The 57,671-nt window shown below is 68.2% G+C and carries 11 protein-coding genes and 1 pseudogene (2 of these 12 cut by a window edge); 3 read left to right on the plus strand and 9 right to left on the minus strand.

Annotated features, from left to right (window positions below):
• A protein-coding gene (locus QH290_RS25545) for an MFS transporter (protein WP_280385647.1) crosses the window boundary here: on the plus strand, positions 1 to 41,524 show its 3' portion. Its footprint begins 9,755 nt before the window's first position; the window shows 41,524 of its 51,279 coding nt (coding positions 9,756-51,279); its start codon lies beyond the left edge, outside the window; its stop codon occupies positions 41,522 to 41,524.
• Positions 41,525 to 41,550: 26 nt separating this feature from the next.
• Here the strand turns inward: QH290_RS25545 and QH290_RS25550 are convergent, their stop codons facing one another.
• Together QH290_RS25550 and QH290_RS25555 are read right to left on the minus strand one after the other, a co-directional pair.
• Positions 41,551 to 43,428: a WXG100-like domain-containing protein gene (locus tag QH290_RS25550; protein WP_280385649.1), complete on the minus strand. Its 1,878-nt coding sequence runs from the start codon at positions 43,426 to 43,428 to the stop codon at positions 41,551 to 41,553.
• A gap of 137 nt (positions 43,429 to 43,565) precedes the next feature.
• Complete coding sequence (locus QH290_RS25555) at positions 43,566 to 45,887, minus strand: hypothetical protein (RefSeq protein ID WP_280385651.1); 2,322 nt, start codon at positions 45,885 to 45,887, stop codon at positions 43,566 to 43,568.
• A 209-nt stretch (positions 45,888 to 46,096) separates the two neighbouring features.
• On the opposite strand from QH290_RS25555, the gene QH290_RS25560 reads away from it, so the two are divergent.
• Positions 46,097 to 46,795, plus strand: coding sequence for a hypothetical protein (locus tag QH290_RS25560; RefSeq protein WP_280268408.1), 699 nt, complete (start codon positions 46,097 to 46,099; stop codon positions 46,793 to 46,795).
• A 192-nt stretch (positions 46,796 to 46,987) separates the two neighbouring features.
• Here QH290_RS25560 and QH290_RS25565 read toward each other — a convergent pair.
• The 6 genes and pseudogenes from QH290_RS25565 to QH290_RS25590 form a co-directional block, all read right to left on the minus strand.
• Positions 46,988 to 47,263, minus strand: a pseudogene (locus tag QH290_RS25565) (WhiB family transcriptional regulator); the annotation flags it as partial.
• Positions 47,264 to 47,539: 276 nt separating this feature from the next.
• A complete protein-coding gene (locus QH290_RS25570) occupies positions 47,540 to 50,059 on the minus strand; it encodes an ATP-binding protein (RefSeq protein ID WP_280385654.1) in 2,520 nt (839 codons plus the stop codon).
• A gap of 6 nt (positions 50,060 to 50,065) precedes the next feature.
• Entirely contained in the window at positions 50,066 to 52,513 is a 2,448-nt protein-coding gene (locus tag QH290_RS25575) for an ATP-binding protein (protein ID WP_280385656.1), read from the minus strand.
• A gap of 202 nt (positions 52,514 to 52,715) precedes the next feature.
• Positions 52,716 to 53,282 carry a dihydrofolate reductase family protein gene (locus QH290_RS25580; RefSeq protein WP_280268412.1) on the minus strand — a complete coding sequence of 189 codons (567 nt, stop codon included), beginning with the start codon at positions 53,280 to 53,282 and terminating at the stop codon, positions 52,716 to 52,718.
• A gap of 142 nt (positions 53,283 to 53,424) precedes the next feature.
• Positions 53,425 to 53,964 (minus strand): hypothetical protein, encoded by a 540-nt coding sequence (locus QH290_RS25585; protein ID WP_280268413.1) that lies wholly within the window; start codon positions 53,962 to 53,964, stop codon positions 53,425 to 53,427.
• A gap of 139 nt (positions 53,965 to 54,103) precedes the next feature.
• Positions 54,104 to 54,835: a MerR family transcriptional regulator gene (locus tag QH290_RS25590; protein ID WP_280268414.1), complete on the minus strand. Its 732-nt coding sequence runs from the start codon at positions 54,833 to 54,835 to the stop codon at positions 54,104 to 54,106.
• Between the two features lie 131 nt (positions 54,836 to 54,966).
• Between QH290_RS25590 and QH290_RS25595 the strand changes: the two genes are divergently transcribed.
• On the plus strand, positions 54,967 to 55,323 hold the full coding sequence (locus tag QH290_RS25595) for a DUF1707 SHOCT-like domain-containing protein (RefSeq protein WP_280268415.1): 357 nt from the start codon (positions 54,967 to 54,969) through the stop codon (positions 55,321 to 55,323).
• Here the strand turns inward: QH290_RS25595 and QH290_RS25600 are convergent, their stop codons facing one another.
• On the minus strand, positions 55,324 to 57,671 hold the 3' portion of the coding sequence (locus QH290_RS25600) for a serine/threonine-protein kinase (protein WP_280385658.1). It continues 163 nt past the right edge of the window; 2,348 of the gene's 2,511 nt are visible here — the last part of the coding sequence; its start codon lies beyond the right edge, outside the window; the stop codon is at positions 55,324 to 55,326.

A 57,671-nucleotide genomic window follows, 5' to 3' on the forward strand; every position in this document is an offset into this window, starting at 1 on the left:
AATCAAGATCGCGATATTGAATTTCGCCCCCCTCGGTGACTTTTCCGACCTGGCCTGGTCGACGGCCCGCTATTCGTGCCTCGACGACTATTTCGCGCGCCGATTCCCGGACCTGGATGAGAACACCCGGAAACTGGCCGTGAGAGTCGAAACCTATATCCGGCGCAACGGCGAGCCGGACAGTATCTCGGATCTGGAGATCGCCCAGGCAGTCGACCTCGATCTCGCGCAAGTCGCTCGGGCGCGCGCGATTATCGAACAACGCTGGGCTGCAGGCCAACCGCTGTCGAAGAAGTATTCGGCCATCCTTCGGAAGGCATTGTCGGACAATCCGGACTCCGAACTCGCAGTACAGGTCGTGCTGCTGCACTTCCTCGAAGAACTCCCCATGACGCGTGTTGCACGACGCCTGGGCGTCTCGCCGGAGACAGCTCAACGCATCGCCGACGAGGCCCTCCCACTCGTTCGCGCCGCCTTCCAACAGGCGTCGCTCACGCAGCAGACCGCATCCGGCGACGATCCGGGCCCCGACCCCGTCGCTATCGACCTCCACGACTCCGATGAATCCGACACATCGGATCATGGCACCCGTGGTTCGCCGCAGCTTCGCCGCGCCGGCATCACCGCGGGTGACAGCGCAATGGCCGATCAGGTCGCACAACAACTCGGCACCCTGCTGAGCGGCTGGTCGACCGCCGACTACATCCGTGACATCGCCGACGCGGTCGCCGCCTCCATCCGGTGGGGAGTCGGCACCATCTCCCTCACCGCCGAACTCGACGGCGACGAACTGCACATCCGGCTCGTCGACATCATCACCGACCACAGCTACGTCGATGTCAATTGGTATCTCGGCCCGACACCGGCGCCGGTGGAACGCGCCGCCCGAGAGCCCGAAACCCAGTCTGCCAAGCAGCATGCCGATGCCCGCTGGCAGGAGACGTACGGGGTCTCCGCTCAGCCGTCGGAACCCGAGACCGCGGTGGACGTCGATGACCTGATGTCATCGTTCCCCGACTCGGACGAGGAGGCTCCGCCGCCACCACGTCCCCGATATCTGCCTGAGGTCAGGGCCACACGGCACGCCGCCACAGCACGACTCGAGCCCTATCGATCGTTGTTCGGCGACCACATCGACAGCGCGATAACCGCCGTCAGCGAACTGATCACCAACTCCAAAAAGCATCTGTTCAGCAACGCCGAAGACCACGGGCTGCTGCCGGAGGAGATTCTCGATGTGGCCGTCACGGGAGACGGTGACGAACACAAACTACATGTCGTCGTCACGAACGACCTTGCTCCCGGCACCGCCGCAAAATTGCCGAAATGGACTGCCGACGAACGAGAATGGGTTCTCGAAGGTGGCCGGGGAACTCCCATCGTCATCCAGGAGAGCACAGTCGCCGTCCGGCGCCTGACCTTCGCCAATGGCAAGGTCACCGCCGAGCACGCCGTCGAGTACTGGCAAACATCCCCCGCGGGCGGAACCGCCACGGCCCACAGCGAATTCGGCCCGAGAAAGCCCGCCACCAGCCGCCACATCACCACCGGCCGGTTCAGCCGCGACGGCTCCGACGAGCACCCGAACGCCGACACGATCCCGGGGCGTGTCTACAAATGCCTCTTCCAAACAATCAGCGCCGCATGGGCCGACGGGCTCGACGACGCGCATATACCTCATAAAGACGCCGAAACCTGGAGCGAACTCACCGCCGGTCTGCGGACCCACATCAGGGAAATCGACGTACCCGAAACCGCCGACAACCCGAACAACGATCCGCTGGCTCCCCACATCGACACCCTCCTCGACAACGAGCAGATCCACAGCGCCGTGTTCGTCGTCGAAGATGCGGAGGGGAACGCACACGCCTACTACGTCACCAAGTCCATCGGAATCGACGGCACACCGCAGGCAGTCATCTTCGACACCGGTATCCCCGAGCAGACCAACCCGCTCGACAACAAACCTGTCGCCCGCGTTCGCACCCGAGACCGGTGGACACAGCCCTACCCCACCGTCGACAAGGCATACCTCGCCTACTTCACCATCAAGCACGACGAGGACACCCCAGCCGGGGAACGAGGCGCCCTCCAACCGATACCCCACCCCACCGACGCCAACCTCCGAGGCACGGACAGCCCCATCCGAGGCAAGCCCGATCCGATGGGGACCCAAGACCTGCGAAACCGGTTCGAGGATCGGGTGTTTCGCCGTGCGAGGAGCGAGGTCGAGCGGTCCGTCGAGCGCGGCGACGTCGATCTCGATACGGCGCAGCGCGAACGACTCGCGCGTGAGATCACCGACGATGTGTTCGCCGCGACGGCAGCGCTGATCGGCTCGCCCACGGCCGATATCGGGCGAGCACTGGCCACCGCGACCGGTGATCTCATCCGTGATCATCTCGGCTCCGCGCGACTGCGGGAACTGCTGCTGCGGGCCCTCCCCGAACAGTTTCGCGACGGGGAACACGGTCGGCACCTTGCCCAGTTGTCCCATCGAGAACTCCGGGAACGCTTCAACGCTCTGGAGCAGAAGAACTCCACCCGACATCGATATCTCCTGCTCCGGCACCGGCAAGGAATGTCGACCGCGGATGCCGCCGCGGCCATGGGGTTCGGGGCGCTGGTCGGACAATCGCTCGAGTATTACGCGGCGCACGAGATGGCCGGGGTTCCCGCTTCGGAGGTCGTGGACTTCGAAGAGACCCTCGAGAGTACGCCGGAGCAGCGTATCCCCGACTCCGCGGATCTGCGGACCGTCAAGGCGGCCGTCGAACTGGCCCTCACGGCCGCAGCCGAGGGCGACGATACGGCCCTCGCCAAGCTGCGGGCGGCCATCGGGCGCCTCGGCAATCCGCGGTGGGAACAATACCTCGAACTGCGCTTCCTGCAGGGACTCCCGACCGCCGAGGCCGCTGCCGCGATGGATGGCGACCGCACGCTACGCGCGGCCAGGAAGTTGCAGCGGCGGGCAGTACGTGCGCTTGCCGACGACCTGCCCGACCCGCAGTCGTTACAGTACGACCCCTCGTCGCCAGAGGGACTACTCGCGCTACTCGACGCCGATACCCGACAGCCACCGCTGACGGAGCTGGCTGTGCGGATCGGGTGGTCCAAGGCGCTGCTGTTCAAGTTCCACAGTGCGATCGTCGCGAATCGGCTGGCCGTGGATGAATCGGCGTGCCACGCGGACGAACTCGCCGACTACCTGGGAACGGTGTCCAAACGGATCGTGATGGACACATATCGTCAGCTCGCCCGGGATGGCTACCTTCGCACCAAGGCCCGGTCCGGGCCCGTCGTTACGGATAAGAAAAGCTGGCCGACGGTACCACCGCCCTATTCCGTGGTGCCGCTTACCGCGGCAGAACTGCACGCCACGCTTTTCGGGGCAACGACTCGAACAGACCTGGCGGCCAGGGCTTCCCGCGAAAGCTGGCAGGTCGTGCTCGGCTCCGAACTGCGGCGCGCGATCACCGACGGACGACTGGCGCAGGGCCGACGGCTGCCGTCCGCGGAGGAGCTGGCCGAACATCTCCAGCACGTATCGCCGGCAACCGTACGCCTGGCCTTCGCCGAGGTGGCCGCCGAAGGCTACCTGAAGACCAGTGTGACCGGGACCGTGGTGCTGCCCAGGGAGCAATGGCCGAACACGGCACCGGTGGCCATCGAAACATCGCTCACCCCCGAGGACCTACTCGCCGCGCTCGCGGCGGAAGGACCGCGAAATCAGTTGGCGTCCAGGGCCACTCGAAGCAGCATCGCACTCGCCTCCGAACTGCGGCGCGCGATCACCGACGGACGACTGGCGCAGGGCCGACGGCTCCCCACCGCCGAGGACCTGGCCGAACAGTTCGAAGATGTTCCGCCGCAGACCGTGCGCCGGGCATTCAAGTGCCTGGCCGACGAAGGATACCTGCGGCCCGAGCACACATCCGGCCCCGTGGTCTCGCCGCGAGACCGGTGGGCGGCGGTAAAGCCGGGTACCGACACCAAAATACCGCTCACGCCCGAAGAACTCCTCGCCGCGTTCACCGGTGATCCACCGCAGCGGAACCTGGCGAAACAGGCCGCCCGCGGCGGTAGCTGGCACACCGCGCTCGCGTCCGAATTGCGCCTGGCCATCACGGACGGACGGCTGACCGAAGGCCAGTTGCTGCCCACCAACGAAGCACTCGCCGAGTATCTGTCGCTGACAGTGGATGTCGTGCGACTCGCCTACCAGCAGCTCGCCACGGAGGGATACGCGGTCGCCCGCCGCTCGATCGGTACGCGAGTCACGAACGAACGGCAGTGGCCGAATGCCCCTGCCGCACACGGCGCGATGCCGCTTACCGCCGAAGAAATGCTGGCCGCGCTGACCGCCCGGTCTTCACAGGCCCAACTTGCGAGCAGCGCGGACCGCGAAGGCTGGCGGGCCACACTGATTTCCGCGCTCCGCGCGGCGATAGTCGACGGCCGCCTCCCCGAGGGCAGGCGGCTGCCGACGGCCGAGACCGTCGCCGAGACGCTCGGGGTTTCGACGACCACTGTCAAGAACGTATATCGACATCTGGCACAGGCCGGGTATCTACTGACCAGGCGTTCCATCGGTACCGAAGTGGCGAGCGAATGGCGCCTGGCATCCGATCGGCCGACCGACGGAACAGAACCGGCATCGGGGCCCTACCGATCCGACAACGCCGACCCCGTTGCCATCGACCTCGATTCCGACGGCCCCGAGCCGTCGAATTCCGAACGCGGCGCCGGGGACCCGTACGACGCCTACCCCTCTGCGGGCGGGCCGCGCGGCAGGTTCGAGAACCTCGATGTCGAACAGCTGCGACGGGCGCTCGGGCCGCTCGCCGAGCGGCTGAGGATCACGGACAGCCGCATCGAGTACACCGTCGATTTCGTCGTCGACGGCCACCTGTGGCGGGAGATCGACTGGTACCGAGAGCGATTGGCGGCGCTGCGGCCCACACTCGAGGGAACCGGTTGGGAGTTGTGGCTGGATCACACGCTGTCCGCGCTCGACGACGCAGCCCGGTGGGCGCCGGTGGACCCGGCCGAGACAGCGAGCGACACCCTGCGGTGGTCGGATTCGGGCTGGCGAGTAGTCCGCGAGGCGGCGCGGCCGGTCACGGTCGCGACGGAACGTGATGCGGGCCGGGAACTTCGAGCCCTGGAACGAGAGCGCGACGAGCTGACCGACCGGCTCGGTCTGCGGTCGCGTCCGGGCACCGATCCACCCATGGTCCCGATCGGCGAGGCCATCGCGACTCTGACAGCGCGGTCGGCGGCGCGGCGAGCAACGATCGCCGCACGGCTCGGCGTCGACCCGGCACAGCTGGAGCGGGTGCTCCTGCCGGGCACGACGTGGTCGATGAAGCTGGCCACGGACGCCGTCCACGGATTGCTCCGCACCGAGGCATGGCTCGCGCGGCTGTCCGCCGTGCTCGAACGTCATCGGACGCTGACGGGATCGACTCGAGACGGCGAGGCGGAGACCCTCGTTCCGGCGCCCTATGCTCCCGCCGAGCGCGACGAGGCAATCCTCGATTTCGAAGCCGCCGGTTGCCGGACGGACGGCTTGGAGCGCGAACGCGCCGACCTGGCCACGCGTTTGGAGATCGACAACCCGCGCGAACTGACCCCTCGGGCACCGGTTCTCGCCGCGAGACACGAGGCGACCGAGCGCGAATGGATCGCACTGGCCGCGGACCTGCGAGTCGATCCCGCGGTGCTGGCCGATCTCCCGCTGGACATCTTCGGCGATCCCGCGAGCCTGCCGCCCGACGACCCGCTCCGCCCACTGGCCGAACGCTTCCGCAAGGCCTCCGAGCACCGTGCGCAGATCATGCAGCGCGCCACCGACATTCACCGGCTGCGCCAGGTGGTCGATGAGCATCACGAGGCCGCCCGGGTGCTCGACGACGAGGTGTCCAGACGCTCTCACCACATGTTCCCGGCTCTGTCGGGTGAGTGGGTCACCGATCACGTCAAGTACGAGCCGGGGACCGAAGACCGGCCCGGCACCCTGCATGTCGTCGCCATGGGAGGCATGCACCGGCGTGCACTGGCCCACCTGGTCGCCACGAAGACGGCCGAATATCCAGAACTCGCACGGGTATTGGAGCCGACGGCGCCGTTCAAGATCTTTCATGTCACGGTCGCTCCGTCCACGGACGGTAAGACCTCGTACCACGCGCACACCACACGGGTCGAGCCGGAGCGAGAACCCACGCCGACCGAGATCGGCACGATGCTCCTGCACGCGTATCTGACCTATCGACTACAAGAATTACTGCCCGAGGCAACGGGTTTCGGGCAGTGGCTCGCGCCGATCGGTCCGATCAACTCGGAAACCACCCTTGCCGATCTCGCAGCACGGCTGAACGCTCAGGGGAAGCGATCGACACGCGGTCCGGCCGAGGACGTCGTGCGCGAGGTCAGCCGCGACATCGCCACCGTGGCCGCCGAGCCGTTCAGCGCTCGCGAGGTTGCGCGGCGACTGGTCGACCGTCAGTTCACCTTCAACAGTTTCTGGCATCAGCCCCTGCGGGACCGGCCGCGCGCAGAATCCAGGCGGTCGATCGAAATCGGTGGCATCACCATCGATATCTGGATGGCGCCGAACGGCCACGGTGGGTTCGAGATCGCTCAACCGCTGTACCCGAGCGAACAACCCGGCGTGGTCGTGTCACGAGTCTTCGACGGCTGGTCCGCGGGGAGCGAACGAGAGCTGGCGAACACGGTCGCCGCGGCACTGAAGCGCGGCACCCGGAGTCTCACACCGGACACTCGGGCGGCTGCCGAATCGGATTCCACCGAAACCTTCGAGGAATGGCAACAGCGCTTCACCCGGGAACTCGAGCGCGCGGCGGCCTGGGTTCCCCCGGAGACCCCGCGATCACAAATCACCGCACTCCGGCGGCGGGTCGAGGGCATGGCCCCCGAATTCCGGCGACTCGGCCACGGAGATTGGTGCACGACGATCACGACGCACCTGGCCCAGCTCGAACAGGACTCCGACTCCCCCGGCGGTCCCGATACCGTCGCCATCGACCTCGATTCCGACCGAGACGGCACGGGATCCCTTGGCTCCGAGGACCTGCGGGTGCTGCGGGATGCGGTTGCCGCGAGACTGGCTGCCGCTGGGGCGGTTTCGGATTTTCAAGCCCTAAGGCACGCACCAGCTCTGATCGATGAGCTGAAAGCCGCCCGCCACCAGGCGGATACGCGGATCTCCGCGGACCGGCTACGGTTGCTGGAGCAGTTCGCGCACACGGTTTCGGCGTGGCTGGCCTGGGCGGACGAAGTCGCGGAGGCGACCACCGCGCACGAGCAGGGGCGCAGCGAAGGGACGGCGGATGCCCTGCGGGCTCGGCAGGGATCCGCGGAGATTCGCCTGGGGGTGGCCCTCGCCGCGGTCGCGGACGTTGCGGAGCGGCCCGTACCTGCGCGCCCGGATACACCCGGCCGGATGTGGCCCGCGGACCATCTTCGTCCCGGGGAAACGGAACGACTGCGCAGCGTGGCCGAGGCGGTCTTCGCGGAGATGGCGACCGCGAGCGAAGCGGCCGATCCGGAAAGTACGAACGATCGGCAACTGTTCACCGCGGCCACGCGCCGCTATGACGCGCTACGGGACAGGTCGGACCGGCTGGAGGAACTGCTGGCCTTCGCGGAGCAACCGGATGCCGTCCCGATGGGCCCGGAACGTCTCGCATTTCTGATCGATCACTTCCGCGCGGTCTCAGAGCTGTTGACCGCCACCGAGTCTCGCGACCTGGCCGCCGCGGCCCGCGCGGCCGCGGCCGAGCGAGAGCGCCGGGCGGCGCAAGCCACCGAGAGCTACGCCATGGCCGATCGCGCGGTGCGCGAGATCGCATCGATGCTGGGCGAACCTCGAAGCCCGGCGGCACCCCCTTCCGGGGCCGCGCAGACCGATCGGGGTCCCGACACCGTCGCGATCGACCTCGACGATTCCGACGGCGCCGACCCGCCGCTGCCCTCCAGAACGCAGGCGCAGCAGGCCGCCGCGCGCTTCCGCGTTGCGGACCAGCGCATTCGGTACCTCCACGCTCAACCGACCGCGGGAGATACGGCCGTCGCGGCGACTGCCGACGACTGGAATCTACTGCGCCAGATCGACCGGGACGCGGTACAGCGTATGCGAGCGGCCGTACTGGCCGAATACACTGCGGCACAGGTTGATCCGCGATCTGTCGCGGTGGAGGCCGCCGACCGGCAACGTCTCCGGAAGCGCCGCCGGATGCTCGCCCTGGTCGATGATCTGCTGCAGCTGATGACCCAGCCGACTACCTCGGTCACACAGCAGCGACTCCGAAACCTGGTGCAGCACTACAACGCCCTTCGGGAATGGCTACCGGCGCTGACGGAAGCCCGCAACGCCATCCCGGCCCTGCTCGACACGATCGACCACAGCGACCTGATCGAACTGGTCCACCCGGCCGACCGCGAGCCCGAACCGAGCGAAACCGACTCTGCCACTTGGCGTCACCATCACCCCGTCGAGCGGGACGGCGCCGCGGGCATCACCGATATCGGCGGACAGCCCGGTCAACGGCACAAGGTCAATGAGGACTTCCTGGCGATCGAGACCGCGCAGGTCGACGGCGAACAGTGGACCCTGGCGGCGGTGGCCGACGGGGTTTCCAGCCAGGACCACAGCGACGAGGCCTCCGAGGTAGCCGTCACGGCGGCGTGCGCCGTCCTGGCCCAGGAGGCGGCCCGGGTGAACCGGGGAGGTCGGCCGGACCCGGAGGATACGGTCCGACGCGCCGTCCGCGCCGCCTATCAGGCAGTCCTGGCATTGGTCGCGGAGAAGTACGCCGACGCCCAATATCCCCCCGAGTGCACGATCGTGCTCGCGCTGGTGACCCCGAGCAAGGTGGTCAGCGCGTCGATCGGCGACTCCGAGGCGCATCTGGTTCATCTCGACAGCGATTACTCCGAACGCCTGTACGAGGAGGAGCCCGCCGTCAGAGAAATGCTGAGGAAGTACCCGGATATCACTCCGGGCGAGCTGAAGGCATTGCGGAAGCAGGCAGGTCCCGTGCGCGCCCTCGGTCGGGCCCTCGAATGGCGCGAGCCGGAACTCATCGTCCGTGAAAACCTCGGCGGCACTTGGATTGTGGCGATGGGCTCCGACGGTGCCTTCAACGTCCACGACGGCCCCGGCGCGTTCGCCGCCTGCCTCCGGCAGCAATTGGCACAGTCCGAGGGCGACCTGCTGCGAGCCTCGAACGGAATCATCCAGTACGCCAAGGACCATCGGGAAACCGACAACATCACCGCCGCCTTGATTCGTCCCGTCAGGACCTCACCCGACACCGAAAACCGCAGCATCACAACGTCTCCCGACAGCAATCCGAGCATCCCCGACCCGCGGCGCACCGCAATGTCCGGCGCCACCCCGTGGGATCGCCCCGTGCGAGCCGCGCCGTCGAGCGGCACGGCGGAGTCCCCGAACCCCGTACCGAGCGCTCCGACACCCTGGAGGAACATCGGGTCGGCGCCCGAAACATCCGGCACCACAACTGGTTCCACATCCGACCCCGTCGCCATCGACCTCGGCCCTGAGGAGACCGGGCCCACCGGCGACTCGAGCGAGCACAACCCGGGCTCAGGTGTCACCCCGTGGAGTGCGGGCCGGACGACGACGCCCAGCGCCCGGCCGACCCCTGACAAGCAGGCGTTGCCGGAGGTCGAGGCGCGAGGGCGGCGGTTCGGGCAGCGAACCATTGCTCACGACGACGCCGACGCACCGACCGAGACGGGCGTGCGCATCCTCCGTCGCCTGCTGCCCGCCGAGGTGCAGATCGCCGAAACCACCGGCAGCGCGGTACTGGACCTGTGGCGTTGTACCGAGAAGGCACTGCAGGGGCTGGGCATGGCGGATGGGTCGATCCCGATCGGAGCCGACGGCCGACCTCAGCTCACTACGGCGACCGTCATCGCATCGGCGCAGGTGGGCGACTACACCGGCGTCGCCGTCGCCGAGGCGGGTACCTTCCGGGCGATCGTCCTCGATGCCAAGGAACATGTGGCGGTCCGACTGGACCTGATGCGCAATATGACGCAGCCGGAGGAACGCTTCCGGCTCCGCAACCTCGGGTTCGACAACGCCACCGTGCACTGGGATCAAGTACTCGTCTCGGCCAAAGACACCGTGCTGGCCCTGCATTCGGAGCTGACGGGACACCTGCTCCGGCACAACCGCATCGAGATCATCCTTCATCCCGAGACCGATGTCGTGAGCGGCTCGTTCGAGGCGCGACTGCCGGTCGGGGATCGGGCCGTGCCCGAATCCGCCTCGACGACGTTCGAAGGCAGTTACCTGGTGGACGGCGGGATCGTGGTCACCGCGATCGTGCTCCGGCACGGGGACGGCGCAGCCGAGGACAGCCGGGATCCGGAGCGTACGAACCGGGTACCGGAGCCTCGCGTCGCGCCGTCGACGACCGCCGAATCGCGCGCGCAGTCCGGTAATTCGGTTCCGGAGCAGCGTTCCGGGGACCGCATGGCCGCGGTCGATGCTCGAGACAACGAACTTCTCGAAGCGATGCGTGCCGGCGATATGACGGCGTTCGGAACGCTGTACGAACACTACGTCGACCGAGCCCGCAACGTCGCCTATCGGATCCTCCGGTCGCGGGACGAGGTGGACGATGTTGTGGCCGAAGCGTTTACGAGGACGGCGGCCGCCATCGCGAACGGCGAGGGGCCACGCGAATCGTTCCGGAACTACATCCACGTCGCCGTCCACCGGGCTGCCCAGCACGCAGCCGCACACCGCAGACGACTGGAACTGGTGGACGACTGGACCGGGTACGACCAGGGCGAGCCGTTCATCGATATTCCCGAGCAGGCGTTGGAAGCCGACATGGCGGCACAGGCTTTCGAGCGCTTGACCGACAACATGCGTGATGCGTTGCGCCACCGCACCCTTCGCGATCCGGATGCGCCACCACCGCAGACGAATGCGAACGCGATCGGCGCCTCCGCATTCCGGGCCCGCGAGAAGCTTCGCCAGGAATACCTGCAGCTGCACCTGAAGGAGGCGACCGATCCCGCCTGCAGGCACACGGTGGACAACCTCGGTGCCTGGGCACGCCGCGGCCTCCGCCCACGCGCCGAGAAGAAGGTCGCCACACATCTGGGAACCTGCGACAGCTGCCGGGAACTGGCGGCCTACGTGGCGGAGGTGAACAACAGCCTCGGCGGGGAGCAGCGTCCGGTCGACCCCGTTGCCATCGACCTCGATTCGGAAGAGCCCGGTCCGGCCGATTCGCTCCGTTTGCAGCCCGCACGACGCAACGCGCTCCTGTACCGCGTCCAGGAGTCCGAGCTGGCCCGGTATCTCTACGACAAGCCGGAGGTCAAGGCCACCGCGGTGGCGATGCTGGACCGGCTGGAGAAGGTGATCAGGGGCCTGTGCCCGGAGGCGACCGACGACCAGATCCGTGCGGCGTTCGACGCCTCCGCGCGACCCCGATGGGGCGGCATGGTGCTGCCGTCGGTGCCGCTGGAGGAGCTGAAGCGGGACGGGAATCCGCGCGAGCTGATGTCGGCCGTCCTCAACGCGATGATCCGCCACGCCGAGCTGGGCGATGCGGTGTTCGGTCCCTCGCTGGACCAGGGAATCGCCCGATACATGAACCGCGACAAGGAATCTCGACGGCGTCAGGCAGACGAGCTGGGCCTGGACTTCGACTACTTGGAGAAGGTTCGGACGGCAATTCTCGAGGACAAACAACCGGGCGAGCCGATCACCTGGGCCGACCTCAACCCTGTCCGATACGTGCGAACCGACGGAGAACGGGCCACTGCGGCCTTCGCCGAATATCAGCGGCGCACGCGGGCATTCCCCGACCGCGTCGGAGCGGAGCCGCGGCTCACACCCACCTCGGGGCATCTCGCAGCGCTGGGGATGCCGCTGTCGCTGCGCGAATACGCGGCGCTGCCCGAGCGAAAGGTGTTGCGGGTCAGCGAACTCGACTCCGATGTGCCGCGCCACTACCTCGCCGACGGCCGCATCGATACCGCCCGCCTGACGGCACTGCTGCAAGAACGCGACCCCGAGATCGAGTATGTGGCACCCACGTACATGCTCGACGCACGCGGTCATCGGACGTTCGACGACGAGGGCCGCTGCCGCGTCCGATCGATCGAGGTCTTCCGCAACGAGGGTCTCGTGTCCCCGGAGGAGGCATACCGTCTCGACCATTCCGAATACGTCGTCCAGCTACCGTGGCAGCCGGGATTCGTCTACGTCGATCCGGACCTCGACAACGACTACATACACGAACTCGCGGAGCAGGAAATCCCCGTGAACTCGGGGATTTCCGGCACCGCCACGCGCATGCTCGCCCGCTTCCGCTGGCTGCGCCCGCCCGAGGTATCCGAGCACGACTTCATCGCCGCGTTGATCCCCTTCATGCTCCCCTACCACCACACGACCTACGAATTCGTGCGTGGCCTGGAAATGCTCGGGGTGTCGATGGGAGACGACATCGGGGCCATGCACCGGTCCATGGCCGACCGGTTCGGCCCGGTGCAGCATCCGCCGACCGATACCCGGCTCCGGCGGGAGATCGGGCAGCAGGTCGGCCGGGGGCGCCGGGCCCGCGCGGCCGAACTCCTCCGGGAGCACCATGGTGCGACGGTCGACGCCTGGGTGCGGGCGCATGCGCCCAATCAGCCTGCGGCGCACGAGTTCACCGCTGAGGTCTGCGCCGCGGCGGCCGACCGCTGGACCGAAATCGGCGACCACGGTATCGATGAGTGGCTCACCCTCGTTGCGTCCGACGTCCGCGCCGAGTACGACACCTACTCCGGGTTCCGACAGCGCGTCCTGCAGGCGTTCCTCGACAACCGCGGCATCTCGGAGACCTCCGCACTCGCCCGGGCACTGTCCGCGGCGCACCCGCGAGACATCGAATTCAGCATCGGCAGCCTCACCGCCGACGATCGGCGAGAACTCGAGCGCTTCTCGACGCCGACCGGCGATGACGGTGCCGCACAACCGATACCGGGCGACCTGCGCACCACCGCACCGCGCACCTGGGCGGCGTTCGACGCCTTGGCCGACCGGATCCTCGTCCACCACCGGGCCCGGACCGAGCACTGGCGCGACATCATCCGCCTCGCCGCGGCGGGCAAGACCAACCCGCAGATCGGCGAGGTATTCGGGATCTCGGACAAGGCCGTCGCGAGACGCCTGATGAATATCTACGACGAGCTCAACGTCCCCGGCCGAGCCGCCCTGTCACAGGCTGCGCAGGCGCTGGATGCGACCGCGGTCGACCTCGCCGCGATCAGATCGTCCGGCCGCAGGGTCGACTGCCGTCGCGGGCTGACAGAGGTACAGAGCAAGGTCCTCGCGCTGGCCACCGAGGGGCGCAACGAAGCGGAAACGGCCGACGCGCTGAACCTGTCCGAGTCCGATGTACGGGCGGCACTCGCCGAGGTACGCGCTCGGGTAGGCATCGACAAGCTGTCCGACCTGACGAATGCGGCGCGCATCATCGGCATCTCGTTCACGCGTTATGCGGAGCTGACCGAGACGGAGATCCGGACGGTCGCCCTGGCCGCCCAGGTGGCCGAAACCCAGCAGATCGCCGCGCATCTGGGCATTTCGGAGGGCGGGGTGGATCGGCTCCTGTCCCGGATTTGCGACAAGCTGCACATCACCGGCCGATCGGAATTGTCTGCGGCGGCCGGTGAAATGGGGCTGGCGCCCACGGCGCCGATCCACCCCGGCCTCACGGTGAGCGAGGTCCAGGTACTGACCCTGATCGCGGAATTCGTCCGCAACCGCGACCCGGGACGCGGTCCGGATATTCATGACGAGAACCGGCGTATGGCACAGCGCCTCGGCATATCGAACGACGCCATGCGGTTCCGGATCGCTCGCTTGCTCAAAAAACTCGGGATCGACGACCGGACCGGGCTGGAGGACGTGGCGCAGGCCATGTCCGCCCCGCTGACGACGCCCGTACCCACGGAAATGTTTACGCCGCATGCCGATCGCACCACCCGCGAACGCCTGCCGAACGCTCACGACGGGACGCCGAAGAACTATGTGCTCACCGAGCGCGAAACCGAGGTGCTCGCGCTGTCGTCGACCGGCCTGTCGGCGGCGGAGATCGCGACGCGCCTCGGCACGACCGAAAACGCCGTGCGGCAGAGTCAGCAGCGCCTCCGGCGCAAGCTCCGCATCCGTGCCGATGCCGCGGCCGCAACCGAACCGACCATCGCGGAAAAGGCCCTCGTACCGCGGTCGGGCCCGCGGGAACCCGTTACGGCTCCCGCGTTCGACGCGTGGCTTCAGGAGCTTCGGGGCCTGGGGGTCGACACCGACCGGATGATGGCGGACCTGAACCAGATCTGGGACTATCTCCGGCACGACCCGGCGTGGTCGTACCAGCGCGACCGCCACTACGACGCGGTAATCGTGCTGGGAAGCCCGGATATCGGTACGGCTGCCGTCGCCGCCAACTTCCTCGGCGAGAACGACCTCGGGACTTGCCCGGTGGTCTTCTCCGGTTTCGCGAGGGAAGGGAACAAGATCGGGGACACCTGGTTCGAGGCGGTGGCGAACGAACTGGGAATAAACTCCGAGGCAAAGAGTTTCAGGGCCGCCGCGGAGCAGCTCGGGTTGAACTCGGAAAGAGTTCTCGAAGAACCGCATGCCCCGAATACGCGAGGCAATGCGACGAAGTCCGCGCGACTCCTGTGGGAGCACGGACATCACACGCAGTCCATTCTCGTCATCTGCACGCCGATGCACGCGCGGCGTGCCCACGGCACCTTCATGAAACAGATCCCGGATCTCGTCGAGCAGCTACGCGCCGCGGGCGAACTGTCCGATTTTCTGCACGAGGTCCCGGCTACACCGCACATCAGCATTCACACGGCGAGCCTGTCGCTGTCCGACTACGTCCGCTACGGACCGATGCCCCACGCCCCACGGGCCCTCGTATCGGCCATCGCCACCGAGATTCGTGGCCTCATCGAGACGCCTGCCCTCGGACACATTGTCCCGCAAGAGATCCCGGACAATATACGCGCCGCATATCTGAACGTCGCCGGTCTGCTCGAACTCACACGCATCGGTGCGACCCGCCAGGACTTCGAGATGCTCTCCCATCTCACCCGAGGTAATTCCTATAAGGACATCGCACAGGAACACGGGACGACACCGTGGACGGTGAAGGCACGGGCCGCGTCGATCTACACGAAATTCGGCATCCGCGGCCGCAACGAACTGGATGCGGCAATCCGCGCCCGCCATGCGGTCGGTAACGCGGCGGACGCCAAGGCCGCCGCGGACCCGGTCGCCATCGAGTTCGATGATCCCGACTCGCAGCAATTCCGCCGACTGCTCGACGAGCGGATCGCCGAGGGCGATCGGGCCCGAGCGGTCGATCTGCTTCGTGAACGGTTCGGCAACAAGCTCTTTCACCTGGCGGCTCGTGCCGTGGACGGACAGAGTGCGCAGACGATCGCCGACGAGGTGTGCGAGACCGCCATCGCCCGCCTCGGACAGATCGGCACGCGCGGTATCGAGGAGTGGGTCCTCGGCATCGTCGGCCGAAACGTAGTGGCCGAGCACCACATTCACGCCGAATTCTGGCGCCGGATCCAGGATTTCCTGGCGCGTGACACGGACTACCGGGGTCGGATCGTGGACGCACCCACCTTCGTGGTGCGGCGCCACCTGAACGACCTTGCGGACGCCCATCGCAATCGACTGCGGGGGTTCCGGCCGACCCGTGCGCAGCAAGCCCGCCCTGCCCCGGTTCCCGCCACCGCATCCGACGAACTCCGGGAAGCCACCCGCGAACTGGCCCGCAGGATTGCCGCCGATCCCGACACTCGCGAAGGTCGGGAAGCCGCGGCCGCCCGCCGACTGGCGGAACTGCTGGCTCCCGCATCGGAAACACGCACACGGCCGAGGACGGTATCGCTGGGTCCCAGCGGACTGACCGAACTCGAGACCGCGATCGTCGATCTGCTCGCACAGGGCCTGTCCGACAGGAAGATCGCGCAGGCAACCGGCGTCTCCGAGGGCGTCGTGCGCTACCGCGTCGAACGGATCCACGTCAAACTCGGCACCAACGGCCATCGATCGGACATCGTCGCCATAGCCGAACAACGACAACTATTCGGCCAGCACCGCATGTTCGTCCAGTTCCGGCAGCGGATCTGGGAAATCTTCACTGCCGCAGCGGATGTCGACGCCGAGGGACCGGCGAGCCGGGCGCTGGCCGAAGCCGGCCGACGGCAACTACAGGAGTGCATCCACACGGCCCTCCCCCCGGATCAGCGGAGAAGGATCGATCAGCTGTGGGCGCTGCAGCACGACGCACCGACGCAGCCTCCGGCACCCGCCGATGTCGAAACCGAGGACCCGGTGCTGTGGCACGCCGTCCGAAGGCTCGCCGCAGCGATCACCGCCGCTTCCGCGGGGGGCATTGCCGCCAAGCTGGATGTCACGAGCGACATGATTGCGGACGGGCGGCCCACGGATCACGGAGGCCCCGTCGCGATCGACCTCGGCGACGAGTCGAACGACGGAACATCCACCGGACTGCGCCGCGGGACACCTCCGGCCGCGGATCAACGCAGCGCCCACGAGGCCGATCTCCTCCGCTATCTGCAACAGCGGTTGAAAGTGCCCGGTTCGCCGCGGAACTCGGTCGGTGAACGCTTGGGGCAGCTGGCAGAGGAGATCAACGGCGAGGTCTTCCGGATCGCCGACAGCCGCGGATGGCCCGATACCGAGGGCGAGGACGTCGGTCGGTGGCTGCGCACCGTCGCAGACGATGCGTTCCGGCAGCGGTTCTTTCACGAAATCAGGGGTGGCGTTCTCGATGTGCTTCGTGACGCCGACGGGCCCGGAGCCGACCTCGATTGCGCCATGGCCGCGGAGCTGTCGATATCGGCGTTCGAAGCCGGGTGGACGCAATTGCCGCGCGCACACCGCATTTGGCTGCAGAACCGGTTCTGGCTCGGAATCGATCCGCAGCGGACGGATCCGCGCACCGGGGCGCCGACCTTGCCGGTGAGTTCGGATGAATCCGCGACCGAGCAGCTGCTGCAGACGCTCACGGAAACGGCCAGATCGTCACGGACCCAACCGAAGACGCAGGACGAGATCGATCGCAGTCGCGTCACCGCCTTCGACTACGTGCTGGTTCGAGATCTGCTCGATGGTGACGATGACCGCCGGTATTACGAGCTGCGCTTCCGCCGCGGCTGGACGCTGCCACGGATCGCTGATGCGCTGGGCCGCACCGAGAAGCAGGTCCGAGGAATGGAGACCGCCCTCGGCCGCAACATGCACGGCGAGGGCCTCGTCGCGCGACCCGCCGCCGAGATCAAGGCAGCGGCGTTGCGGGCCAAGCACTTCGGGCCCGTGAAGGGCGTCGACTTGCTGCGGAAGGCCGATACGCTCGCCGAGGAAGAGTCGGTGTTCTTCCGCCTGCATTTCGTCGAGGGGAAGACGTTCAAGGCCATCGCCGCCGACTTGGGCAGCTCCCCGGGTCATGTCGAATGGCTCGATCAGCAGGTCACTCGCAAGCTGCAACCGGCCAGCGACCCGGCCCTGGAAACATATGGGACGCGAGCGGCCGCATTGCGGCAACAGCAGTTCGGCGATGCCGAGAAGCCCGCACCGCATGCCGAGCCCGAGCGGAACAGGGCGGACATCCCGGAGCGGTGGCGCCGGGAACGCGAGTGGGACCAGGAGCGGATCGCCGCTGTCCGTGCGGGCGACCGCGACGCCTTCGGTGAGCTGTATCAGCGGTACTACCCGCTGGGGATCGCTACCGCACTCGAGATCCTCGGTGACCGATCCACCGCCGAGGACGTGGTGGCCGACGTTTTCGCCACGTTGCTCGTCGTCATCCGGCGAGGTGGCGTGCAGGGCAGCTTCGCCGCGTACCTGCGAACAGCCGTGCGCCACAGGGCGTACAGGGCCAGCGCTCGTGCCGACCGGCAAGTTCCCACAGACGATATGGCAAATCTCGACAGGATCCAGCTCGGCGGCGATCCGGCGCCGGAGATCTCGGAGGACACCCCGATAGGGCTGGCATTCGAGTCGCTGCCGGAGCACTTGCGCACCGTGCTCTGGCTCAGCGCCGTCGAGGGGTATTCCGCGGAGGAGGTAGCCGCGCAGCTGGGATCCACCCCCCACGATGTGAAGCGCCTGATCGCCCGTGCGCGTACGGAACTCGGTGGGAAATTCGCCGCGCAGATGCCACAGCACGGTCCACTGGTCGCAGCGCTGGCGGCACTCGCCGCCGGGAACGAGGGACTCGCGGCGGCACTCGCAGCGGGCGGCGCGACCCTCGCGTCGGTCGACGACGACCTGGCCGCGGACGTCGCGACGATTCGCGCGGCGCGGCGCGAACGACCCGAGGCGCTCGGCACCTTCGTGCGGCGTCTGCACCCTGGCCCGTGCGAATACTTCGTCCGGTGGTTCATGGGGCAATCGCTGGCCGACATAGCGGCCGCCACCGGACGCAAGCACTACCTGGTCCGGAACCGATTGCACAACGCGATACGCAATGTGTCGATGTCGTTGTCCCCGCCCGATTCGATGACGAACGGCCTCTCCACGCGACGCCCGAGCGGACAAACCGATGAGGCGATATTGCTGGCCGAAGCGGTCTGGGCTCATGATCGAGATCTGCTGGAATCGGCCCCGAAGCCGACCACCGAGCACGAACGCATATGTTTCGAGTCGTACTTCGAGCAGGGCCGGACCGTGCCCGAGATCGCGGCGGCGCTGGGCTGGCAGCCGAAACGGGTTCGCCGCATGCTGCAACGCATCGCGCGACGAATGACCGCCACACTGCCATCGGAGGTGGTGGAGCGGTATCTGAGCGGTGGCGCGCTGCGGCGGGCAACCCAGGCGGATGTCGCCCAGGAGACCGGGGTGAGCATTGCGACCGTGAAGCGCGTTCTCGCCGGTCATCGAGATGCCGGGCCCGAGACGATCGAGCAGGTACAGGCATCCGCTCGTCGCCTCGGTGTCCGGCGCGGGCGCCCCGGAATCGTCGCCCACGGCGACGAGCAGACCTCGAATTCGCCGGTCCCCGTGGTGCGCACAGATCACGAGCGGGTGCCGTACCAGCAACGCGGTAAGGCGTTGCAACTCGTCCGCGCGACGCCGAAGGACCAATTGCAGCGCCTGATTCCATTCCTCTCCGAGGGTGATCAGAACGTGGCGACGCTGCTGCTCCTGGAGGGATTGTCCATCCCCCGAACCGCGGAGCGACTGGGGCGCCCCTCCAACTCGGTGCAGCAACGCCAGCACGACATCGCCGACCTGCTGGCGGCGATACTGCTGTCGGAAAATTGGGAACTTCTGCTCGTGGAAGCAGTCCACGCCCACGACCCGCAGACGCTGGCCGCGTGCCTGCCCAGACTCACCCGACTTCAGCAGCACTATGCCGATCAGTATCTGACACAGGGTCTTTCGACAAGTGACATAGCAAGCGCGCGAGGCATCCAGCAGACGACGGTCAACAAACTACTGCGGCGAATCGCCCATATCTTGGCGGCCGAGCTTCCGTCCACGCTGGTGCGGCGTTACATGAGGGCGGGCGCACTTCGCCGAGTAACGCTGGCGGACATAGCCGCTCGGGCCGGAGTGATCGAGGGGACGGCGCGGCGCGTGCTCGGCGGCGGCCACGCCGACCCGAAGACGGAGCTGCGGATCCGGACGGAGGCCGAGCGACTCGGATGGTCGAGTAGACGTCCCGGCGTCGTCGTCGATCAGCCCGATGAGAAATCGCCGGTCCCGGCGGTGCACGACGGCACCGCCGACTATCCCCGCCGCGGCAGGGCATTTCGTGTCATCCAGGCAGCGCCGCCGGAGGCGCTGGCGGCATGCATCGGACAGCTCCCGCTGGACCTGCAGGCCGGCGGCATCCTCGTGTACTCCGACGAGCTGACCATCGAGGAGAAGGCGCAGGCGCTGGGGCTCTCCCCGTCCCGCGTCGCCGCGTTGCGACAGGCCGCCGCACCACGGCTGGCGACGCTGCTGTCCACGGGTGTACTGCTCACCGACGGCTCGGCGCTGTTGCTGATCGAGGCGATCGCGGCGCACTACCCGCAGGTGCTGGAGCCGTGCTACTCCCAGCTCTCTAGCACCGAGTGGGAATACGCCGATCTGTATCTGGTGCAAGGTATCTCGCAAGCCGACGTCGCGGAGGCGATCGGCAAGCGCCGGAGCACCGTCAAGGGTGCGCTGTATCGGATTGCGCATGTGCTGGCCGCGGAACTCCCACCCGAAGTGGTGTCGCGGCTGCTGAGCCGCGGACAGCTCGGGCGGGTAACGCTCGCCGACGTCGCCGCTCGGGCGGCAGTGAGCAAGGCGCAGGCCGATCGCGTACTCAACGAACGCGGCGGAGTGAATCCCGAGACGACCGACCGGGTGCGAGCGGCCGCCGCCGAACTCGGATGGACGCAGCAGCGACGCGGCATCGTGGTTGTGACCGAGTCGGGTGTGGAGCCGATCGAACCGTCGGACGTGAACCCGACGCCGCAACCCACCACCTCTGACGCGCAGTCGTCGGGCCCCCGCCCCGATCCCGTCGCCATCGACCTCGACGACGAATTCGCACCGCCACCGGTCGCCGAGGTGCTGTCTCGGCACGTCGATGGCGCGGGCGTCGAGCGGATACTGGTGGTCAGGGGGGCCGACGACAAGGGTCGGCCGGTCTTGTGGCGGCTGCCCTCGCCGCGCGAGGCGGCCGAATTGACCGTGCAGGCCGCGGAACCGTCGACGATCACGCGAGCCGGGATCGCGGTGGTCGAGGTGCCCGAGCGGTTCGGTACCGGGGTCGTAGGCCGGACCGAACTCCACGACGTCCAGTGGCTGACCCTGGAGGAGTTGGGCCTCAGACAGACCAATCGCGGTGTGCCCAGGGGATTTACAGCCTCGGTATCCGCCGCGCTGGAGGCGGTCGGCCGAGTGCCCGCACCGGCGGACGCAACAGAGGAACTCGCCCGGCTCGGCTCCCGTCTGTCCTTGAGCACGGACACCGTCGCACGTCTGGTCCATGAACTGGCCGAACGACCGGCCGATACGCAGGAAGCGATCCTCGGCTACTTTCGTGACCTCACCGACGAGTTCGAGCTGTCGAAGGTGACGATCGAGGCCTACGACGCCAGCAGAGACAAGGACCGACTCGACAGTAAGCTGTACCAGCAGCAGCTCCGGATCCGTATCGCCGCCCACGCCGATATCGAGGACGCGATCCTGACTCCCCTGGCACCCGAGATGCTGTACGAAATGGTGCGTAACCCGAACTGGAGCGCCGCCGGTATCAGCAAGGGGATCGAGCTCTTGGCGAAACCCTCGATTGCAACCGCGTTGCGTAAGATTCAACAGGACAATGCGGATTTCGTGCCCTACATCATCGCGGGCTTTCCTCTTCGGATTGCAGACCCGGACAGCCTCGAGCGAGAGTTGCATCGGATTGCCGAGCTGCCGCCGGGAAACGTGGATCCGCGTTTTCTCGACACCCTCGACCGCTGTTTCAGCGACGGAGTGAACGGAAAGGACGTCGCGTGGGTGTTCCTGGCTTCCCGCGAGGACGTTTCACCCGACGCCATCCGGCAGGAATTCGCGAACAGACTCCTGCGGTCCGGTCAGATCTCGCATATCCCGGACGATGCACTTGCCCGGGTGACATTCACGCCACAGCAGCTACAAGCGGTGGAGGACACCTATGTCGACGGCCCGCCCGGTGCCGACTTCGGCTGCTATATCGCGACGGTGGGCAAGCTGCCCTCCGCCAAGCGGCCGCCGACGGTTCGTGCCTCGCTGGAGATCATGCGGGATGTCACGCCCGGATTTGCCAAATGCGTCCGTGCGCTGATATCGGACAGTGCTCCCGAAACCGAACGGATCATCCTCGGTTTACGACGCACCGGCGACGCGGTAATTCCTGAACTGATAGACATCGCACGCGCTTTCGTGACCGAGGTCAGAAGCGCGAGAATCTCCGCCGAGAGTCTGGCGAAGGTACAGTCGTCGGAGTTCCTCGGACAGCTGCTGATCACCGTTACCCGGTATGACTCGTCCGAATGGGGATCCCAGAGCCTCGCGTCCCTGCGCGAGTTGCTCAACTACCACGATCGGGCATCGGCGGAGGGCAGGATCGCACCGGCCCCCGCGGAATATCGGCCCAGCGGTGTCGTCGAGATCGCCAAGCTACGATCGCGCGACAGTGGGTCCGGATCACAATGGACGGAAGACCTGCTGACCCGATTCGAGAGGCTGGCGAAGAATCTGCAGGACGCGCGCTCCGCCCTGACCGGCGTCCCGCGGCCGTTCACCCATCTACTCGACAAGCTCGGGCGCGGCATCATCGACCATATCGAGGAATTGGACCGCTACCTCGTTTCGGACACGCTGGCCGACGGTACACCCATGAACGACAAAGCACGTCGGAACATGGAACGGCGGGTGCGTGAGCTGAAGGAACTCGTCGCCCCGGACGCCACGGGTTCGCAACAGTTCCCCGCGCTGCGATCACTCGAGAACTTCGAGGAGAATTTCCGACGGCTGGTGCAGGTCGGCAAGTTGCACGACGATCTCCGAACCATATGCTTTGCCTGGGCGATGCAGCAACACCCGGTGTGGGTCGAAAGGTTCGAAAGTCTTCGACCCGACGTACCCACCTTGGACGACGTGGGCCGCGTCCGGGATTTTGTCGAACATACCACCAATCAGGAAGTATTCTTCCGCTACTTCTCGGACCGCAAGGGCGCGAACAGGTTCCGGCGGATGACCAGCGTCATGGCTTTGGAGGAAGCGATACTGCGCGCCCAGGGGGTCGGAGTATCGAGCGATACCACCCCGCTTCAGTTCGTTCCCACCAGGGGACCGCTGCTCGAACTTTCCGGGAATATCGCCAGCGCCTGCTGGGCAGGAAAATACTCGTCTGTAGCCGAGGCGATGCCCAATATGACGGCCGTCATCATGGTCCGGAATCCCGACGACCCGATGCGTACCGCATTCGCCGGGGCGAGTCTTCTCCTGGAGACCACCAGCGCGGCCGGTGAACCCATCCTGCTGGTACGCGGTCTCAATCCCATCGAGAACTACATCAACCACGTCTCCGTCGCTGATTTCTACCGAGAATTCATGGGCTGGGCACAGGAGATCGCCACCGCCCGCGGATGTCGGCTCGCCGTGGTCATCGATAACAGAGGTGGCGCGTCGACGAACCGTCCCGTGCTGTTCGATCACCTCGCCAAAGAGCGCAATAAGCTGGCTCCGATCCGGATCGACTCGGCGAACACGACCTTCAACGGCCACGACGTCGCCGACACCACCTATCTCGTCGAGCCGGGAACCGGCAATCCCGTCGCGATCGACCTCGACGGCACCGACGAACCGCAAGCCCCGGGCGAATGGGGCAACCCACCGCGGGTGCATGACGATCAATCGGCGCAACATCCGGAGTCCCCGTGGGGCACGTTCCCGGATGAGGCTGCCGCGGCCGCGATACATGACCTACCCGCATCCGCCGGGTACCTGGATCCGGATCTGACCCTCGACTTCCATCCGTTCTACGCATCCGACGGCCTGCGGACCGAGGAGGACGTGGATGCCGTCGCAACTGCCGTCGGCGAGATGATGCGCGGGCGAGGCTGGCGCGACACCGGCCAGATCGACGCGGCGGTCGAGCTCGTGCGCGCCGCAGGGCGCAACGCGGTCGCATACATGACCGCCTACACCGACGCCCTCCGGCGAGCCGACGTCTCCCAGACGGACGGGCATATTGCCTTGGACGGTATGCGGGCACGGCTCACACTGCGGATGACACATCAGGCCGGGATCCGGTCACTGCAGGTGGCGCTCGCGGTCGATCAGTACCGGCCCGAGCGCAACCCCACTCTCGAGACGTTCGTCTGGCACGCACCCTTGTTCAGCCACGACCATATCGGTGCCGACGTCCGGGCACCGCTCGACACCGCCACCCGGTCGGGCGTCGAACAGTGGGGCGAGGTCTGGGCACGATTCGATGAGCCGGGATCACTCGAGCCGGACGGCACGAGCGCCGAACCTCCGCCGACGAGCGAACTCGAGGTCAAGGCACGCATCGCGCGCAAGCTGTACGACGATCACCACATTCGCCTGCTGGGCTGGGATATTCCGGTCGTACCGCTGGCGGCGGTCGAATCGGTCGACCGGACACTTCGAGCGTTGATCGCCGAATACGGCGGACGTTTCGCGTTGCGGGCCATCGGCTTCCGCGACGTGCCCCAGGACTTCGGCCGAACAGATTCGTTCGGCAGCACCACCGCCGACTCCCGAGACCATTACGCGACCATCACGATCAGCACCAGGATCTTCACCGATCCGGACCAGCGGCGGCGATGGGCGGAACACGTCGAAAACCATTTCTTCGCCGAGTCGAACCTGGACATCGTCTCCCAGACCACACACCACGAGTTCCTGCACGCGGTGGCGGGCAACAGCAACTGGATTCTGCACGACCAGGCTCCAGCGGTCCTGCGTGCGGCCTATCGGCTGTACCGCGCCCACGGCCTCCTCCCGGAGGACCTGAGTTTCCCCGCTTGGCTGGCTCAGCTTCCCGGCTACGCGTTCTATGACGGAAGGCCCGAAACCGAGACCATCGATCCGATCGAGGGCCTGGTGGAAGGAGCCACCGCGGGTGCGCTCGAATCATCGCTGCCACTGACCCATCCGGCTCGGATTCTGCACTGGCTCATGGTGACCCGCGACGAGTCGTCACCGGCGGAGATCCTGGCGCGGTGGGTGCGGTGGCAGGCCGCCGCCGATCCGGAGGACCGGCAGATTCGGCTGCTGGTCCGAGAGTTCCAGTCGCTGTCCGGCCGGGCCGACATCACGATGCCTGCGCAACCGGTTCGGGCGGGGACCGCCGCTGACACGCTGGCCGCCGCGACCGGAGGCCGGGCCCACACCTACGCCGATATCGGCGAGGTCGACAAGCTGCTGCGTACCGGGTCACCTGGTCGGCACGGCGACGGCACGACGGCGCTCGTCGTCCAGCCACGCGGCGACGGGGTGACCGAGCGCACCTGTTTGCTGGTCCGCCGCGACGCTCCGGACGGACGGATTCGCATCGAGCAACGCGACCCCGCATCGGGCCTGCTCCTGGCCAATCACGTACCGCCACAGCGGTCACCGGGCGCCGCCGTGCGCGCCATTCTCTTCGACAGCACCGGAACGCCAATCGCCCCCGGCCCGACTTCCGGCGCGGTGGCGAAGGTTCGCGCGCGGTCCGAGCGGCGCATCGACGAATGCCTCGATCGGACCGCCGAGATCATCACGCTCGAAGCCCGCGACCACGACGACGGGCGCCGCAATGACTGGCGAAAGCTCAAGGAGGACATCAAGGCTCGGCTCATCGATGTCACCGGAGAAGCGGACCCGGTACAGAAGATCATCGATGACGTCAAGAGCGGCGACAACCACACCACCGTGGTCCTCGTCGACGACGGCACCACCATGCACGCCCTCACCGTCACCGCGGTCGGCGACACCGTCATCTTCTTCGACACGAACATCGACAACGGTCCCCACGTCCCCCGCGTCCAGGCCGTCGACGAATTCCGAAGCCGATTCACCGATTTCACGCGCATCTTCAAGGCCGAATTCACCGAGGATCCCGCCACCGGAAAGCTCGAGGACCGGCACAGGGACACACCCGAAGATGCCGACGCACCGACCCCGCGCGACGGCGAAATCACCGGCCTTCCCAAACCCGCCTTCCTGGAATGGATTCGCAACAAGGCCCGGCCCAAGAACAAGGAGCTGGCCACTCTGTACACCGGCGCAACCCTGTCCACGATCGGCAGCGTCGGACTGGCGAGTTATATCCCGTTGCTGGTCAACCAGATGAGCGACTCCTCCCAATTGACCGGCCTCACGTCGTCCGCGACCCAGGCGGCCGCGGTCCTCGCACAGCTCCAGGCGGGACAGATCGCGGACAAGTACGACAACCGCCGCACGCTGCGCATCACCTCGGGGATCGGACTCACCGCCACCGCCGCCACGGGCGGCTGGGTCCTGGCCGGGCTCCCCGGTGCGCTGGAGGCGCTCATCGCGACGGCCGTCCTCGTCTCCGCCACCGACTCCATCGCAGGAACCGCCACCACCGTCTACGGCCGGAAGCTGGTCGAGACGGAGGAGCAGAAGAAGAACGCGATGACGCTGCAGCTGCTGGAGCGTCAAGCATCGGGGACCGTGGGTAACTTCCTTTTCCCCATGCTCGGAAGAATCGCGCCGGTGGTCCCGCTGTGGGCCGACGCCGCGAGCTATGCCGCGAATATGAAGCTGCTCGGCAAGCTCCCACCGGCGCCGTCGAAGCAGCACCAACCGCTCCGCCGGCTCGACGGCGCCCGGGCGATGTGGCGCGACCCCTATCTACGAGGCAACGTCGGGCTGTTGATCCCTTGGGGTTTCGGCGCATGGGCCTCGGGCGTACATATGGCGGATCTCATCAACTCCAACGGCTATTCGGCGACCACGACCGGGCTGCTGATGGCGGGCGGAAGCACCGGGGTGCTGCTTGCCGCGTTGTCGCCCAAGCGGTTCAAGGAATGGATCAGCCTGAAATGGATGCATCCGGTAACGATGGCGACGTGGGCGTCGCTCATGACCACGTACGCCACCACGACCAACCCCTGGATCATCCTGCCCACCTCCGTCGCCGTCGGTTCGGCGGTCATGCTCAACAACAAGAAGTTCTTCGAGTACCAGGCGGATGTGGTGCCGGAGCAGGCCATCGGCGGCGCGATGTCCACCACGGCCATCATGAACAGCGCGAGCGGCATGGTCGGCGGCGCGCTCGGCGGTTATCTGCTGGCGACGATCGGCGGGACGGCAACGGGCTGGCTGAACGCGAGCATCTTCGGCGCCGCGGCGGCCGCCTCGGCCGTCCTGGCGTACTTCACGAATCGGCGCATCGAGGAGTGCCTCGACCGCACGGCCGAAATTCTCACCCTCCAGCCTCGTGCCGACGACAAGCGCGACAACGACTGGCGCAAACTCCGCGACGTGCTCGGGGCCCGGCTGACCGAGGTGGACCCCACCGACAAGGACGACCCTTTCCGGGAGATCATCGACACCGTCAAGGACGACGGCAATAACGTCGACGTCAGCGTCGTTCTCGTCGACGACGGCACCACCATGCACGCCTTCGCCGTCACGGCCGTCGACGGCACCGCCATCTTCTTCGATACGGGCATCGACCACACCGCCAATCCCCATCTCAGTAAGGAAGACAAGCGAACGGTCAAGAGGAGCCCCGGCATCCGGCGCATCCCCCGCGTCCAGACCGAACACGAATTCCGGAACCGATTCACCACGGTCACACGCATATTCAAAGCCGACCTCACCGAAGACCCCGCCACCGGAAAACTCGAGGACCTCTACAAGGGCACACCCGAAGACCCCGACGCGGCGACCCCGCGCGACGGCGAGATCACCGGGCCGCCCCGGGCGGAACAACCGGGCGGCAACGGAATCGACCCCGTGGCAATCGATCTCGACGATGCCGACTCGACCCTTCCGGCGGATCCGCACCCCACCCGGCAGGAGCGACAGGACGCGGCGAGGGCGATCGCCGCGCTGCGGCAACGGTTCGGGGAGCACGCGACGATCCGGTCGCTGGTCGACCGGGTGGCTCCGGATGAGGTGGTCGACGCCGCCCGCGCCCGCGCCGAAAGGAATGCGGGCTGGTGGTTTTCGCTGTCCGGCGACGAGGTCCTCGTCGACGGGGTGGGGATGACGGCGGAGCAGGCGGCGATGGTGGCGTTGTATCCCGAGCTGATCGGCAATACCGACGGCATCCCGTACGCCGTGCGCGACCGCGCCAATCGGCGGTCCATCACCCGGCAGCTCACCCGGCTGCGCCGGATCCTCGGCTATCGCCCGCTCACCTCCGCGGAGCAGACGCATCTGCGCAACCTCGAGACCACCCGGGACCACCTGGCCGAAATAGCACGCCGGGTAAGGGAATTGGGTTCGCCGCCGGTGCAACTGCTCGCCTACGACGCCCAGAAGTACGGCGGCAACGGACGGATCTCCGTCGCCATCGGTGACGCCGACGAGGCGACGAACATCACCCGCCATGTCGGTGGCTTCGGGACCACGCTGCGGTCGCTGCTGTACCGATACAGGTTCGCGGGTCCCCAGTACGAAATGACCTCGCGGTACGCACCCGGCGAAACCGTCGCGGCCATCATCGATATCGGCTACGAGCACCCCACCAAACTGCTGCGGGGTACCGCGCCGGTGCTCCCGTTCGATCCCGCCTATCGCCGGTTCGCCGAGGTCGGTGGCTACGTTGTCGCGCGAGATACGGTGTCCTACAACGCCACTCGCGAGGCATTGGCCGCGCATCGGGGAATCGCGCCGCCGCGGTTGCACACGCTGCTCGGGCACAGCTACGGCTCCACCACCGTGTGCTACGCGGGCCGGGACGCGCGGCTGGCCGGAGAGATCGACCAGGTGGTGCTGACGGCTTCCCCGGGCGCGGGCCCGATGACCCGGGCCACCGACTTCGGTATCGGAGCCGACAATGTCCACGTCCTGACGGCGACCCGCGACTACATCGCCTGGCTCGGCGCCACCACCCCGAACGGGCGCGGGCGATTGCTCAACCGCGGTCTGGGAGTGGATCCCGCCAGCGAGTCCTGGGGGGCGGTCCGGGGCACCGCGGAGCCACCGAAGACACCGGAGTTCCGCAAGCGCAAGCAGGTCCATCAGGGCTACAACTCCTACGCCGATGCCGAGGCGCGGGAGCCGACGGAGTCGCTGGACAGCATCGGCCTGATCACCGCGGGCCGCGGCGCCGAGGTCACCCGCGCAGGCCACCGCCCGTCCGGTAGGTCGTTGCTCGTCGCGGATCCCGAACGCCGGCGCGCCGCCCGGACCCGGGCGCTGCACGACGCCTTCGCCCCGGCGGAGGTCGCCGAGATCGAGCAGCTCATCGCCGAACTGCTGACCTACCGCGACGCGGACGGCAACCGTCCGTTCGCCTACCTCGAGGACCTGCCGATCCCCCGCGCCGCCGAACCCTCCGGGGCGGATTGGGTCGCCCACCGCGGGGACTGGCTCCGGGCGCTGCGCGAAGGCAGGTTCGAGGAGCTGCGGAACATAGAACTCACCGCGAAGGATGTCTTCGAACTGAAGCGTCTGCTGCGGCGCTCCCCCATCTACCTGACGCTCGCCTTGATGGTCGCGACCGGTTTGAAAGCCGAACAGCTGCTGGGCATTTCGGATCCCGGTCCGCTGTTGTTCAAGCAGGAGAAGCGGATTCAGGGCGATAAGACCATCACCGTCTGGAAGTTCCGGACCCTGCCGGAGGACGAACCGGAGGGACCCACCAGCAATACCGCTGTCGATCGGGCCAGCCCGGTCCAGCGGTTCGCGCGCGACACCTCGCTCGACGAACTGCCGCAGCTGCTCGCGATCGCCGAGGGCACCATGTCCTACATGTCGGGCAGGCCCATGCTCGACGGCGACCGCGCCCGGATGCGCAAGGTCCTCACGCCCGGGGAGTACGAGTTCTGGGACCAGCACCTCAAGAACGATCTGTGGTCGGCGCTGCACTTCCCCGGCTGCCGTGGTTTCGACCGCGAGTCCCCGGAGTACCTGCGCACGAGACTCCTTGCGGCCCGGCTCTATTCGCTGATCGGGAGCCGGACGGTCGATGAGTACATGCTCCGGGTGGTCGACCGGTACCTGCTCGGCATGGTGCGCAGCGAGGGCCGGGTGCTGGCACGGAAGCTGGCGGACCACCTACTCGGCCGTCTCGACTCCGGCGACGAGAGGGGCACGGAGACAACCGATGTCGCGGCGCAACCGCTGCCCGACACCGAGGCGACACAGTCTCTCGACGGCGACACTGATCGATCGGCTACGACCGATGGCTCGCAGCCGCCGTCACCGACCCCGGTGGAACCCGCACCCGACGACCCGATGCTCGAGCGGATCCGCGGCATCAACCCCCGACGCACCCGGGACAACGGCGCCGAATGCACCCTCGCCGCCGATCTGCGGCTCAGCGGCCGACCCGATGTCGTCGCCGCGCCGGAAACCGGCCGGGCACCCGGTGACGACCGCCGATTCATCCAGGACCACTACGACACCACGTTCCAGCACGTCGACAGCTGGACCGACCTCGAACAGCAACTCCTCGACGCCGGACACCTGGCCCGCGGCATCATCGCCTACCGCCGCCGTTCCTCCGGGGGTGCCCGCGACGACACCGTCAACGTCATCAACGACAACGGCACCATCCGATACCTCGACGGCCGAACCGGTGCCGACGTCACCAAGACCATCCACACGCTGATCGGCCGGTTCACCAGCCCGGAACACCAACGCCTGCACGGCTATCCCCTGGCGGCGATCGACGCCGACTTCCTCCGCACCGACGGCCACTACACCGGATCCCGCTCCGCCACACCGGGTGTCACCACACCGACCCCCGGCGCCGCCGACCCCGCCGCGATCGATCTCGGCGACGAGGAGCACGAGCGCGGGATACTCGATGCCGTACAGGAGCTGGTGGGCGATGCGCACGCGGCGATCGAGATCACCGCGGAGGCGTGCGCGCAAGGCGGCGGCCCGGACGCGCAGCTGGCCCATGCCCGGAGTCTGGCGCTGGAGCACCTCCGGTTCGCTCGGTTCCGGCAGGCCCTGCTGGTATCGCTGATCCGCGACGGGCATGTGGACGCGCGCGACGACCGCGCCCGGGCATTGCACGCCGTGACCGCGGCGCAGCTGAGCCGATGCCTCGAGGCGCTGGACGCCGAGGACCGCGGCATCCTGGTCGCACGATTCCGGGAGGGAATGTCTCGCGCCGACGCCGCCCGCCACCTGAATCTGGGCAAGCTGACTCGTATTACCGACGCCCGCGCGGTTCGCAGGCTCGCACGGCTGGTGGCCGACACCACCGAACCGGTCTACGTCGTCTCCGGCCGCCTCGAGGAACCCATCCCCGGATTGGCCCCGCGGGAACAGTACCGGTACCGAGGCGGAAAAACGGGCCGGGCGATGCCCGAGGACATTGCCCGGGCGCTCGTGGCGCAGGCATTGGGCCGGTTGCCGATCGCCTTCGGCGGAAAAAACAACCTGAATGTCGTCGTCGGGAATCGCCAATTCATGGTGCGCTTCCCCAGAGCCAACCCTACCGATACGAAGGTCCTCGTCGAGTCGCGTCTGCTCGAGCGATATGCCGCCGACGATATCCCCGCACCGAGGGTGTATGCCGTGGTCGACGGCGTGGTCATGCCGGACGGTCGCCGTGTCGACGGTGTTCAGATACTCGGATTCATGCCCGAGGCCACACCGGTATCCAGCCGCCCGGAGATTGCGCTGGACCGGGTGATCGGAGCCATCCGACGACTGCATGTGAACTCCGCGGCAATTCCGGGTGACCGCGCGGAATTTCTCGGCTATATGGTCGAAGAGGAACGGGAAAAATACGCCGCGCTACCTCCCGAAGTCACCGAACGCCTCCGTCGGCTCGGCGTGCCCGACGACCTTTTCGCACCGGTGCTGCGGTGGGCGCGCAGACTCGGTGCCGCCATGTTCACCCTCATTCACGCGGACCCGCACCTCGGTAACCTGCTCGAGGAGCCGGATGGCGTGATGGTCGCGGTGGATCACGAGATGACCAGGCCCGGCGACCCGGCTTTCGACTGGGCCCGGATGTACCACCTGACGCCGAATACACGCTTCCGAGAGCTGTTGCTGCAGAGGGTCCGGGTCGACCCCGACGCATTCGAGACCTACCTGCTGTTTCTCGATATTCAGCGGATATTGCACGACGTCCCGGATTTGGCGCACGCCGCGCGGTTCGGGGTGCTCACCCCGGAGCAGATCGAATTCGTCGGGAGTGAACTGTCGAGCGCCTTCATTCGGCCACGCCGCGAGTGGGGGCATTGGTCGAACGTGACCAACGATGAACTCTTCCGGGCCCTGGGAGTCTGGGATCCCATACCGGCACACGACAACGGCCCCGAGTTCCGGGCAGCGGCGGCAACAGCGGCACCGACCGATACCACTGCCGCCCCCGCCGCGGTTCCGGCGGCGCCGAAGGCGGGCCGTGTCCCCCTACCGGATGCCGCCGCGGCCACCCACTCGAACCTCGCGGCATGGGCCGACGGACTGTCCATCGAGGAAGCGTGGCGCGCGCTGGTCGATCTGCGGGCGACGGTGTCGGAACAGCTTGCCGGGGTTCGCGACGGCGGGCTGCCGTCTGCCACCGAATTGGCCGCTCCGGCAAGGATTCTCAACGCCGTGATCGAGAGTCTGTGTATCCGTTTCGCCGAGCGGGTGTCCTACCTCGCTCACCCGCGAACGGTGACGCTCCTGAACGAGGCGACGCTGTCGAAGGTGGCCGATCACCTCGCGGCCTGGGCTCCCATCACCCGCGACATGTACGACGGCGCGGTCGCGGTGCACGACGGCATCACCGCATTCGACGTTCCCGGCATGGCATCCCCGACACTGCACGGCATGCTCGCGGTGCTGGGACAGCTGGCGGCGCGCACGGAGCAGTTCGCGCAATCGGTGCACGGCACGGCAGGATCCGAGGCGACGGCGGCCACTGCCCGGGTCGAGGACGCACCGGAGGATCTGGCGTCCGCCGCCGCCTGGGCGACATCCGATTCGTTGCGCCGGGAGGCGCTGTTCTGGACCGATGTCGCGGACGGCTTGTTGCGTACCCGATCGACGGCCCCGGGCGATCGCATGGATCCCGTCGCGATCGATCTCGGTGACCCCGACGACGATGCCTCCGAGAGCGGCGAATTCGTCGTTCCCCAGCACGCCAGGGGTACGGCGGCGGGGGTGGCCGACCTGGTGGACGAGAATCTGACGTTCCGCGGAGATATCGCCGAACAGCTTTTCGCACAGCACATTCCGGCGGGCGAGCCGCCGGTGACGACGACGCGCGTGGCATGGGAACGAGCACACCGCCGTGGGCTGCGGTATGCGGAGGCGACGATCGTGGGGCTGGTTTCCGGATGGGAAGGGGGCTCGAGTTCCGGTGCGCTCGGCCTGCCGAGCCTGTCCGAGGTGTTCTGGCAGCGACCGTCTTCGGCGGACGACAGCGAGCCGCCCGTAGGGCTGCACAGTGTGCCGCTGCTCTCGGCACACGCCCGCGCGTCGGACGGCACACCGGCGCCGTCGAGCCGCAACCGCACCGGAGCCGGGCCCCCGGCATGGGTGTACGCCGCCTTCGTCGTCCGCAATCCCTGGCCCGCCGAGGTGCGGCCGCAGGTGGTCGAGTGGTGCCTGCGGCAGGTCCGGCGGCGATACGGCGACAGCGCGGTGGTCGACTTCCACCGCTATCTCGCGGTGGAGGCGCGAACCGCCGTCCTCGCGCAGGCCCTCGAGGCTCCGCCCGATATCACTACTGCCCCGAACCGGCACACCGACCTGCTGTCGGCGTTCTCCGCGAATCTGGCCGTCGCGCGCCGGGAGGCGAACGTGGGCCACACCCTGCACGCCCAGTGGAGCGCCGCCCCGGATGCCCAGGCATACCACCGGAGATCGGACACGCTGCACGGGGAGATGGGACTGCGCCCTGTACCCGAGAGCGAATGTCGCCGCATACTCGGAACATTCGCGAAGCACAGGGCTCCGGGGCAGCCACCGGTCCTGCGCAGCTACGTCGCACCCGCACTCGACGAGCCGCTGCCACCGCGGCCCGGGTACTCGGTGCGCAGGCTGCTCGAGCGAACGAGTCCACTCGCGTTGAGCGATGTGGTCCGCCCCCGGGCCACGCAGAGTGGCACGCACAGGCTGCATGTCACTCGGGCCGCCTACGAGCCGCACCCGGTGCGCGACGGAGCGGCACGGATCCGCATGCACGCGGTCGTGATGATCGACCAGGCCGAATTCGGGGATGTGGAACTGCTTTTCGAGCTCGACGCCGCCGGAACCGTCATCGTCGATCTCGTGCCCGGCTCGGTCGGCGGCTTCCTGCCCGAGTACCTGTCGGATCGGTCCGGCGCGGGACGGGGCTCGTTCATCGATATGGTGCGGCACTTCGTGCGCGGCCTCGGGGCCGACGTGTTGCGGGTGCCGGTGGCCGACGACTCGGGCGCCCGGGAGCTGCACGATCGCGACGTCCTGCGGCGTGCGGGTCTCACAGCGGTGCCGGGCGCACCGCAGTGGATGAGCGGCCCCTGTGTGGAGCCGTCGCCCGTGGCCGAGCCCCTCGTGTCGGGCCCGGATCGGCGGCTCAGCCGCGAACAGGTGCTCGAATTGATGGAGCAGGTGCGGGTGACCTCGCCGCACGAGTCCGAAAACCAGTGCGGCGTCTGGCATCTGTCGCTTCCGGCCGAGACCGGCTCCGACATCATAGTGACGGTGCGGGTGTACCTCGACGAGGCCGAGCAGCTCGGCTTCGACCTGGACTCGCTGGCGGCGTCGCCGGCGGACGCGTCGGACCTGTTCCACGAGGCCGGGGTGCGCGGTCCACGACTGCTCTACGACTCCGAATCATCGCCCACGGCACCGGATTTCAAGACGCGGGTGACGATTCACGAATACGTCGAAGGACATGAAGTCCGTCCGGCCGAGGGGTGGGGCCGTACCACCCACGATGTCTTCCGCGAGCTGTATCGGCTGCACAGCATGCCGGGCGGCGTATACACGAAGTACGGCTGGGACCGGGAGCAGGAGCGCCGGGTGCTGCAGTTGGAGCACGGCGACTTCGACCACCGGCTGGACACCCTGACCGGTGGTGTGCCGCTGTTCGTCGCGTGGCGGCCGAGCAGCACCACGGCGGACACGCGCACGACCGGGTTCACGCACGGCAATCCGATCCGCCGCAAGATGCGGCGCGGATCGGACGGCCGCATCGGCTTCACCGATTCCAAGCTCGCGCAGTTCGCGCCCATCGCGTGGGATTGGGCCAGGTACTACCTGGTGAACGATTGGGCCGACGAGGCCGAACGACAGGACGTCAAGGCCGAGATCCTGGAAATTCTGCAACACCGCTACGGCGACGATATCGGCGACGAACTGGTGGCGGACTTCGAGCGCTACCTGCTGCTGGAGGCGCGAAAGTCCATCCTGGGCGATGCGTACCGGCTCCCCAAGAAGATCGCCGCGGGGTGGGTGACGATCGAGGAGGTACTGCCGAACTTCTGTCGCAGTATCGCCCTCATCCGCGCCGCCGCCGGTCGAGATCCCCTCCCCGAGACGGCGGTGCACGATCTGCTCGAGGAATGGGCGCAACGCGAGCTGGAGTTGCTGGGCACGGCTCCCACCGTCACGCCTGCCGCGCAGGCGCCGCCCGCTCCCGCCGCGGAACCCCGCCGGTGGCTGCGGCAGATGTTTCACGCGGCAGACAGGCGCGCCGTGCAGGAACTTCACGATGCGGACGAGTTGTCGGTACCGGCTGCCGTACAACGCCGGGACGGACGACGACGCATGGAGCCGATCACGCTGGCGTGGTCGCACTACGCGGACTTCGGCCTCACCGCCTCGGTCACCGCCGCGGTCATGGATGGCACACGCATGCACGGCGAGGTCACCGTCGTCTTCTACATGGACATGTCCGGCCGGATGATCGCCCACTGCGCGAGCAAGCCCGCCGGACTGATGGTCGAGCCCCTCTTGGTCGACTTCGCCCGGGACGCGGGCGCGGACGAACTCCGCGTGGCGGAGATCAGCGACTGGCAGGCGGCCGCCCAGGCCGGATTCGACTGGAACAGAGCCTCTTACAGAGATTTGGCCGCAGTCCGCGAGGGCCTGTCCGACGCGATCGACTACCACGAGCGCCGCGGCGGGACCATACCGCCCGGCCTCGCGGAGATACGCCGACTACTGCGGGCGGGGACCGTTCCGACGCCGAAGGAACTGCTGGACGCCGGACTGTCCGCGGCGGGCCTGCGCCTCGATGAGATCGCGGCACGGTGGGCCGGGTGCATCGACCTGGCCCATGCTCCCGCGGCCGCGGATATCGAATGGAGCCAGCCCGAAGCACCGGCCGCGATATTCCCCGCGGACCTGGCTCCGCCACCGGAAACGCTGCTGGACAACATCGCCCGGGAAGGCAGCGGCACCCTGGATCCGAAGGTCGCCGCCAGGCAGATTCTGCGGGCCAAACTCCGCGCCCCCGACTACGGCGGCAACAACAAGCGCGGGTGGCGCTATCGAGACGACAACGGCAATCAGATTGTCGTGCACCAGATCCTGCCGTCGACCGCCGGGGAGAAGGACCTCACACGCAATCCCGATCCGGCCTACGGGGACGGCCGCTGGTTCCACTGGCTCGCGTTCGATGCGCCCGATGCCGTGCGAATCGCCGGGGAGGTGACCGATGTCCCCACGCGGGTGTATCGCTGGCGGGACTATTACGTGGAGGAGTACGCCGACGGACGCACCCCGGCACCGGATGCCCCGGACTGGAACCTGGTCCTGGACAAGCTGTTCCAGGTGAAGCGGCGCCTGCTGACCACACGGCTGCCCGAGGACCTGCAGGCGCGTCCGGTGACCGAACACCTCCACCTCTATCTGGACCAGCAGCGCCGCAACTACCGCCGCCGCGCGCCCTGGCTGGATCGGCTGTTCCGGCTCGCACCGCACCAGGCATGGTCGCCCGACACCGACGACACCATCTGGCGGCCGAGCCTCAATCACAACGACATGACGCTCAGCAACGTCCGGATCGATGACGAGAACGACATCACGACGCTGATCGACTGGGACAACGCCACCGTCACGCACCCGCTGTGGGATTACGTGACCATCCTGTGGTCGGAATGGCCCCCGGACATCGCCGAACAGGTCGAGAACCGGATCAGGGCGGAGGTCCGCGCCCTCGAGGCCGAGGGGCTGGTCGGGCCCGGCGCGGAGGCGGAACTGGACCGGCTGCTGACGATGGGATGCCTGGACTCGCTCTACGCCGACTCCCGGAATTTCGTCGAGCAGATCGCGGGCGACGCCGGTAAGGCGAACCGACTGATCGGGCGGTTCTACTCCGATTATCGACGGCTGTGCCGCCTGCGCGGTTGGGAGCCGGAGCCCGCGGATGTGGTGCGCGCGATGATGCTGGATGCGGTGAACGAGGTACGCGCGAGCAAGGATCTGCCACCGCTGCCGAACGAGCATGTGGTGCACACGAATCCGCACACGCCCGGACCCCCGGCGACGGAGGCCCCCGCGGTCCTGCCTCCCGCCGAGATGTCCGGGGATGCCGACCTGCTCGCTGTCGTCCACGGTCTGACCGATGGTCCGTACGGTGCTCGCGGCTACACCCTGACCCCGACCGCCGCACGATATTCCGGCACCGCCGGGAACCGGTGCCTCACCGTTTCGGCCACCATTGTGGCCGAAGGTACTTGGCGCACTGACGAATCGGGCCATCTGCGGTTCCAGCCCGGCACCGGAGACACCGAGGGCACACCGGGGGTCGACGAGGCGGGTGATATGCGGTTCCACATCCGCCATGACGAAAACGGCGGGATCACCGTGACTTTCGACCACCTGGAGGTCGATCCCGCCTTCGCCGGAGGACATTTCGCGCAGAACTTCGTTCCGCGGCTGCGCCGATGCGTCGGCGACAACGGCCGCGCGATCGTGCCCGTCCACGGCCCGATCGGCTTCGGAATCGCTGCGCGGCACGGCCTTCGACTGGATTCGGATCCGGACCATCTGGCCGAATCGCGGGCGAGCACCGCCCGGCTGCTGAGCAGCGACCCGCGCAAACTCGTCGCCGACCCGATGCTGGACCGGTTCGACCGCCCCGCCGACGCGCGACCCACCTTCGCGGAACTGGCGACGTATCTCGCACGGTCACCCGAGCAATGGTCGCAGGACGCCCGATGGTGGGGCGTGCTGGACGGCGCGCCCGCACACGCCTCGGAGGTGCTCCACGGCGCCGATCCGCGACCGATGTCCCGGAACCCCGGCGTCGAATCCGGCACCGAAGTCATCGAATTGGCCGCGAACGACATCGAGTGGCTCACCACGCTGTTCCGCAACCGCGCCCATTTCGCCGGGAATCATCACGGCGTCTGGGTCTTCGAACTCAACGGCCGCAAGATCGTCATCCGCGCGTCGCTCGATACCCCGAATCCCAATTTCGATCCGCGGATCGGACTGACGTTCGGTGAGGCGGCCGCGGCGCGGCTGTGCCGCCGGGCCGGTGTCCGGGTACCGGCCCTGCTGCACGTCGGCTACCAGGAGTCTCGCCCGGAGCACTACCTCTTCCACGAGTTCCTCGACGGCGAGCACCCGACCCCGGACGACGCGTGGCAAGACGTCGCGGAGGCGTTGTTCCCGGCCCTCGACCGGCTGCACGCCCTGCACGCCGAGCACTGGAACGAGACCGAACCGGCACAGCCGCTGCCCACGACCCGTGTCGAATGGGAACAGCGGCTGCTGCGCGAGGTGGCGCGAATCCCCCTGGAATTCGATACCGACGACCGGCTGCACGGCCAGCTCGGCATGCCCGGCCTGTACGAGATCTTCGGCGTCCGGGCCGCATCGGACGACGACATCCAGCTCGGCGTGCTGCACGGTGATCCGGTGTTCGGCAATATGAAGTTCGGGCCCGAGGGGGTGGGACTGCTCGATCTGGAGCTGACCCAGCCGGGATCGCCGGTGTGGGACTACGTGGCGTTCGCGGCCCGCAACCCGTGGCGTTCCCCGGCCGTCCGGGAACAGGTCAGAGACTGGTGCCGCACGCGGCTGCGGCGGCACTACGGCGCCCGCGCCGCTGCCGATTTCGACCGGTACCTGGTGCTGGAGGCATGGAAATCCGTTGCGGGCGACAGCTTCCGGCTGCCGCTGCTCGTCGCCCGCGACCCGGATTTCCTCGGCGACGCGACCGACACGCTGCACCGCAACCTCGAGATCGTGTTCGAGGCGGCGAATCGGCTGGCGCCGGATGCGGGTTGGCAGGCGCCGGACAGGGACGATGTCCGAAGCCTGCTGCAGCGGTGGTCGCGCCGGTTCGTCCGGCAACGCGAGAACGACCGGACGACAGCGGGTTCCGCCGACGACCGCTCGGCCCCCGCCGTATCGGCCACTCGCTCGCCGGATCCGGATACCTCCGGACTGCCACGCCTGCCGGTGCGGGGGTTGCTGCGGGCCGCGGTCGGTCCCGATGCCGCTGCGGCGCACGGCGAATTGGACCGAGCCGTCGCCACGATGCGGTGTGCCGACGGACCGGCCCGGCTGGAACCTATTGCGGCGGAATACGAACCACTCGGTGACGCGGATGCGGATGTGGTGAGCCGTATTCGGGTGCGCACGGTCCTGCGCGACGGCACCCGCGAGTACGGCGAGATAGCGGTGTGTTTCGACCTCGATCGGGGCGGCCGGGTCACCGCGCGGGTGGAACCGATCGGCGCCGACCTCGACCTCCTGGCGGGCGAGTACGGCGGCCCGTATCTGCTCGGACCGGCCGAGGATCTGGCCCGCCGGATGGGCGCCGACGCGATCGAAGTGGAGGTCTCGGGCCGAGAGGGCGTCCGCGCGGCGCGGCACGGCTACCGCTCGCCGTCGGGCCACGGCGGACCGGCCGGACCGGGGGCGCTCTTCGGGCGCCGACCGGTGTACAAGGACCTCACCGATCCGGCGACACCGGCGGCCCCGATCACCTATCGTCCCGAATCGCGCCCGCAGAAGGGCATCGACTACCTGCTCGACATCGTCGAACCGGTTGCGGACGGTGGCCTGGACCTCGATGACGCGGCCCGCATGCTGATCACCGTGGTGACCAACTCCCCCGACGTCTCCGGTCACTACACGGAGGTCTGGTGCGTCGCCGACGGCGGCGGAAACCCGGTGAAGGTACGGCGTATCGTCGCCACGCCCGGCGACAAGGATCTGGCGGCCAATCCCACCCATCCGAAGCTGCTCGCCGGTGACCGGCCCGTGCACAAGGTCCCGCTGGACGAGAAGTACGCGGAGGATCTGGCCCGGCGGGCCGGTGTCGACGTGCCGAGGACAATGGCCAGTTCCGACGACTATTCGTTCCGTGAAATGGGCCCGGGACGCGTACCGGCGACCGACGATCCGGACTGGCGGCAGACCCTGCGGGCCCTGCTGAGGCAGTTGCGGCTGCTGCAGACGGTCGACCTGCCCGACGATCTGACCACCCGCACGGTGGCCGAGCAGGAACAGCTGTACCTGAGCATGCAGCGAATCAAACAGGAGCAGTCCCATCCGTTCCTGCGGGCGATGGGAATCCCACTGCCGCACGAGATTTGGACGGCGGGCGACACCGCCTGGCGAGCCGGGCTGAGCCACGGCAACGCGACCTTCCGCAATCTGTGGGCGACGCCCGACGGCGATGTGCGGCTGGACAATTGGAACCTCACCGGCATCCGGCACCAACTGTGGGACTACGTCACCGTCTTCTGGAATACCTGGCCGCCCGAGGTGATCGACGAGGTGACCGCCATGGTCGAGGCCGAAATCACCGATCAGCACGGCGAATCCGGGCTGCGGGAGTTCCGGCGACTGCGGGCCATGGCCGCCCTGGACTCGCTGTACACCGACTCCAGGCATTTCGTGCACAAGATCGGTCTCGACCCCCGCGCCGCCGTGCCCCTGACACGCCGGTTCTACTCCGACTATGTCGCGCTGTGGAATTACGCCGAGTCCACCGGGACGTGGGCGTCACGCGGTACGCGACTGACGTACCAGCAGGTGCGCGACCTGATGCTGCACGCCGCCGACCCGGATCGGCCCCGGCCCGACCTGCCCGGTGCCGATCACGGCCCCGCCCACGCGGCCCGGCGCCGCGACCCGGCAGCGGACCCGGATCTGTCGCAGGCGACAGCCGTGGCGGATCTGCTCGCCGACCCCCCTGCCGAACACGAGCTGCTGCGCAAGCTCTCGGGCCTGCAACGGCAATACGGCAGGCTCGAACTCCGGCTGACCCACGCCGACTATCTACGCGCGGGGACCGGCGACGAACAGTACAACTCCGGGATCCGGATCCGCGGGGTGTTCGTCACCCGCGACGAGGACGCAGCCGAGGTGGGCGACCTTGACCTCGCGATCGAGTTCGACGAAAACGACTGTCTCAAGGCCCGTTTCGACAAACTCTGGATCGAACCGTGGCACGAGCGCACCGGCTGCAGCGACGCGTTCGTCTCCGCGCTGCGCGCCTACCTCCGCCGGTCCGAGGTGGAGGATCTCGCCTTCACGGTGCACGGCCAGCGCGGGGCCCGCGCCGCGATCGGCCATGAGCTCGACTGGAACGTCGTCACCGATCCCGATCTGCTCGCCAAGGCGATGCCCGCGCTGAGCGCGCGCATCCGCGCCGACCTGGCCCTGCGCCCGGATGCGGAGGTCGACCCGAGCCTGCAACACCTCCTCGCCGCACTCGACAACCCGTCCAACATCCGCTACCCCACCCTCGCCGAAATCGACCGCCACCTGCCGAGAGGTATGAGCGCGGCCGACTACTGCGACGGTTTCCACTGGGTCGGCCACACCGCACCATGAGCCGGGTGGCCGCGCGGGGCACGGCATTACTTCCGGCGTCTGCCCGTCTCCCCCTCGACCTCCGCCGCAACCCCTCCGGCCCCGTCCCCTTCCGGCCCGATCACCTTGCGCTCATCAGCCTCCGCCCCGGCACTCACGGGTGCGACCATCTCAGCGCCGGTGACCTCCGGCCCGACGATCTCGGGCGGGGCCACCTTGGGGCTCGCGGTTCCCGGCACAACCTCGGGGGCGGTGGCCTCCGGGGCAATCACCTTGGGCTCCAAGGCATCCGGAGCGGCCCGGGGGGTACCGGTTTCCGGGGCGACCACTTTGGGGCCGGAGGGATCTGCCGAGACCCGTTTGCGGTCGGCGGGTTCCGGTGCGAAGACCTTCGGCTCGGGGGCCGTGGTCTCCGCAGCCGCGGGCCGGGTGCCTTTCGACCAAGGGGTCGCCCCGGTTTTGTGTTCGGCGGCAGGGTTGGTCACGTTCCGCGTGGGGCCTCGGCGACCCGGTTTCGGACTGCCCGTTCGTCCGGTGCGCTGCCAGGGCGTGGACGGCTGCGACTGCCCCCGCGAAGGTTGGGCGGCGCCCTGCCCCGCCCGGGGGCCGCCTTGGCCCCGGGGAGCGCCTTGCTGTTGCCCGGGAGAGTTCGTGTCGGACGACGGAGCGGATCCGGCAGTGGCCGCAGTTATTGCGCTCGAAGCCGAGTTACCCTGTTGTACAAGGTTTTCCGAACCGACCGGCGAAATGACCGACGGCGCGTGCTGCCCGGTGGACACTCCCCGCTCCGAAACGCCTTCCCCCACCGGGGAGGTGACGCCGCGTGCCCCGGCCGGAGAGGTGACGCCGTCGGCCGCCACCGGTGAAGGTGACACCGCCGCACGGTCGGCGGCGAGGTCGCCCGTGCCGGGTCGGCCTGCGGATTGCGCAGCGGCCGGGCGGTTTTCGGAGGCAGCCGCCGGGCGATCCGACTGCTCCGGGCGGTCCCGCGTCGGTGCCGTCGCGCTCGGGCGATCGGCCCCGGAGTGACGCGGGGTCGAGCTTCCGTCGCCCACACCGCTGGTTGGCACCTGCGACACGGGGGACGGTACGGCGCCCGGTGGCACACCCGCTCCCTGCGGTCGACTGTCGTGGCCGGGCGCACCCGGCAGCGGCCCGGACGGCCCGCCCGGGTCCGTGGCGGGTGCTTCTCCGAGGCCGTCGGGGCGGCCGAAGTCCAGTGCCGCAACGTTTTCCGCGAACCGCTTCGAATGGTCGAGCATGTCGTCGGCGTACTTGTCGAGCAGGTCGGCGTAGCGCAGCACCTCGTCGGGATCGATGCGAAGCTCCTGCGGCGATGACGACGGCACCCCGAGCTCATCGGCCGCCTTGCGGTAGACGGCCCCATTGATCATGCGCTCGACGGTCTCCTCGAGGGGTTCGATCGCCTTGCCGATCACCTCGGCGGCGATGTACCCGATCAACATGTCTTCCATGGCCGACAAGATCCTGTGAGCGGCCCCCCGGACCGCCAGCGTCAGCGCCGCCGACGCTCCACCCGTCGCCATGGTGGCCGCCATGATGGACACGTAGCTGGCAGCCAACGCGGCCAATGAGGCCAGGACTGCGACCTTCACGGCGGTGATCACCTCCGCCGCGATGTCGAGCGCCCTCGCCACCATTCGGCACCCTCGATCGAGCTCCGCCATATTGCCGGTGCTCATGCGCGCCCACGCCGCGACCAATTGCTCGTAGGAGTAGCCCGAATAGACCGAGCCCATCTCGTTCACCGCACCGGTCGCCGCTTCGTGGGTGTTCGCGACATTCTGGGCATAGGTACGCACCTGACGGGCGAGCTCGCGGACCTGGTCCTCATCGATATCCGGATACGGGACACCCAGAAAATTCAGAAAGGCCGCGACCTCGTGCGGTACCTCGACGCCCACGCCCGCGTCCTAGATTCGGAGCGAGGACGCGAGATCGGCCCCCATCGGAGGCTCCGACGTCACGGTCCGCGCCTTCAGGCCGTCGATGCATCGGCGCGTTGCGTTGGCATAGCGCGGCCGCCTTCCCGTCTCCTTGATCAAGTGAACTCACCACCGTCGCTCGTGGTGGCGGCGTCGGTGCCGGACCCGGAACCGGCATCGCCGGTGGGGACGGAGCCGGAGGCCGCGTCGCTGGTCTCGGTGGCATCGGTGCCGGAGCCCGAGCCACTGCTCGGATCGTCGGCGCCAGCATCCGAACCGGAATCGGCACCAGCGTCCGGCCCACTGCCCGAATCAGCATCACTTCCTGAGCCAGCGCCAACAACCGAAGCAGTACCAGTACCCGAACCGCTGCCCGAGCCCGAACCACTACCCGAATCCACACCAGTACCCGAACCACTACCGCTACCCGAATCAGGGCCAGCACCCGCGCCATTGCCCGGGTCGAGGCTGTCGGCGGGGTCGGTGCCGTATTCGCCTCCGCTGTAGAGCATTCCGTCAAGGCCGGAGGCAAGAGCAGGTCCGGCCGCAGCGGCCATGGCTGCGGCAGCGGCCATGGCGGGTCCGAGAGCCCCCATGCCGCCACCGGGGACAGCGCCGGGAGTCGACGGTGGCGGGCTGGACGGAGGCGGATCGGCGGGATCCGGGTCGACCGGGTCGGGGTCGATCGGATCCGGATCGGAGGGATCGGCGGGGTCCGGCTCGGTGGGATCGGTCGGATCCGGCTCGATCGGATCTATCGGATCGGGCTCGATGGGGTCGGGACTGATCGGATCCGGCGTGATCGGATCGGGGTTGATCGGACCTGGATCGATCGGACCCGGATTGGTCGGGCCGGGGTTCGCCGGACCGGGATCGGTCGGGCCGGGATTCGCCGGACCTGGATCGATCGGCTTGGGGTCGGTCAGACCGGGATTCTGGGGATCGGGCTTGGTCGGATCGGGCTTGGTCGAATCGGGTCCGGTGGCACCGGGTGGCGGCGCGGCATGGCCACCGCCGTCGGAATCGTCGTCCCCGCCCATCATGTCAGCGAGCAAATAACCACCGACACCAGCGGCAGCAACGAGGCCGACAGTCTTGAGGCCCTTGAAGGAACCGCTGGCACCGCTCCCCCCGCCGGAACCGCTGGCGCCACTCGCACCACTTCCACCACCGGGCCCCGACACACCAGGCCCACCCCCACCCTGCGGCGGCCGGTTCGGATGGTTCAAATTCACCCCACCCTGCTGCCCACCAGGCCCATTACCCCCACCAGGGGCCGGAGCGCCTGGGGCCGGAGCGGCAGGGGCCGGGCCATTGGCACCCGGCGCCGGACCGTTCGCACCCTGCGCCGGACCGTTCGCACCCGGCGCGGGACCATTGGCACCCGGCGCCGGACCATTCGCGCCCTGCGCCGGACCGTTCGCACCCGGCGCGGGACCATTGGCACCCGGCGCCGGACCATTCGCACCTTGCCCCGGACCATTCGCACCTTGCCCCGGACCATTGGCGGCAGGGGCCGGACCGTTGGAGTCGGGGTCACCTCCGCCGGAATTGTCGCCACCGGATCGGGACGCTGCCCTGTCGGCCTCCCATAGTGCGTATTCTTCCGGGTGGTCCCGCTGCTCCCAGCTCATGACATTCCTGGTCATGGCGGCATCGAGGGAATCCGGGTCCCGGTCGATATCGGCCTGATAACCGTCGAGAGTACGGCGGAATTCGTCGCGATCGAACGGCACGTCGATACGTTCGCCATCGCCATCATCGCGGTCGGCACGACTCGCCCCATCGCCACCGGACCCGTCATCCCCAGAGCCACCTTCACCACGGCCGCCACCGCGCGCGCCATCGGCACCGGAGCCAGGCGTTCCGGTTTCCTCCTCGCCGGGACCGCGCAACGGCTGCCAGAGGTGAGCGGCTTCCCTTTCCGCCCTTTCCTCCTCCCATGCGCGATATTCGGCAGGGTGATCCCTGCCCATCCGGTCCATGTGGGCCTGTATGGCATGGGCCTCGGCCGAAGCCGGATCGTCCCTCATCCGATCCCGAAGGCGGTCGAGCTTGCCACGGAATTCGTCCCGATCGAAACCGTCGTCGGACCTAGGTCCCAGCCGCCGTGCACCTTCCTCACGCATCGCCTGCAACTGCTCGGGCGAGAGCCGGTAGCCGCCGATGACCTCATTACTATTGCCGGCACCGGTACCGCTGTCGCCGGAACCGGTAGCGCCGGGGCCATCCGAGTTCGACGGCTCGGTCTCGCTCCGCCTTACCGGATTCGGAGTAGCGGTGGTGTCAGGACCTCTGCCCGATCCGGAATCCTCACCGCCCGAGACGATCGGAACGTTTTCTTCGTCTCGGCGGCCGAGGGCTCCGGCTGTTCTGCGAAGCGGGTCGGTGACGTCCGTCCCGACAGCCCGTCGCTGGTAGAGGCCGAGCCTCCGCACCAACCTCACCGCCGCATCGACGAGCGGTCCGAGCCCATTCGATTCCGGGCCGTCCGGGATCCTAGCCACCGGCTATCACGCCCCGCCGTCACGCATATCGCCAGTGTCACCTATGTTTTCGACGCCAATTTCCCCACCGGGTCACTCCGATTCTCGCCTATCCCCAGCACTGGTGAATTGGCCGCTGGCGCAGGTCGTACGGTCGCACGATGGACCCGTCCCGCTGCGCAGTTCTCGTTCCGGTCGGCGGACATATCGAACTCGCCTGTGCCCGCGGACTCGCCGAACTCGAAAGGCGCGGCTACACCGTGCGTTACGTTTCCGGCTATTCGGCCATCGATCAAGGGCGCAGTCAGATGGCGACGGATGCGCTGCGCGACGGATTCGATGCCCTGATGTGGATCGATGCGGACATCGGGTTCGAGGCGGATTCGGTGGATCGGCTGCGCAAGCACGGACTGCCCGTGGTGAGCGGGATCTATCCGAAGAAGAACAGGCGGCAACTGGCCTGCCATCTGCTGCCGGGCACCAAGCAGGTCGTGTTCGGCGAGGGCGGCGGGCTGCTGGAAATCAAATATGCCGCGGCGGGTTTCCTCTTCACACATCGGTCGGTGTATGAGGCGATCTTCGAGCATGAGCGCCTGCCGATCTGCAACACGCAGTTCGGCCGCCCCACCGTGCCGTACTTCCTGCCGATGATCGAGCCCGACGGCGAGAACCACTGGTACCTCGGCGAGGACTATGCGTTCTGTGAACGCGCGCGCCGCAGCGGATTCCGGATCATGGCGGACTCCGGCATTCGTCTCCACCACATCGGCGGACGGGACTACAGCTGGGAGGATGCGGGCACGGATTTCCCGCGCTACGCCACCTACAACTTCGTCCTTCAGAGCGACGACGAGTCGTAAGGAATTACCCCCGGACCGCGGTGAGGGTATGAGGGCCGCGGGCCGGGGGTGAGAACGAGATTACCTCCCGCACAAAGAATTTGGTTCCCAATGATGGGGAGTCGGGCCGGTGTGCGCGAGGGCGACCTCGCGTCGCGGGCCGCGATGGGGCACCGCGGGCTCCTGCGTACCGCCCGGCGGGATGGGTGGCAGCTGCCGGGTCCGGGCGTGCCGACGACGCTCCTCCTCCGACATACCGCCCCAGATGCCGTACGGCTCGGCCGCCGACAGCGCGTACTCGCGACAGGCGGCCAGGACCGGGCAGTCACGACAGATCCGCTTCGCGTTGCGCTCCCGGTCCGCTCGTGCGCGACCGCGCTCACCGTCCGGATGGAAGAACACCGCCGAATCCACGCCACGGCACGATCCCTGCAGCTGCCACTCCCAGGATTCGGCGGCGAGACTGCGAAGACGAGCAACCGCGGGCATCAGCAACTCCTCGATGCCGCAAACATGTGGTCAGCTTAGGATCTCCCCACGTATGGGAACCGATCCCGGCCAAAAGCACACCGGGACAAGGATGATGGCGCGCAGAACAACGGGACGCGCCGAGACAACGGAACACGCACCGCAACAACGGGGACGCGTGCCGCAACAACCGGACACGCACCGCAACAAGCACGGTACACACGCCGGAACAACCACGGACACAGGCCGGGACGCCACGGACGTGCGGTGGGGCGATGGTGGTCGGGCGGTTCGGGGTTACTGCCGCGGGCGGGCGGGGCGCTGTCGGGATTCTGCTCGGACTCGGTCGGCGAGTTCGGCGGGGATGTGTTCGACAACCACGGATCTGTTGCGGGCGAACAGCTTTCGGCGGATCGAGACCACCTGGGCGTCGACGGTGCGGACGGAGGTGCCGCGGCGACCGGCGATGGCGCTGTTGGGCCATCCGGCCGCCACGAGGACGGCGACGTCCTGTTCGGCGGCCGAGAGGTCGTGCCAGTGCGACGTTGCGGCGGGCGGGGCGGGCGGTTCGTCGGGGTCTTCGGGAAGCGTCAGCGTGCCCAGGAAGTATCGCTGCAGCTCCTCGAGTTCGGGACGCAGGCGTGCGCCGCGCCGGGCCGCGGCCGCATACCCGGGCCGCCCCAGTACCGAGGTGGCCACCTCGACGGCCCGCGCGATCCCCCGCGCCACCAGCGGCACCCGATGCGGATCGACGCCGATCGACCGGTGCAGCGTCTCGACACCGCCCTGCAGGACCGCGATCTCGGTGGCGGCCGCGGCGAGCTCCGCCGGGTCCGCGAAGCCGCTCGCGATGCGCTCGGCGAGCGCGTGCGACAGAGATCCTATGCAACAGTGGATGATCCACCCGGACGTCCACGTATTACCCGCCGCGACATGACGTTTCAGAATCTCCCGGCCCAGCTCGATCGCGTCCCGCTTGCCGTCGACGGTAACCTCGGCGATCAGCACACGCAGATCGTGTTCCGAGATCACCCATCCGGCAACGGCTTCCAACGATCGATCCACCTGCCGCCACGGATCTGTATCGCCGCCGCCGAGAAAGGCGCGGGCCAGCGACGCCGTCAGCTCCGCGCGCCGCACTCCGGCGTGATCGCCCGCCGCGGCGAATTTCCTTGCGGCCCGGTCCAATACGTCCATCGCACGCGGGTCCTCGTTCATCAGCAGCAGTTCCTGCCCCCAGGTGAACTCGACCACCGCCGGTAGGCCGATATCGGCCTCCGGATCCTCACGCCAGGTCTTGCGCAGCTGCGGATCGGACATGTACGAGGCGACACACTCGTCGAGCAGTTGCGCGGTGTAGGCGCTGCGCCCCTGCCACAGGGCCGCGATGCCGACCCGCGCCGCGGCGGTGATGCGCAGTTCGGCGGGCGCGATATCGGTCCCGCGCGTGACCTCGAGCGCCTGCTCGGTGAGGTGGGTGACGGCGCGGTTGGCCCCCGCGACGTACGGAACCCGCAGGGCCATCAGGGTACTGGCGCTGGTCAGGCCGATCACCGCCTCCGCCGGATCGGTGAGGCTGGACTCGATGCTGAGCAGGATGTTGTCCCACGCCGACCGCGCCCACTCGAGCCACTGCTCCTCGTTCGGGCCGTACCAGGCGGTGTGGCCCGCGAGCACGCCGTCGCGGTAGTACCGACGATGCCGGGCCAGCAGCCGGTCCGCGGCCTCCGGATCGCGCCGCCGCAGCCGCTCCCGGGCGAAGACCCGCACGCTCTCGGGCAGGTAGTAGTACACCGAGGTCGGTGTCATGTGCGTGGACACCAGCGAGCGCTCCACCACCCGCTCCAGAAGGTGCACCACCCGCTCCGGCGACAGCGGATCGTCGCCGCACACCGCCACGATCGCCTCGAGCTCGGCGCCGCAGCCGCGGCTGTCGTCGCAGGCCGGGTCGAAGCCCGCCGCGAAGATCGACATCCGCTCCAGCAGCAATTGCTCACTGCCCGTGCACAATCCGTACGACCAGGCGATGACGTCGTGCACGCTGTGATGGCGTTGCTCGGCGCCCGCGCGCGCCCCGTGCGACCATTCCAGCCGCTTGTCGTCGGTGTCCCCCGTGAGCTCGCGCAGCACCGCCGACAGCGGCCGGTGCAGCAGGCGGGCCGCGGCCAACCGCAGGAACAGCGGGTTGTGGTCGGCGTGCAGGCAGATGCGCGCGGCGAGCCGGTGGGTCTCGGGATCGTCGGGCAGCGGCCGCCCGGTGAGTTCGGCGCGATACCGGAACAGCTCCAGCGCATGCGCGGCCGACAGCGAGGGCACGGCGACGACCTGTTCGTCGACCCACCCCACCGGTTCGCGGCTGGTCGCGATGATGACCAGCCCGGGCACCGTGGTCAGCAGCGCGGTGATCAGGGGACGCACCCCGTCCAGCACGTGCTCGCAGTTGTCCAGTACCAGGAACGTCCGGCAGCAGTCCCCCGCGGTGAACGTGTCGATCAGGCACTCCCAGGCGCTGCGTCCGGCGATATCGGAGCGCAGCACCGTGCCGACCACCTCCTCGGCGACCGTGTCGGAGTCGGCCCCCGGCGCCAGCCTGGCCAGCCGGATCCAGTGCACCGCATCGTGTTCCGGGTCGCGGTAGCGCCGCAGCCCCTCGGCGGCCAGGGTCGTCTTCCCGATCCCGCCGGTACCGACGAGGGTGATCAGCCGGGACTCACCACCGGCCAGGAGCCCGCCGAGATGCTGCAGCTCGGCGTGACGACCGATGAATTCGCTTGCCGCGGCAGGGATCTCATTGCCGTGGCGAGTTTGCTCGGACACCGATGATCAGCTCCGCCGCCTAGGCGCCCGCACCGGCCGGTTCCGCGATTCGCGCCGCACCCGCTCGGCCAGTTCCTCGGGTATGTGGTGGGCTATCTCGGCCCGGGTGGGCGTCATCAGCTTCTGCCGGATCGTCGCGACCTGGGCGTCGACGGTGCGCACGGAGCTCTGCCGGTGAGCGGCGATGGCCCGGTTGGACCAGCCCGCCGCCGCGAAGACGGCCACATCGCGTTCCGCACGCGACAGCGTATTCCACCGTGCCGACGACCGAACCGACTGCGGCCCTTCCTTTTTCCGACCCGCGGGCGACGCCTCGGTGCCGCGCGCGGAAGCCGACAGATCGGGTGTCTGGCCGTCGATCACGAAGTGCCGCAGCGCATCGAACTCCGGCCGCACTCGCGCTCCCTCGGCCGCGGCGCTCGCGTATGCCTGCTCGCCGAGGACGGCGACGGCCAGACCGGCGGCCCCCTGCAGCTGGGTGGTCATCAACGCGACCCGATCGATCACCGTGCCCATCGTACGGTGGCAGGTGCGGAAGACCTCCACCAGCCGAGCGATCTCGATCGCCGCCGCGGTGCGCGCGGTCTCGTCCCCGATTGCCGAGGCCTCCAGCAGGATTCGGCCCGCGACAATGATCCGCGCGCCCACCGCCCAGCTGACCGTCCAGATATCCCCCTCGATCAGATGGTGTGCGAGCACGCCGTGCGTGAGCGCCGCGGCCGCATCGCCCTCGCCGTGCTTGACCAGGGCCACGGCGCGGGCCAGCCGGGCCCACCCCTGCGAGAGCACCGACCCGGAGTCCATCGAGCGCGCGAGAATGCGCTCCGTGATGTCGAGGGCCTCCCCCTGATCGCCGACGAATGCCGCGGCCAGGGCGACGAAGACGCTGCTGAGTTCCGATCCGGCCACATCGCCCGCGGCCACCGACTTGCGCCAGGACCGTTCCAGCACCCCGATCGCCCGGGCATCGCCGCCCACCAGGAACAGTTCGAGCCCCCAGATCCATTCGACGGCCGCGGGCAGGCCGAGGTCCTCCTCGGCGCAATCGCGCCATCGGGCCGCCTCGGCCGCAGGCAGCCACGCGGTGGCGCAGGCGTCGAGCAGCCGGGCCGCATCCGCGCTGCGGCCCTGCCACAGGGCCACCCAGGCCAGCAGGGCCATGGCCCGCACCCGCAGTTCGGTCGGCCGCGGGTCGGCCTCGCGCGTGGCGTGGACGGCACTCTCGGTGAGCCGGGTGAGGGCGGGCCCGCCGCGGGTGGCATAGGGGATCCACATCGACAGCAGCCCGGTCGCGGTCTCCAGGGCGACGACCGCCTCGGCCGGATCGGCCAGCCCGGTCTCGACGGCGAGCAGGATGTTGTCCCAGCTCGCCCGCATCCGGTCGTGCCAGTCCTGCGCCTGCTCACCGTGCCAGATCGACTGTCCCGCAGCGACTTCGTCGCGGAAGTAGCGGCGATGCCGCGCCGCGGTGCGGGCCGCGTCGCGCTCGCGGCGCTGCAGCCGGGCGCGGGCGAACACCCGGACGCTCTCGACGACGTACCATCGCACGGCCGTGGCCGTCAGATGCTCCGACACCAGCGACCGCTCGGCCAGCCGTTCCAGCAGCGGCTCGATCCGCTCCGGCGGCAGGTCGTCGTCGGCGCAGACGGCCACGACGGTCTCGAGGTCGATCTCGTTGCGCAGCTCGTGCTCGTCGTCGGTCTCGCAGCCCGCGGCGAACACCGACATCCGCTCGAGCAGCAGCTGCTCCTCGGCGCCGCACAGCGCGAACGACCAGGCGATGACGTCGTAGACGCCGCGGTGGCGCGCGTCGGCCCCCGCGCGGGCGCCGTGCGACCACTGCAGCCGCTTGTCGTCGGCGTCGCCGGTGAGCTCGCGCAGCACCACCGCCGGTGGCTGATAGCGCAGCCGGGCCGCGGCCAGGCGGATGAACAGCGGGTTGTAATCCACGTGGCGGCAGATCAATTCGGCGATGCGCAGCTGGGCGGGATCCTGCGGGATCGGCCGCCCGATGAGTTCGGCGCGGCGGCGCAGCAGGGCCAGCGAATGCCGCGCGGTCAGCGGCGGCACCAGCACGATGTGCTCGTCGACCCACCGGATCGGCTCGCGGCTGGTGGCCAGGATGGTCAGTTCGGGATCGGCCAGCAGGCTCGCGATGATGCCGCCCACCTCCGCGAGCACATGCTCACAGTTGTCCAGTACCAGCACTTTCCGCTGCGGCGGCCCGTCGACACCCGGCGGCGGCCGGGTGCCCGCGTCCACCCGCATCGCCGAGCGCACCATGTCCTCGGTCACCGACTCCGGCCCGACCTCGGCCAGACCGACCCAGTAGACGGCCAGGTGGCGGCTTCGATGCGCCCGGCGCAGCGCCTCGGCGGCAAGCCTGGTCTTGCCGATGCCGCCGGGCCCCACGAGGGTGATCAGCCTCGCGCCGCTGAAGAGCCGGGACTCCACGCTCTCCACATCAGCTTGCCGCCCGATGTACTCACTGGTAGCTACAGCGGGGACAGCACCGGGCGTCGGTACAACGGACATAATCAGAGAAACCTAGCCTAAACGGCATTGGCTCGCTGCATGTTTCGACGTGAGAGCCGCAGGTCACAGCTCGCACGGGCCTCCCGGAACCGCGGCTCCGGACGATATGTGAGTGTGCGTTCTACGCCGCCGCGGCGGGTTGCTGGTAGTGCATCTGCACCACGGCGCTGTCGAAGGTCATCACGTCGACCAGCTGCAATCCGGCCTGCTCCACCGTGGTCGGGAACAGCGGGATCCCACCGCCCAGGAGGAGCGGGTGGACGAACACTCTGTACTCGTCGATCAGCTCGTGCTCCATGAAGAACGACGCCGTCTGCGTGCCGCCGAACAGCACCATGTCGCAGCCCGGTTGCGCGCGCAGGGTCGAGATCTGGTCGACGACGGAGTCGCCCATCACCTTGGTGTTCCAGTCGGCGCTGCCCAGCGTGCGCGACAACACGAGCTTGGGCGTCGACTTCCAGCACCGCGCGAAATCCACGTAGAACGGGGAGATCGCCGGATCGGCATCCGCCGTCGGCCAGAACGAGGCCATGATCTCGAATGTCTTGCGCCCGTACACGAAGTAGCTGGCGCGCCGTAGCTCATCCAGAAACGACGCGCACAGCTCCTCGTCCACGACCGGCCAGTGCACCTCCTGGTCGGGGCCCTCGGCGAAGCCGTCCAGCGACATCTGCATCCACAGAGTCACACGTCCCATCACATACCCATCTGCCGCCTTGATGTGACTGTGATTCTGGACAGAAGCAGTGACGATGCGCAATCGGTAGGTCGATACGGACCTACTTAAGTAGCCAATGCGTGACGAATGGGGGAACGAACGATGTGGTTGCTCAGCTCAGCGAGCCGTCGTTGCACGAACTCGAGGTCCGCCACGTCGCCTCGGGCCGCGCGCCGTCGAAGGTCCAGTTCGAGATCGGGCCCGCCGCACGCCAATACAGGCCGCCACCGGCCGGGAACGCCTCGTAGATGTCCTCGGCGCCCTCGATCAGCTGGTCGCCGACGCAGTAGTCGGTGTAGGCGGTGCCGGGCTGGCGGGCACCCGGGCTGAACCGGCCCGCGGGATTGCCGTTGGCGCCGGGATTGGGCACGGTGCTGCGGTGGTTCGCCACACCGTCGCGATTCCAGCGGGCGCCGCCCAGGAAGTCCGAGTGGCAGGTGAACGCCCAGCCGCCCGCGTAGACGGTCTCGCCGTCGGGGTAGGGGTTGCCCGCCCAGAGGCACGGCGCGCCGGGCAGATCCGCCGACGCGGGCCCGGCCGACGCCCCGAATCCGAGACCGGCGACCGCCAGCGCCGCCGCCGCGGCCGCGACTCCCCTCGATACCCGGCCCGTGCGACAGCCCTGATTCGGTACACCGCTGGTGGTGGTCATCGACATCTCCTATCGAACTTCATGTGACGACCCGACATTGATCGACTCATAAAGCAATGTACCGTTATTTAACGGCAAGATCGGGGCATGCGTTTCCACCGGTGGGAACTGATGGCGGATCGGGTGGTCGCGGACCTCCTCAGGAGCCGGACAGCACCTCGGCCAGCTCGGAGTCCTGGTCGAGATAGCGCGCCACGAGCCGGGCGATCAGCTCGGCGGACATTCGCGCGGGGACGGTCCGTGTCGTATCGGCCCGCTCGCTGAGTCTGCCCAGATCCTCCGACCCCCGTTCGGACTGCTGATACTCGCTCCAGGCCGTCCGCTGGAAGAGGTCGGCGAAGCGCCGGGCGATGCGGTCGCAATCGCCGTACAGCCGCTCCAGCTCGGTGAGCAGGACGTCCGCGGGGACGCCCGTGGCGGCCAGCACCTCGGCATTGCGGGCCAGCTGGGGATCGGCCACGCGATAGGTGGTGGCGTCGACCGGCTCGTACATTCCGAGCGCGACCACCCGGGCCAGCCCCTGCGGAACGCCGTGGAACCGCTCCTCCAGTTCGGTCGCCGAGATCGTCTCGCCCGACGATGCCTCGGTATCCGGCGGCACGTCCCCGCCGACGCCGAGGATGACACCGAGGTCGTCGCCCCGGTCCCAGGCCGCGAGCAACTCCTTGATGCCGTTGAGCTTGATCCCCCGGTCCAGCAGCCGGCTGATCGTATGGACCCGATTCAGATGGTCCTGCCCGTAGAAACCCGTCCTCCCCTTCACCTGAGGCGGGGGCAACACACCCCGCTCGTGGTAAACGCGCAAACTACGCACGGTCGTGCCGGCCGCACGAGCCAGCTCATCGATCGTGTACTCAGTACCGACTGACATACATAAAGGAAACCACACTGAAACAAGTTTGCACGCCGGGTGACGGGGTGATGTCCCTTCCAGTATGGTCAGACGACCATCTTCCCGCCGGTGGAAATCCGCAGGACGCCGCGGTCCATATTCTGCTCGACATGAACGAAATCCCGGGCGCTCGAACGGGGACCGACGAGCGGGAACGCGCACTGCGGGATCTGTCGCAGCATCTGGCCGCCGGACGGCTGACGCTGTCCGAATTCGAGGACCGCAGCGCGCGGGTGCACGCCGCGACGACCAAGGCGCAACTGGCGGAGTTGTTCACCGACCTGCCGCGCGCCGAGGCCCCCGCACCCGATCCGATCCCCCCGAACCCCCTGCTCCGGCTCGCCGTGCTCGGCGCGGCGGGCGTGGTTTTCGCGGTGACCGTCGCGCTGGTCACCGGCAACTGGCTGTGGCTGGCGCTGATCGCGGCCGTGCCCGCCCTGGTGCTCGCCCGCCGATATCTGCGCTGACTACCACCGCGTCCGCGGGCGCACCTGATTGGCCAGATCGACCAGCCGGTAGCGGTGCAGCCGGTCGGGAGCGGCGCGCGCCAGGTCCCGCAGGCAGGATTCCAGGCCGCGCGACAGACCCTGCTCGTCCAGCGGGAAATCCAGCAGGGTCGCGCCCGGATCCCGTGCCCAGCCACCAGCCCGCAACCATTCCAGCGCCGCCCCGACGACCACGACCCGCAACTGCAGCGCCCGGGGTTCGTCCGGGAGCGTCTGCAGGCGCGCCGCGGCGGTCACGATGTCGCCGTCGGTGACCTCGGAGACCGGCCGCGAGACCAGCAGCAGGCATCCGGTCATATGCGCGACGGCGTAGTGCCGGGACGCCGCGGGCACCTGATCGAGCACGGCGACCGCCTCGAGCAGCTCACCGTCGGCGGCCAGCCGCCGGGCCAGCCCGAAGGCGGCGCTCACCACGCCGTGGTTGGTGCGCCACACCGCCCCGTAGAAGTCCACCGCGGCGCGATGCCAGTACTCGGGATCGGCGGGTTCGTCCAGCGACTGCAGCACCAGTTCCGCCGTCGCCGCGAGAGCCACCATCGGCGCGATCTCGCCGGGCACCATCGAGTGCACCAGATCGAAATGCCGGTAGGCGGCCTCGTGCCGACCGCCCAGCAGCGCGGCGATGCCGTGGTACCACTCCAGCCGCCAGTCCGCGCCGTAGCTCGGTCGCAGTTCGGCCAGCAACCTGGTGGCCATCTCGATCTCCTCCAGATCGAGATGGGCCCGGATCGCGGTGAGCGAGCCCTCCAGTTCGAAGGATTCGGGCTCGGCGATGGTGCCCGCGGCGATGCGATCGCTGGTGCGCCGCAACGCGTCCAGCGCGTGGCGCGGATCGGCGTGCAGCATCGTCGACAGCAGTTCCGCGCTCGGGTCCTCGCTGTCGATCAGCGGCACCGGCAGCGCGGAGGCCACGCTGCGGGCGTCGAGGACCGGCATGCGCGCCCGCCCGTCGACGATCCCGTCGGTCTGGCCGATCAGCGTCTCGATGCCGAAATCGCCCCGCATCGAACTGAATTCGACCGAAGCCTGGGGATATTCGCGCCCGCTATCGGTGGCGAGCACGGTCCGGAGCACCCCGGCGAGTTGCAAATACATGGCATAGGTGGACGGAAAGCGGCGCTGCGGATCCGGATCCGTGGCCCGGCACAGCAGGCGGTGCAGGGCCGGGTAGCGCCGCAGCAGCGGCTGCTCGTCGGGCGAGGGTATTCCGGGCAGATGGTGACCGGCGTCGTCGCAGGGCATTTCGAGTGCCAGCGCGGCCAGGGTCCGGCCGACGGTATAGATATCCGACATCACCGTGGGCCCGGTCTCGGTGATTTCCGGCGCCTGATATCCCGGCGTGCCGTAGATGCTGCCGTAGGACTCCATGGCGGCGACCGCGCCCAGGTCGATGAGCTTGACCTCGTCCTCACTGACCATGATGTTGTCCGGTTTGAGGTCGTTGTAGCACAGCCCGAACGAATGCAGATAATCCAGCGACGGCAGAATTTCCATCATGTAGGCGATGGTTTCGGCAACCGGAATGCGATGCGGCGCCCGCTGATCGAGAACCTTCTTCAGCGATCGACCGCCGACATATTCCATGACGATGTAGCCGTCGGGAATGTCGCGCGCGGAACGGTGCTTGACGAAGTTGTAAATCTTGACGATTCCCGGATGGGCTACTTCTGACAAGAATTGTCGCTCGGCCAACGCGACCACATGGGCCTCGAAGTCCTGCGGATTCTGCAGGCCCTTCAGCACCACCCAGCGGTCGCTGACATTGCGGTCCACGGCCAGATAGATCCAGCCCAGCCCGCCGTGCGCCAGGCAGCCCTGCACCTCGTACTGCTCGGCCACCAGCTCGCCCGGCTCCAGGGCGGGGCGGAAGTTGAAGGGGGAGCCGCATTTCGCGCACGTGCCGGTCACCGCGGCGGGCTCGCCGTCGGTGGCGCGGCCGACCGGTGCGTTGCACTGCCAGCAGAACCGTTTGTGTTCGGCCACTACGGGATTGGCCAGCATCGCCGCGCGCGGATCGACGGGGGCGACCTGCGGCATCTCGACCAGTCCGCCGCCCAATCGCCGTGGGCTGGGCCGGGTTCGGGAGCTGCGGCCCGATCCGGCATCCGATTCCGACAGGCCGAGCGCCTCGAGTTCGGAGGCCTCCGACAGCTCCGACATTTCGTGCGGTTCCGGCAGTTCGAGCAGATTCGGCGGCGCGGACACCTTCGGCGGCACGGGCTGCGTGGGCGGCCCGGCGTCCGGGCGCGTGCCGGAGGACTGGGAATCCGGCGAGAACAGCTGTGCCGGTTCGCCTTCCGTGGCACCCG

The organism is Nocardia wallacei (assembly GCF_029869545.1).
Taxonomy (GTDB): Bacteria; Actinomycetota; Actinomycetes; order Mycobacteriales; family Mycobacteriaceae; genus Nocardia; species Nocardia wallacei_A.

Bases quoted from the DNA above. Each gene is read 5' to 3' on its own strand.
- QH290_RS25560 (WP_280268408.1), top strand. From the start codon at position 46,097: ATGGACCCGTCCCGCTGCGCAGTTCTCGTTCCGGTCGGCGGACATATC.
- QH290_RS25585 (WP_280268413.1), bottom strand. From the start codon at position 53,964: ATGACCACCACCAGCGGTGTACCGAATCAGGGCTGTCGCACGGGCCGG.
- QH290_RS25590 (WP_280268414.1), bottom strand. From the start codon at position 54,835: ATGTCAGTCGGTACTGAGTACACGATCGATGAGCTGGCTCGTGCGGCC.
- QH290_RS25595 (WP_280268415.1), top strand. From the start codon at position 54,967: ATGAACGAAATCCCGGGCGCTCGAACGGGGACCGACGAGCGGGAACGC.